The following is a 57,671-nucleotide window of genomic DNA, read 5'->3' as shown; positions in this document are numbered from 1 at the left end:
CATAAACAGGGCGTGGTTACACCCTGCTCACTTAACCGCTCGGGGTGCCAGGGTGATCACCAGCGCGATCCCGCCTAACACAGCCATCGTCCCGATGAACCGCTGCAGCGACAAGACCTCTCCTAGCCCGACCACACCGATCAGCATCGCAATCACCGGCACGCTCAACTGAACTGTGGCTGCCACAGCGGGTTGCAGCCGCGGCAACACTTGGTACCACAGCGCATACCCCAGCCCCGAGGTCACCGCTCCGGACACAATCGCCAGCCCTGCCCCAACAACAGATATCGCGGCCGGGTCTGCCAACCACACTGTCAGCGGCAGCACCATCACTGTGGCCCAGATAAAATTCACTGTTGTCGCTGCCAGCGGCGATTGCACCTGTCGCCCCAACAAACTGTAGATCGCCCAGCCTAAGCCAGCCGCGGCCATAAAGGCCGCTCCGATGAGTGACACCTGAACGGTTCCTGACGGCCACAACACATAGGCCAGACCACCAAAGGCCATCAGCGCACCCAAAATCTGCCCCGGCGCCACCACTGATCCGCGCAGCGCACCCCAGCCGAACATTGTGATCTGCACAATCCCAAACAGGATCAATGCGCCAAGCCCTGCATCCAGACTACGATAGGCCAGCGAAAACCCGATCATATATAACGCTAGTGAACCGCCGCCCAACAGGCTCATACGTAACGGCTGCGATAGGCTCTGCTGACGCTGGCGACACAACACCAGCAACATCACCACCCCTGCGGCCAACCGGATCTGGGCAAAGGACATCGCGTCGATGTCCCCCGCGCCAACGGCCAAACGATTTAGAATTGAATTCCCAGCAAAGGCCAGCATGACCACAAAAGTCAGAAGAATCAGCCGCATACTCAGCCTCGCTTTGGGCCAGGCCAGTCCGGCCCAGTCGTTAAACTCACAGATCGGTAGCACTTCATCTGATTATACAACAGAAAATACTACAGTCGGTGTGATCACGTCACCTCGACTGGCCCAGCGCAAACTCATTCCAAACGGTCGCAATGCTGGTCAGAATGGCAGTGCCCAATGGCTGAATGAAAAAATCCTGCAACCAGGCCAAACACAGCTTGATTGCAGGACTGTTCATAGGGTCACCAATAGGCGCCCATGAGGATCAAAAATGCAGCGGCAACCGCGGCCGTTCAACGTTCGGCGGCATCCCGATATCTTTACGCATGTGATCCGAGATGGGCGGCGACAGCATTGTGACCGGGTTCTTGCGGACCATCAGGTGCCGCAACAAGGCGCTCAGCACCTGCCATTTGCCAAAGTCCGAAATGATTTGCGCAAGCGACGTGTTCAGATCTGCAAACGGAGCTGTGGATTCAAGTCGTGTCATGATGGGTATACCCCCGCATAAGCGGAGGACTCCTGTAAGTGTTGATGGATTAAGGGGACCAACGGAACGGCAAATAGCCGAAGATCAGGCCCGGTTAGACTTCAGTTTTAAAGAAATGCGTTCACGCCAAAGGCTGAATCAGCAGGTACGCGCAGCGCCTGATACCTGCCAAGAGCCCAGAAATTGGAGGCGATAGCATATTGCGAAATTGGTCATGAAACGCCTCCTCTGGCTATGGGTTGAACACAGGGCTGCTAATAGCACAATCTGGGCGCAACTATAGAGGGATAATTACCTTGGCGCCAAAGACTGTTGCCATCCAGCACCACCTCGGAGCCACCCCCATCATGCCAGACGCCCAGCGCAGTCACTTATCTGAACATCAGCTCAGTCAGTTTCCTCCATTTGACTGCTCAAAGGCCCTGGCTGCGCTCTCAATACGCGGAATATCCGTCGCAATCACATCAGCAGGCAAGTCCCAACAATCATAGCTCGCCATTACGTCACCTGGATCTGCAATCTCAGAATAATACACCAGCGAAATCTCTCGACCACGTAGGATTTGCTCAAAGAAAGGCGCGACAAAAACTGGAGAGGAGTAAGTTTTCAAGTCAGTCAACTCGGTTTCAATCAACCGTTTAAAGATGGTGTCCAGATTTTCGTCCGTGGCCAGCATGATTTTTCCCGGCGGATGCAAAAGGCCAGCATAGTGAATGTCATCAGGCTCGCGCCGTGTCAGCACCACCCGTGTTTGGTTCTCGCGCTGAAACAGTGGAATAAATACAACGGTCGGAGTAACGACTAGCCGGGCGACTGCGTCAAACACATCACTTGGAAGAAACCCAGGGGTAATCTGCCTAAGTTGATCTACTAACGGCGAATGATCCTTCTGCTTCGACAAGGTTTCCAACTCCATTTTAGATTTCGCCTATTCTTAGGCCTTGATCCTTGTATCTATCATGTGAGCGGTAGCATCACATGTTCTTTGTACGCTGGCCGCTCCGAAATACAGCCCCACCAAGTGCGCAAAGCAGGCAGATCAGGCCGTTCAAAACCCATCGAATGCCAGCGATAGGCCGCGCATCCAAGCGGGATGTCTGCCATCGTGGGCTCGCCCCCCAGAATGTATGGTCTCTCTGTCAGGTGCTGGTCCAGCATGGCCCAAAAATTTGCACACTCACCAATCGCCGCCTCCGTTGCTGCGAAATCCCGGTTCTCTGGTTTGGTCCTGATCAACTGCCAAAACAAAACCGTCATCGGCCGGTGCAACGCGGTTTGATACCAATCCATCCACATATTTGCATGGCCGCGTTTTTGGGCAGTGTCCGGACACCAATTGCCACTTTCATATTGATCGCAAAGGTAGCGAACAATGGCGTTGGATTCCCACAGCACATAGTCGCCGTCGATCAAGGTTGGGATCTTACCATTCGGGTTTCTAGACAGATACTCAGCGCCATCATTGCCACCAAATGCCCCACCGATATCCGTACGCTCGACCTCCAGTCCAAGTTCAGCGGTGCACCACATGACCTTTTGAACGTTGACGGAATTCGGTCGCCCTAGAACTTGCAGCATTTTATTCTTTCTGACAGAGGCCATTCAATCAGGAGCCACAGAAACCATGGATCAGGGCGAATAGCGAGCCCCAAACTATACCTTACCGCACCATGATCTTACCGCCTGATAATCAGTTGTTAGCATTGGCGAACCTACAATTCACAAAACCCGCGATGCGACATCGGCCTCGCACAGTTAAGATGATGAGTAAGGTGAGCTGAAACCATGTCCCAAATGCCCATTGAAGAAGAGACACGTATCCCCCTCAGAACGTCCTGCACGCTACATTACCCCAGCGGAAACTTGGCAGCCGAGACATTCAATATCAGCCAAAAGGGTGTCGGAATTGATCTGCCTAGCGGCTCACAATGGCTGAACCCAGCAACGATCCAGTCGATTTCAATCCGAGAGATTGGTGTATTTGATGTCAGTGTCCGCTGGAAACGCGGCAACCGCATCGGGTTGTCTTTCCGATCACAAGCACCTGCCCAACAGACACTTGATGCTTATCTGTGAGCAAAGCGAGTTCTGACCCAGGTTTCAACTTGGGCATCGACAACGTTTCTTTTTGCTAAAAATACTCTCGCCGAAGGCAGGCCCGCAAGACGGACCTTAAACAAAAAGGGGCCGCCCGAAGGCAGCCCCAAATTCATCCGGTAGGATGGCGCGATGTCCCTTGCGGGCATCACAAGTCCAAAGGACCTGTGATTACATCATGCCGCCCATGCCGCCCATGCCGCCCATGTCTGGCATGCCGCCGCCTGCTGCGCCGCCGTCTTTCGACGGTTTGTCAGCAACCATGGCTTCGGTGGTGATCAGCAGACCAGCAACTGATGCAGCATCTTCCAGCGCAGTACGCACGACTTTGGCAGGGTCGATCACACCAAACGCGAACATGTCACCATATTCTTCGGTCTGAGCGTTAAAGCCGAATGCAGCGTCGGTGCTTTCGCGAACTTTGCCAGCAACAACCGCACCGTCAACACCAGCGTTCTCAGCGATCTGACGCAGAGGCGCTTCGATTGCTTTACGTACGATGACGATACCGGCGTTCTGGTCAGAGTTTGCACCTTCCAGAGTTTCCAGTGCTTTACCGGCCTGAACCAGAGCAACACCACCACCAACAATGACGCCTTCCTGAACAGCGGCACGTGTCGCGTTCAGTGCATCGTCAACGCGGTCTTTGCGCTCTTTAACTTCAACTTCGGTCATGCCGCCAACGCGGATAACAGCAACACCGCCGGCCAATTTGGCAACGCGCTCTTGCAGCTTCTCTTTGTCGTAGTCAGAAGAAGTTTCTTCGATCTGAGTGCGGATCTGAGCAACACGTGCTTCGATCTCAGCTTTCTCGCCAGCACCGTCAACGATAGTTGTTTCGTCTTTGGTGATTTCGATCTTCTTGGCAGTACCCAGCATGTCCATAGTAACGGACTCAAGCTTCATGCCCAGATCTTCGGAGATCACCTGACCACCGGTCAAGATAGCGATATCCTGCAGCATGGCTTTGCGGCGATCGCCGAAACCAGGAGCTTTAACAGCAGCAATTTTCAGACCGCCGCGCAGCTTGTTCACAACCAGAGTTGCCAGGGCTTCGCCTTCAACATCTTCAGCAATGATCAGCAAAGGCTTCTGCGACTGAATAACCTGCTCGAGCAGAGGAACCATAGCCTGCAGCGAGGACAGTTTCTTTTCGTGCAGCAGGATCATGCAGTCTTCGAGGTCTGCGATCATCTTGTCAGCGTTGGTCACGAAGTAAGGCGACAGGTAGCCGCGGTCGAACTGCATGCCTTCAACAACATCGGTCTCTGTTTCCAGGCCTTTGTTTTCTTCGACGGTGATAACACCTTCGTTGCCGACTTTCTGCATCGCGTCAGCAATTTGCTGACCAATAGCAGCTTCGCCGTTTGCAGAGATTGTACCAACCTGAGCAACTTCAGCAGTGTCTTTAACTTCGCGAGCCGAGCCAACGATGCCTTCAACAACTTTAGCAGTTGCCAGGTCGATGCCGCGCTTCAGGTCCATTGGGTTCAGGCCAGCAGCAACCTGCTTCAGACCTTCTTTGACGATGGCTTGGGCCAGAACTGTTGCGGTTGTTGTACCGTCACCAGCTTCGTCGTTGGTCCGGGAAGCAACTTCCTTGACCATTTGTGCGCCCATGTTTTCGAACTTGTCTTCCAGCTCGATTTCTTTGGCTACGGATACACCATCTTTGGTGATGCGCGGTGCGCCGAAAGATTTGTCCAGAACCACGTTACGGCCTTTAGGGCCCAGGGTTACTTTGACAGCATCAGCCAGAATGTTAACGCCGGCCAGCATACGGTTGCGGGCATCGGTGTCGAATTTGACGTCCTTAGCAGACATATTGTCTCTCCTCGAGAATATCTGTGTAGTTTAGCGAATTGGGATCAGAGAAGCCGGTGGGCTTACTCGATGATGCCCATGATGTCGCTTTCTTTCATCATCAACAGCTCTTCGCCGTCGACGGTGACTTCGGTGCCGGACCATTTGCCGAACAGGATGGTGTCGCCAGCTTTTACAGCCATTGCGATCAGCTCACCGCTGTCTTTGCGGGCGCCTTCACCAGTCGAGACAACTTGGCCTTCGCTTGGCTTTTCTTTGGCGCTTTCAGGGATGATCAATCCACCAGCTGTTTTTTCTTCGCTTTCCGTGCGGCGAACCAGCACGCGGTCATGAAGCGGTTTAAGTGCCATCTTTGATGCTCCTTAAGGCTCAAAGGTTGTTATCCTTAGGATCCCGTCGGTAATGTCGGGACCGTTATCACTCACACCAAGCGAGTGCTAACGAGGGATAGCTAGGCAGTGACTTGTCATGAGTCAATATCGCGATGGTTTTTTTTTACGGCTTGGCCCCATCCCAGCTGTATGCCCAGTGTTTTAAACCCTCTGAGCCCTGTTCAGTCAGCGCATATACGCCGGTTTCGACCTTCTCAAACCAACCATAATGGTTGTCACGCATTAACCCTGTTGCCTTGGCAACACCGGTGGCCGATGCGACATCCCTGCCCCGTGATGGGCTGTTTTCTGCCAAAAAAGCCGCACAGCGCAGGGCATCTTGGCGGTACCCTGTGACAATCCCATGACGCGTCGCACCGCCAGCATTGGGGTCGCCCTGCAACCGGTCAAATTCACGCAGCAGGCGGGTCTGTTTCTTTTTGGACTTGCGCGGCGCATAGGGGCCGGGGTCACATTGCACCTCAGCTCGGCCATCAGACAGCACGGTGATCAGGCCCAACCCCAACCGCCGCGACATCGCCAGATTGTCTTTCAGCATTCGTCGCGCCTGTTTACCCTTTGGCTTGGGCACCGCGATATATACCTGATCCGTCACCGACAGTCGGGTGATGGCCTGATGGAACAGCGACAGTGAAAACCGCAGCTTCAGCTCGACGATCACCGGGTCCTCATCCCCGCGCCGCGCCACTACATCTGCGGCGCCGACCTCACCTTTGACGGTATAGCCCTGACGTTCCAGCAATGCCTTGATCGGCGGGTATAATTGATCTTCTCGGTCCATAATCGGCACCCTATCCAGATGCAGCTCGGTGTAACACTCCCAATTCGACCTGCCCCCTTGACCAAAGGCAACATTCTTGCGCAACGTCCTGCGATCAACACTAACGCCCCTTCTGCTGAGCCACCGGAAGGCACGATGAAAGTCATGTTCCGTGATTAAAACTTCTCTTCTTTTATGCGCTGCTTACCTATCGCTTGCAGTACAGGCCGCTGCCAGTGACAGCCCCTGTACTGGATTTCAGTTTACCAACGACACGGCTGCTCAGTCCGAGGAGTTTTGGGTGAACGCCAGCGATGAAACGATCAAGGCCTGCATTGCTCAGTATGGCGTCGACGCATTATCCGAAGACGGATCACAGCCGCTGAACCTTGCAGCCTACTACCGCAAGACCTCAACAATCGTAGAGCACCTCATTCAATCCGGCGCAGATGTGGAACACAGATCCGAATTAGGACAGACACCGCTGTTAGAAGCCTCTTTTGGAAATGGATCAACACGTTCCATAGCAGCCTTGCTCGAAGCTGGGGCTGATGTGAACGCTCAAACGCCTGATGGCTGGACCCCTTTGCTATTCGCAGCAAGGGACAACCCAAAACCGGCGGATATCAGACTGCTGGTTGATGCTGGTGCCGACATAGAAGCAATGGCAGAGGATCAGTTCAGTGGCACACCGATAATGTGGTCTATTTTGAATTCCAATGCCGCAATCACCAAAGCATTGATCGATGCTGGCGCCAATCCCGACAGGCTAACACCCGAAGAATCCACCGCGTTTATTCTGGCCCTGAACGTTAAAGAATACCAACGCGCACTCCTACTCATCGACGCAGGAGTGGACCCACTGAATGGCATGTCTCCCGACGATGCATTCAGTTATGTTTCTCAGTTTGTAAGCGCCTACGACCGACCGCCACTCAAATTGATCAAAGCGATGCTGGATACTGGTGCCATTCAAAAGCCCGAACATAAGGGCGAGCTGATTTTTTCGGTCTTGAAAGACAGTTATCCCAATCTGGACCGCCAGTTATTTGAGCTCATAATGGAGAGAAAACTCACAATAGCTGACCCCAAAGGCAACTCTCTGCTGGTTGAGGCCATCGATGTCGAATTGTCAGCACAGGACATTATCCGGCTTGCCTCGCAGGGGGCTGATGTGAACAGACACAGCGCGCCCAAAAATGATTCCCTTGGTAAACCGGAATGGGAAACTCCGCTAACCCGCGCGGCGGGTCTCCAAGACGAAGACTATGCGCTGTCAGTTGTCAGAACCCTGATTTCCGCTTCAGCTCAGATCAACCGAACAAACAGCTCAGGTGATACCCCCCTTCACGAAGCCGTTTTTCGGGGGAACGCCAAGATCGCTAAATATCTCATCCAGAGCAATGCGCAGTTGAACCTGCGCAATGCAGCAGATGACACAGCCTATACTCAATACATCCGCTATATGACGTTTAGTAAAAAACCTATTCCACCCCACATGAAATCGGTTCTGAAGAAACTGGAAGCTTATAGGTGACAGCCCTCTAGTTGCGCCATGCACTCTGCGAATACCGGACTAACTGCCGCATTGCAGTGTCGCGGGGTGACATGTCTGTCCACCCTGCTATAAGGCGCTCAAACTCCCCGTTGTTATTAGGATCGCATGATGACCATCCAGATTTTTGGACATAAATCTCCCGACACAGACTCCACCGGTTCGCCCATCGTCTGGGCCTGGTACCTGAACGAGATCAAAGGCGTCGCCGCCGAGCCAAAACTGCTGGGTGAGCCAAACACCGAAGCGCTGTTCATGCTGGATCGTTGGAACCTGGATAAACCAGAAATCATCGCAGATGTTGCAGACGATCAGCCAGTGGTCATCGTTGACACCAACAACCCGGCCGAGCTTCCCGCCAACATCAATGGTGCCGACGTTCAGGCGATCATCGACCACCACAAACTGGTTGGCGGCCTGGAAACCAAAGGCCCGATCGACATCACCATCCGTCCGCTGGCCTGTACAGCCACTATCATGCTGGACCTGATCGGCGCTGATGCGGCCAAGATGCCAAAAGAGATCATGGCCGCTGCCCTGACCTGCATCCTGTCCGACACGCTGGAATTCCGCTCGCCTACCACCACCGACCATGACCGCGCCACAGCCGAAACGCTGGCCGCTGATCTGGATCTCGACATCGCCGAATACGCTGCCGAGATGTTTGCTGCGAAATCAGACGTCTCATCGTTCACAGATGCCGAACTGCTGCGCATGGATTCCAAAGAATACGCCGTGGACGGCACCAAGTTCCGTGTGTCTGTGCTGGAAACCACCGCACCCGGCGTAGTGCTGGACCGCAAGGCCAGCCTGGTAGAGAGCATGAAAACCGTTGCTTCTGAGGATGGTGTTGAGCAGGTTCTGCTGTTTGTCATCGACATCCTGAACGAAGAGGCCACCCTGCTGGTGCCTAACGATCTGGTTAAGACAGTCGCCGAGAAGAGCTTTGGTGCATCAGTCGACGGCGACACTGTTGTCCTGCCCGGCGTGATGAGCCGCAAAAAGCAGATCATTCCAAACCTGAAGGTCTGATACCTGCTCAGGCATCGCAAACAGGAAAGGCGCCCATGTGGCGCCTTTTTCTATTCTGGGGGCGCGGGATAGTCCCCTCACAAACTCATTGCCAGCTCGGAACCTCCAAGATTAAAATATGCGCAAGCCCGGCTATTTTGGGCAATCATATTTGAGAGGATGATCTGATGAGTAGATTTCTATTGGGATGCGTATCTGCGCTGGCTATGGCGGCATCCCTGGCCTTGGCTGATCAAGACTGCACAGACCTGTGCCAGGCGAGCTTCTATCAAACCGCAACTGTTGATACAGTCCAGCAAATGCTGGACCAGGGCGCCTTGGTTACAGCCACGGATTCCGCAGGCAAAACTCCGCTTCATTGGGTTGCCCAGGCCAGCCCCGATATCGTCGATGTACTGATTGCAGCGGGTGGGGATGTGAACGCCAAGGACGATCTGGGCCGCTCAGCGTTTCACTTTACTTCCGCAACCGCCAGCCCGGAAATCGTCACCTTGTTCATTCAGGCTGGGGCGGACGTGAACGGAAGAACCGCAAGTGATTGGACTCCGCTACATGGCGCAGCCAAGTTCGGATCACCCGAAAACATTCGTGTCCTGATAGAGGCCGGCGCCGATGCATCTCTGACAAACGAAATGGGAGAATCTCCGTTTGATCTTGCAACGACCAACGCGCGGATGAAGGACACCCCTGAGTTTGATGTGCTAGAAGAAGCAGCCAAACCGTAGCCTCGCACTCCTTCAGACAACCATAAAAAAGGCGCCCATGGGGCGCCTTTTTTGGTGACCTAGTCAATTTGACTTAGGCTAAAGTCTTTAAAATCATATCGCTTTCAAGCGGTTTTAGGCAATTGAACCGGTTCGATAACCTCTTGATCCTCGTTGCGATCTAGGTTCGACCATTTGGTTTCCAGCATCCAGTCAACCTCTTCCACCGCTAGTGGTTTAGCATAGTGGAAACCCTGCCCCAGCTGACAATCACGAGCACACAGATAGTCATGGTCCAGCTCACTTTCGATGCCCTCAGCTGTCACATCCAACTCCAGCCCATGCGCCATCGCTAGAATACCAGCGACGATTTTCTGGTTCTCAGGGCAGTCATTGATATTCGAAACAAAGCTACGGTCGATTTTGAGGCGGTCAAACGGCAGCGTCCGCAGGTTCGACAGGGACGAGAAACCAGTGCCGAAATCATCCAAGGCCAGTGAAACACCCAAGTCACGCAGTCGCTCGATTGAGGCCTTAGCCAGATCAAAGTCCAACATAATCGCGCTTTCAGTGATCTCTACTTCCAACCGCAGAGGGTCAAAACCAGTCTCGCGCAGAATTTTCTCCACCATATCGACTAGGTTCGGATCACGGAACTGAATGGGCGAGAAGTTCACAGCAACTTTCAACGATGAATCCCAGTGGCAGGCAGCCTTACAGGCCTTTTCCAACATGCTCCAACCCAACTCGGAAATCAGACCAATATCCTCGGCGATTTCGATAAAGATCTCGGGTGAGACCATTCCGCGTTCTGGATGTTTCCAGCGCGCCAGCGCCTCAAACCCACCCAGCTTGTCTGTGGCCATGTCGAACACTGGCTGGAAATACGGGACAATTTCCTTGTTGCGCACTGCAAGACGCAAGTCCTGCTCCAGCTGTCGGCGTTCTTTGGCAAGTTCATCCAGCTCGGCATCGTACCACGCAAACTGACCACGACCCGCTTTCTTGGCAGAATACAGCGCCTGATCTGCCAGTTGCAGCGCCTCGGATACGCCCTGCCCCAGAACAACCCGGGAAATTCCGATGCTTGTTCCTACCAGGACATTTTTACCGTCAATCCGGAAAGGTTTGCCAACAGCTGTCAGCAAACGGCGTGCTGTACGTTCCGCATGTTCAACCGTTGAACCGGGGGCCAAGGTGATCGCAAATTCATCACCACCCAGACGGGCAACAAAGTCGCCATCTTCGATCATCGCGTTGATACGCTTAGCGACCTCGGTCAGAACATAGTCGCCACCAGCGTGACCATGCAGATCGTTGACCGCCTTGAACCGGTCCAGATCCAACATCATCACCATGATGCCGTCTTCGCCATTTTCAGGAGCAGTCAATTCATCGATATGATCAGAAAAAGCACGACGATTTGCCAAACCTGTCAGGGCGTCATGGCGGGCAATTTTTTGCGCGGCCTGCTCGGCCTTGTCACGTTCACGAACGGCGCGGATCAGCTGGCGTGACTTTACAATCAGGAACCATGTCAGACCGACAACTGCATTCAGTACAAGTATGGCGAGCTCGTCCAGCTCCCAGTCTTCATGCGCACGGCTATATTCATAGAACCATTCCAGCAGCTCATATTCGGCACTGAGGGAAAACGTCAGCGCAGTGGTGAGGGCGATAAAAATCGGCGTCTTATGCTTTTTAAGAGTATCCAGCAGCTTGTGCAAAACGACCTCCATTTCAATTATGTTCATTCGCCCAGTTAAGCTACTTTAGGTCGGCTAAAAAATTGTTTATACAGTGCAGAGTGTTTTACGCTAATTTTACCACAAGATCATTGAATTTCGACCACACAGAAATTTTCCGCAACCGCCCCCAGCGCACGGCACCGATTCAAATGCTTGAAAAATAACTAAAATATCAAAAGCACGGCATCCAATCTCGGCTTCTCGAAGATATAAAGAAGTTGCTTTGTAAATATAATTTACGATGGGGCCAAACTCCAATTGCGACAACTCGCCACACTGTTAATTAAGTAAAGCCAAATATCATGTCAGGTTCATGTCAGGTTCATGTCAGTTTTTTCACCCTGAATGATTACCCGCACAACCACAGCGTTAGAATAAAAACTTAACCTATTCACAATTGGAATCACTTCGCATGCCAATTACACGATCTGGGTCACTGTGATTACTCTCCGCAACAAAACAGATACGTTGGAATCAAACGGTGCAATCTCTGTCCCTTGCCGAGCCCCATTTTCCACCATTGGCCTTTGGCCACGGGATGCTGCATATAGGTAGCAAGACCAACTCAAGGATACCCAATGTCTCAGATCATCACTGCCCTATCCGACGTTTCTTCACGCTATAAGGCGCTGTTTGTTGATCTTTGGGGCTGCGTCCACAACGGCATCACCGCCTATCCAGATGCAGTCGCCGCGTTACAGGCCTATCGCGCCGCCGGCGGGATTGTGGTTCTGGTCACCAACTCCCCTAAACCCCGCGCAGGCGTCGCCGAACAGTTGGGCCAGTTCAACGTCCCTGATGATGCCTATGACACCATCGCAACCTCGGGTGACTCCGCCCGGTCAGCCATGTTCCGCGGTGCCGTGGGGGAAAAGGTCTATTTCATGGGTGAATGGCAGCGTGACGCGGGGTTCTTTGAACCGCTGCACATTTTAGAAAACCCCACCAACATTCAACGGGTGCCACTGGCCGAGGCAGATGGCATCGTATGCTGTGGCCCAAACGATCCAATGGCAGACCCGGATGTGAACCGCCCCGATTTCCTATACGCCAAGCAAAAGGGCCTGAAACTGCTTTGCGCCAATCCCGACATTGTGGTCGATCGCGGCGAAACCCGCGAGTGGTGTGCGGGGGCCGTTGCGCGGCTTTATACTGAAATGGGCGGAGAAAGCCTGTATTTCGGCAAGCCGCACCCTCCGATCTATGATCTGGCCCGCCGTCGGTTGCTGGAACTAGGCCACGACATCCCCGACGCCGATATTCTGGCCATTGGCGATGGCCCCCATACCGACATCTCTGGCGGCACAGGCGAAGGCATCGACACCCTGTTCATTTCAGGTGGGCTGGCCGCAAAAGAGACCAAAACCGCGCCACAACCTGATCCCGAAGCGCTGAAGGCCTACCTAGAGCAGGAAGGTTCGACCCCAACCTATACGATTGGATTGCTGCGCTAGACCGATTGGCTCTTGATTTTCTGCGACTGCGAAGTAATAAAGTTGCGAAACGTTCAGATTTGACGTTTGATTATTTCAAGGGCATCGAATCGGAGGCACTATGTTGGACAACCAGCCACGCGGCACCATCTGCATCGAAGACATCGAAATGGGCATGACCCGGTCGCTGCAAAAGGTAGTGACGGATCGCGACATTGAATTGTTTGCCGAGGTTTCGACCGATCATAATCCGGTGCATTTGGACGATGACTATGCCCGCGACACCATCTTTCAGGGTCGTATTGCCCATGGAATGCTAACCGCCGGGTTGATCTCGGCGGTGATTGGCGAACAGCTGCCCGGACATGGCACCGTCTACATGGGGCAGTCACTAAAGTTCCTGGCCCCGGTACGCCCCGGTGATATGGTCTATGCCGAGGTCAAGGTGATCGACATCGACGTCGCCAAGCGCCGTGTCAAACTGGATTGCCACTGCAGTATCGACAATAAGAAAGTCCTGATCGGAGAGGCCATGGTACTGGCCCCCTCGCGCAAGTTTGATTGATCCGATAGCGGTGCGTGCCACCACGCGCCTTACCCTTGTGGCAAACAAGCGTTTAACTGCCGATTGTTGCAAATCCGGTTGCCTCTTTCCTTCTCTTCATTACGGTCCTGCATGTCCGGCACCTATTCCGCCGGGGCAGGAATTACCTTTATGAGGACTAGACATGTTTCACCTAAAGACTCTCTTTATCAGCGCAGCCATGGCTGGCTTGGCCACAGTTTCCAGTGCCGGCGACGCACCGTTTATCCAATATGGCGAAGCAGAAGGCTGGATCGTTTTTGTCGACACAGAAAAGAAATCATGCCTGATTGAGAAGTCAGATGATCTGGGCCACGTGGTGCAGATGGGGCTGACCAAGGACCGTGGCGTTGGCTATGTCGGCGTATTCACCACCGCTGAGACGGATATCAAACGCAATGACACTCAGGCGATTTTGATCTCGCTGGACGGCAACCTGTACGCCGGTGAGGCAAAAGGCATGCGCGGCAATATCACCAAGGGCTATACCGGTGGATATGTCCTGTCTGACGATCCGCAGTTTGTCGACGATCTGGCCCGTAAACATGTCATGAGCGTGTTCCCAGAAAAGGCCTATGGCTTCTCGGTTAATCTTGCCGGGACCTACAAGGCCATCGAAATGGCCCGCGCCTGTAACCAAGAGCAACTGGGCTGACCCCGTACATTACATGAACGTGCCCAGAAACTGAGCACGTTGAATCGCCGTCCCAAGGGTCTTGGGGCGGTGCTTTCGTTTTCGTGGTTGGCCTGTTTGCTTTCAGGTGAATGAAATAGCGGCGCCGCTATATGCGGAAATCGGAACGGGACGTTACCCCCGCCCGGCCTAACCGGTTGGTCGGAGCCCATGCCATAGGGCCCTGCTTCCTGCCTGTACGACGCGGGGCGCGTAACTGCCCAACGAAGGATCGATCAAGCGCAAGAATGACTGGCGAAACTGAGAATTGGGTGAATGGGGCGAACGGTGAGTTAATCCATTCAACCCGCGAAACAGCTCTGGGCCAATAGGCCCATATCTCTGATCGCAAACACGCGACTTGAACAGGCTGTCCACTGCGGGTACGGATGCCAAATGCGCATCATCCGAGACACTCAGTTTATAGAACCCCAAGACCGCGGCGCCAGCGTTGCGATTGGCAATTTCGACGGCGTCCATCGCGGCCATCAGTCAGTTATTGATCTGGCCCGTCAGGCCGCGCCGGACGCGCCGCTGGGTGTCATGACATTTGAGCCCCATCCGCGTGAGTATTTCGCGCCGGATGCTCCTCCATTTCGGTTGATGTCCCCCGAGGCCCGTGCTTCGCGCCTCGAGAAGCTGGGTGTGGACCACCTGTATCAGCTGAACTTTAACGTAGCCCTGTCCAGCCTAACCCCCGAGGAATTCGCGCGGGATGTGATTGCTGAGGGCCTAGGCCTAGCGCATGTGGTGGTTGGTGCAGATTTCTGCTTTGGCAAAGGCCGCAGTGGCTCGCCGCAGGACCTGCAACGTTTCGGCGAGCAGTACGGCTTTGGCGTTACCATTGCGCCACTGATGGAATATTCCGAACACACTGTATCCTCGACCGCAATCCGCACCGCGCTAAGCGAGGGTCGTCCCGGCGATGCCGCTGCTATGCTAAGCCATTGGCACCGGATCGAAGGTGAGGTTATCGGCGGTGAACAACGCGGCCGCGAGCTGGGCTTTCCCACCGCCAACATGTCAATTGACGGCCTGCACCCGCCTGCCTTTGGCGTCTATGCGGTACTGGTGGATGTGCTGGATGGCCCCCATGCGGGCAGCTATCACGGCGCCGCATCCATGGGGATACGGCCAATGTTTGACGGCGATCACCCAAATCTGGAAACTTTCATCTTTGATTTCTCGGGCGATCTATATGGATCAACCCTATCGGTCGGTCTGGTCGAATTCCTGCGGCCTGAATTGAAATTTGACGGGCTGGACGCTTTGATCGAGCAGATGAATGCCGACTGTGCTCGTGCCCGCGAAATACTGGCCAAGATATGACTGACGCGATTGATCGAGGCGGGCTTGCCAAGCGGTTCTGGGAGAAGAAACCGCTGAACAAGATGAACCAGAAAGAGTGGGAAGCGCTCTGTGATGGTTGCGGCAAGTGTTGTCTGAACAAGCTGGAAGACGAGGACAGTGGCGAAGTTGCTTTGACCCGGGTCGCCTGTCGTCTGCTGGACGATGCAACTTGCTTGTGCGCTCAGTATGAAATCCGCCACAACTTTGTGCCCGAATGCATTGTGCTAAAGCCAAGCAATCTAGACACTCACGCCTATTGGATGCCACAAACCTGCGCCTACCGTTTGTTATGGGAGGGCAAACCCCTGCCCGACTGGCATCCTCTGCTCACCGGAACGCCCGACAGCGTGCATGACGCCGGGGTCTCAGTCAAAGGCTGGACTGTTTCAGAATTCGAAACCCCAGAAGAAGACTGGGAAGACCATATCATTGAGGAACCAATCTGATGCATTTTGCCTCTGACAACTCTGGCCCTGTCCATCCACATGTACTGGAGGCCCTGACAGAGGCCAATACTGGCTATGCCATTGGCTATGGCGCAGATGCCCAAATGGACAGGCTGCGTGACAAGCTGCGTGAGGTGTTTGAGGCACCCGAGGCTGCGGTCTATCTGGTTGCCACCGGCACCGCCGCCAATGCATTGGCACTGGCCACTCTGAGCCAGCCTTATCAGACGGTATTCTGTTCCGACGTGGCGCACATCCACGAGGATGAGTGCAACGCGCCTGAGTTCTATTCGGGTGGCGCCAAGCTGACCCTCGTGCCTTGTGGTGACAAAATGACCCCGCAGGGCCTGCGCACAGCAATTGAAAAAGAAGAAAACCGCGGAGTCCACGGCCCTCAGCGTGGCCCAGTGGCGATCAGCCAAGTGACCGAGCGCGGCTCAGTCTATTCTTTGGCAGAACTACAAGCCCTGACTGCTGTGGCTGCTGAATACAACCTGCCGGTACATCTGGACGGCGCACGTTTTGCCAATGCCATGGTCTCGCTAGGCTGCACTGCCGCCGAGATGAGCTGGAAAGCCGGTGTGGACGCAGTCAGCTTTGGCGGCACCAAGAACGGCTGTATGGGCGTTGAAGCGGTTATCTTCTTTGACCCAAAACATGCTTGGGAATTCGAATTGCGCCGCAAACGTGGGGCGCATCTGTTTTCCAAGAACCGCTTTTTGGCAGCGCAGATGTTGGCCTATGTGACTGACGATCTGTGGCTGGGCAACGCCCGCAAGGCCAATGCCAACAGCACCTATCTGGCTGAAGGATTGCGCAAAGCAGGGGCTGAGTTCTTGCACAAGCCCGAGGCCAACATGATCTTTGCCTCGCTACCCCGCGCCAGCCACCAGCGCGCATTTGACGCTGGCGCGTCCTATCACCTATGGGATGGACCTCTGGAAGGCCTTGGAGACGAGATGATCGGCGCGCGGTTTGTCTGCGACTGGTCGATCAGCGCAGCTCAGATTGATCAGTTTCTAGCGTTGATCTGAAACTGCGGTCGAGGGATGGGGGCCAGCCCCCAAACCCCCAGGATATTTTGAGCCAGATGAAGGGCAGATCCTTTTGGAGGAACTGCTTGGGCTTCTATACGGCCCATAGTGCCCTCAGTTCGGCGGCCACCTCGGCGGGGTGTGAGATCGACACCATGTGACCTGCCCCTTCGATGACGGCGACGCGGGCATTGGGCAACTGTGCTAGCAAACCTGCGTTGACGGATGGGATCACCGGGTTGGTCTCAGCACCATGCAGCAACAGAACTGGCATGGTGAGGGCGTCTGCCCCACCCAGAGCAAGCAGGCCAGCACGATCCGTCAGGATCGCCGGATCGCAGAACGGCACAATTTCTATCGCCCGTGTCATGGCTGCCCGAGTGGGTTCGGGAAGGTCTGGCCATTTTGGCGCGCCAGAGCTCCACATTCGGTTGAACAAGCGTGCCGCCAGGGCCGGGTTTCCACCCAGCAAGGCCTCGATGAAGGGTTGGTTATGCTCGCCCAGATCCGTCACCAACGACGGATCTTTGGCTGCTGCAAAAAACACCGGCTCGATCAACGTCAGGCTACGCACCAGTTCCGGCTGCCGAAGTGCCATCTGCAGCGCCACGGTGGCACCAAAAGAATGCCCGATAAGATCCATTGGCTGGGTCAGCAGCGACAACCCCGCCTCAACGTTGCGATCCTGAAAATCACCCTGGTGGTCCCAATCCGGGCTTTTACCGTGGGTCAGCAGGTCAAATGCGGTGAGCGTGACCTTGTCCAAGAGTTCTGCGGCCAGTCCACGCCAGGCGCCGGAATGAGCCAGTGAGCAATGCACGGCCAACACTGGCCTGGCGCCTGACCCAAAGTCTCGAATGAACACTGGTTGTGGTAATGTAGAGAAGGCCTTGTTCACTATGCGTTATCCGACAAATACTGATCCAAATCTTCCAGCCGGTCCTGCCCCCAAAACCTGGCCCCGTCATCGGTGATGTAAAACGGTGCGCCAAACACACCGGCACTAACTGCATCCTCGAGGTTCTGCGCATAGGTCTCGGCGCCGGTCAGCAATCCGCTATCAGCCAGCGCTGGGTCGAAACCGGCGCTTTCGAGACAGGCGCGGATCACATCATCCTCGGCGATGTTCTTTTCCTCGGCCCAGACAGCACGGGTAAAGGCGTGGTGCAATTTGCCCAAGTCTCCGCCACCAGCATTTTGGGCTGCAATGAAGGCATAAGAGGACGGAGCCGGATTGGTTGGCCAAAAGGAAGGCTTCAGGTTCAGGGGCATTCCAAGTTTTTTGGCTTGGCGTTCCATTTCAATCAAACGGTATTCCTGCCGCGACGGATGGCGATCCTTTGGGGGCTGCCCGCCGGTGCGGCCAAAAAGGGCAGCAATATCCAGCGGTTTGTAGTCGACATTCGCCCCATGCTTGGTGGCGATCTCTTCCAGCCGGGTGCCCGCCAGATATGTATAGGGCGACAGGGTGGAAAAGTAGAAACGGATCTGGGTCATTTTGGCATACTCCTGCCTAAGAACTTTGCCCGACGCTACGCCCATGCTAAGCGGTGTTCAATATCACGAATCTGTCACATTGCTCTGCTGCCTGGGGATTATCAGCTCATGCCGACACTAAACGAACCCAAACTCATATCTGGGAACGCAAACCCGCCTTTGGCCGAGGCGATCAGTCGCCGCATGAGCCTGCATCGCGGCATTGACCAGAACCTGGTTGATGCCCGCGTTGAGCGATTCAACGATGGTGAGATCTTTGTTGAGGTCTATGAGAACGTCCGGGGCGAGGACATGTTCATCATTCAGCCGACATCGAACCCGGCCAATGATAACCTGATGGAACTGCTGATCATTTCAGACGCGTTGCGCCGGTCATCAGCGCAGCGGATCACTGCTGTGATCCCCTACTTTGGTTATGCCCGCCAGGACCGCCGCACCAAGGCGCGGACACCGATCACCTCTAAACTGGTAGCCAACATGCTGGTCGAGGCCGGCATCGAGCGGGTCTTGACCATGGACTTGCACGCTGCGCAGATTCAGGGCTTTTTCGACATTCCTGTCGACAACCTCTATGCCAGCCCAATCTTTGCACTGGACGTTAAGAACCAGTTCAAGGACCGCATGGACGAGCTGATGGTGGTATCGCCTGACGTGGGCGGTGTTGCCCGCGCACGTGAACTGGCCAAGCGTATCAACGCACCGCTGTCGATCGTTGACAAACGTCGCGGCAAGCCGGGCGAAGTGGCTGAGATGACTGTTATTGGCGATGTCAAAGACAAGATCTGCCTGATCATCGACGACATGTGCGACACGGCTGGCACCCTATGCAAGGCGGCGCAGATTCTGCTGGATAACGGCGCCAAAGAAGTGCACGCCTATATCACCCACGGTGTGATGAGCGGCCCTGCGGTCGAACGCGTAACCAACTCTGTTATGAAATCGCTGGTGCTGACGGATTCAATTCAGCCGACCGAGGCGGTTCTGAACACACCCAACATCCGCATTCTGCCAACTGCACCGCTGTTTACACAGGCGATCCTGAACATCTGGCACGGTACATCTGTTTCGTCGCTGTTTGACGACAAGACGCTAATCCCGATCTACGAGTCGCTGTATTCAAATAATATCTGATTGCGGCCTATAGCCTAGTCAAAGAGCCCGTGCAGGTGACTGCGCGGGTTTTTTCCTTTTGGCATAGATGTTGTTCCGAGGGCTCTGGTCAAGGCAACAGATCAATCGACATCGATACGAACCAGTTTGGCGTTCACGTAGTCTGAGGTGAACCAGTTCTTTGTCGTTGTCATCATTGCGCTCGAAAACTCTAACGACTGACCAAATTCAGTAAAAAATTGCGACTATTCCTTTCCTTCTAGGTCCACAAATACATCTGTAAGATTCACGTAACTGAAATTCATGTTCTACAGAGGTGTAATGAGGTGAAACACCCTCATGAAGATCCGGTCTTCCGGAAAATTACTGACTTGGTGCCGCAGGAGTTTACCAAAGCTCTGGCTGAAGCCGGTACAGGCTTGTGGCTATGGGATATCAAGGCAGATCAGTTGGACCTCAGCCAGGGGATGATTCATCTGACCGGCATGAAAGAGCTACGTAGCGGTCATCGTATGGATGTGCTGCATGGGCTCATGCACCCAGAAGACATCGAAACCATTCAAGCAACAACACGCCGTCTTTTTGAAGGGGGTAAACGCTACGAAACGTTGTGCAGGATGAGGCATCACTCTGGTCATTACGCCTGGGCAAATACCTATGGTTCATTGGTAACGGACGACAATGGTGAGCCGCAATACATGATTGGTATCGTGCGGGTCAGAGACGAACTAACACGCGCTAAACGTGATCTGCGACATGCCGAAGACATGGCCAAGTTGGGGACGTGGTCCGTTGACATTGCAACGGACGAATTGGTTTGGTCTCAAGGAGTCTACAAAATTCTCGGCTTTGAGCCGCTGAGTTTTCAACCAGCTTTGGACTATGCGCAAAAATTGCGGGCTAAGGAAGACCGCGCCGCAATTGAAGGTCTCATTAACGAAGCGGTGAAGGAGAAATACCCATTCGAATATCGAACGCGCGTCCCCCATACCAGCGGTGAAGAGGTCCACATCAAGGTGAATGGGGACGTTGAAATCGGTGTCAACGGAGAACCAGTCTCCTACTTTGGTACGGTTCAGGACATCACCTCTGATGTCCGGCGCGACGAACAGATCCGGCACTCGCAAAAGCTAGAAACAATTGGCAAGCTCACCGGTGGAATTGCACATGATTTCAACAACCTGTTGGCTGTGATTCTTGCCAGCCTCGAGCTAGTGAAGGATGACGTAGAAGACAGTGAGGTCACCGAATTAATAGAGACGGCCATTCAGGCGACTCAGAGAGGCGTTGAATTGACCGCCAGCATGCTGAGCTTTGCTCGGCGGGCTAACTTGGCCCCCCAAAGCCTAGATCTGAATTCTGTTGTCCAAAAGATAAGAAACTGGATCGTTCGTACGCTACCCCAGAACATCAGTATTGAAACCTCGTTGCAGGATGGGTTGTGGACAATCTCTGCAGACCCGGGTTCAACCGAAAACGCGTTGCTAAATCTGATAGTAAATGCACGCGACTCTATGCCTGAAGGCGGCCAGCTGACAATTGCAACCTTCAACATAAACATTGATGATGACTTTGTTTCCCAGAGGAATGAGAAGGTCACCCCAGGTCGCTACGTCGTGTTGACCATCAGAGATACTGGCGAGGGCATGCCCGCGGACGTTCTAAAGGAAATCTATGAGCCATTTTTCACAACCAAGGCACCCGGAGAAGGATCCGGGCTGGGGTTGTCAATGGTGCAGGGTTTCATGCTCCAGTCAGACGGAACGGTTCAGGTGTTTTCTGAGCCTGGGATCGGTACGACATTTGAACTGTATTTCAAAGCTTTGAGCACGGGAAATGACAAATAGCCCAGTCATCTCTTGAGGCTCCGGAGGCAAGGAATTTGACTTAGTCGCCTCGTACGGCAGGCGCCACAGCGGCCCTACTCCACGTCCCAGTCGTCCTCAAACGGCAGTTCTCCAATCGCCATCCAGGACGCGCGCAGGCGGGCTATGCGGCTGTCGGACCATGTGCGGAATACGATATCAAAACCAGTTGAGGTCACATTCTCAGCTACCAAATCAGCGCGGATAGCGGCTGTTGTGTCCATGTCCCACAGTGATACGGATACCTGCACTGACGGTGGCGAGGAAAACTCCCCGTCAAAGCGAACCGACTTGCGGCGTTCGCGTTTGCCTGAGCCGGTCCACATTGCACCGCCTTCTTCAAACTCGGCAAAAACCATCACGTCGCCCTGGCAAATTCCAGTGCGTGGGTTTCTCAATCGCTTCATGTCGTGCCTAATCCGTTATTCACTGTTGAAACTATTACAATATTTTGTGGAGCCTTGGGAAATAAACCGTTAAACCAACTTCTCTTTTCGAACAGCACCAATACAGCCGCTAGGCGACCTGAAATGCAACCCAATCTGGCGTTCGCGAACATGACATGGCGCTTTTGCGCCGACTTTCTGCAAACCCAATGAAAAAACCGGCCCGCATGTGGGGCCGGCTTCTAAATCGTTCAAGTACATAAACCTTACAGGTTGATGTGCTCGCCCAGTGCTTCCATGTCCGCCAGCAGTTTGGTGGCGTCGTCAACCAGGGTGTGATGCTCTTCCTTGGTCTCGTGCGCTGCTGCCTGAGCTGCGCGAGCAGCCTCGATCAGCTCGTCCAGGTGATCACGGGTCATTTCAGTTACCGGAATGGCTTTTTCAGCCAGAACCGACAGACCTTCAGAACCGATTTCAGCAAAACCGCCCGACACAACATAGTCCGAGTTGCCTTCGGGGCTTTCGACCCGAAGCAGACCTGGACGCAGTGTGGTGATGGTTGGCGCATGCATCGGCATAGCCGTCATGTCACCATCCGCACCCGGAATTTGAACCGCGGTCACCTGAAGCGAAGCTAGGCTTCGCTCCGGGCTCACGAGGTCGAATTGCATGGTATCAGCCATTACGACCCTCCTTAGGCCGCGTCAGCAGCCATTTTCTCGGCTTTTGCGATCACTTCGTCGATGCCGCCAACCATGTAGAAGGCGCCTTCGGGCAGGTGATCGTATTCGCCAGCCACAACAGCTTTGAACGACGCGATAGTGTCTTCCAGCGGAACCTGCTTACCGTCAGCGCCGGTAAAGATTTTCGCAACGTCAAACGGCTGCGACAGGAAGCGCTCGATCTTACGTGCACGTGCAACAGCCAGTTTGTCTTCTTCTGACAGTTCGTCCATGCCCAAAATCGCGATGATGTCCTGAAGCGATTTGTAACGCTGCAGAATCTGCTGAACGTCAGTCGCTACAGTGTAGTGCTCGTCACCGATAACCAGTGGATCCAGCAGACGCGAAGTCGAACCCAGCGGGTCAACAGCAGGGTAGATACCCTTTTCCGAGATCGCACGGTCCAGAACGGTTGTCGCGTCCAGGTGAGCAAACGAAGTCGCAGGTGCAGGGTCAGTCAAGTCATCCGCAGGTACGTACACGGCCTGAACCGAAGTAATCGAACCGGACTTGGTTGACGAGATGCGTTCCTGCATCGCACCCATGTCGGTGGCCAGTGTTGGCTGGTAACCCACAGCGGATGGAATACGACCCAGCAGCGCCGAAACTTCGGAACCAGCCTGAGTAAAGCGGAAGATGTTGTCCACGAAGAACAGAACGTCCGAACCGGATTCGTCGCGGAACTGTTCCGCCAGGGTCAGACCCGACAGAGCAACACGCATACGCGCACCTGGAGGCTCGTTCATCTGGCCATAAACCAGAGCAATCTTGGATTTCTCCAGATCGTCAGGAACGATAACGCCGGATTCGATCATCTCGTGGTACAGGTCGTTACCTTCACGAGTACGCTCACCAACACCCGCGAACACGGACACACCCGAGTGCACCTTCGCAATGTTGTTGATCAGTTCCATGATCAAAACGGTTTTACCAACACCGGCACCACCGAACAGACCAATTTTACCACCTTTGGTGTAAGGCGCCAGCAGGTCGATGACCTTAATACCGGTGGTCAGGATCTCAGTCGCAGTCGACTGCTCGGAGAACGCCGGAGCGTCGCCGTGGATCGCACGGGTTTCAGTCGCAGCGACTTCGCCCTTTTCGTCAACGGCTTCGCCGATAACGTTCATGATGCGGCCCAGGGTCGCGTTACCAACTGGTACCGAGATAGGAGCGCCAGTGTCTGTTACGCCCGCGCCACGGACCAGACCTTCGGTCGCGTCCATCGCAATTGTACGTACAGTGTTTTCGCCCAGGTGCTGAGCAACTTCCAGCACCAGGTTTTTGCCATTGTTGTCTGTGTTCAGCGCGTTCAGGATTTCCGGCAGGTCATCCTCGAACTGTACGTCAACAACGGCGCCAATGACCTGAGTCACTTTGCCTTTTGCATTAGCCATGTTTCGTCTCCGGTTGTCTCTTAGAGCGCCTCAGCGCCCGAAATAATTTCAATCAGCTCGTTGGTGATCACAGCCTGACGCGAGCGGTTGAACTCGATTGTCAGTTTGTCGATCATGTCACCCGCGTTACGGGTGGCGTTGTCCATCGCGCTCATCCGGGCACCTTGTTCAGATGCACCATTTTCAAGCAGGGCAGCAAAGATCTGGGTTGCTACACCACGCGGCAGTAGATCAGCCAGAATGGCTTCTTCGCTGGGCTCGTAGTCGTAGACAGCGCCGTCGCTCTCACCTTCGTTCGCCTCGAAAGACGCCGGGATGATCTGCTGTGCAGTCGGGATCTGGCTCACAACGTTCACAAACTGCGAATAGAACAGTGTTGCGACGTCGAATTCACCCGCGTCAAAGCGGCCCAAAACATCCTGAGCGATGTCTTGTGCGTTGACATAGCCAACACGCTTGACTTCGCTCAGATCGACGTGACCGACATAACAGTCGCCCAAGTCGCGCTTCAGGCTGTCACGGCCCTTTTTACCGACGGTCAAGATCTTGACCGTCTTACCCGCAGCTTTCAGCTCTTCAGCTTTTTGCCTCGCCAGTTTGGCGATGCTGGAGTTGAAGCCACCACACAGGCCCCGCTCAGAGGTCATTACGACCAAGAGATGGGTCTGGTCACTGCCAGTGCCACGCAGCAGCAGCGGCGCAGAGTCGCTGCCACCAACAGAAGCAGCCAGCCCGGCCATCACGGCGTTGAACCGTTTGGTGTAAGGGCGTGACTCTTCAGCAGCTTCCTGGGCGCGGCGCAATTTTGCGGCCGCGACCATCTGCATGGCTTTGGTGATCTTGCGGGTCGACTTGACCGACTCGATCCGATTTTTAAGGTCTTTAAGATTTGGCATTGCCGCGTCTCCTCCTTAAGCGAAATCAGCGGCGAATTCGTCCAGCGCAGCTTTGATCTTATCGGCGGCATCACCTTTGATCTTGGGATCTTCATTGGTGATGAAGTCCAGCAAATCCTGATGCTTGCCACGCAGGTGCGCCAGAAGACCAGCTTCGTAGCGACCAACTGCGTTCACGTCGATCTTGTCCAGGTAACCAGTGGTACCTGCAAAGATAACGCAGACGATTTCAGCATTGGTCAGTGGCGAGTACTGAGGCTGTTTCATCAGCTCGGTCAGGCGGGCACCACGGTTCAGCAGCTGCTGAGTGGCGGCATCCAGGTCGGAACCGAACTGCGCAAAGGCAGCCATTTCACGATACTGAGCCAGTTCCAGTTTAACCGGACCAGCAACCGACTTCATCGAGTTTGTCTGAGCGGACGAACCAACACGAGACACCGACAGACCGGTGTTCACAGCAGGACGGATGCCCTGGTAGAACAGTTCGGTTTCCAGGAAGATCTGACCGTCAGTGATCGAAATCACGTTGGTTGGAATAAACGCCGAAACGTCACCGCCCTGGGTTTCGATGATTGGCAGAGCCGTCAACGAGCCGTTGCCGTTGTCGTCGCCCAGTTTGGCCGAACGCTCCAGCAGACGGGAGTGAAGATAGAAAACGTCACCTGGGTAAGCTTCACGTCCTGGTGGACGACGCAGCAGCAGGGACATCTGACGGTAGGACACAGCCTGCTTGGACAGATCATCATAGATGATCAGAGCGTGGCGGCCGTTGTCACGGAAGAATTCAGCCATGGCTGTCGCGGCATATGGTGCCAGGAACTGCATAGGAGCCGGGTCGGACGCTGTCGCGGCCACAACGATGGAATATTCCATCGCACCGGTTTCTTCCAGCTTCTTAACCAGCTGAGCAACAGTCGAACGCTTCTGGCCGATCGCTACGTATACGCAGTACAGCTTTTTGCCTTCGTCGTCGCCAGCGGCTTCGTTGTAGGATTTCTGGTTCAGGATCGCGTCCAGAGCAACGGCAGTTTTACCGGTCTGACGGTCACCAATGATCAGCTCACGCTGGCCACGACCAATTGGGATCATCGCGTCAACAGATTTCAGACCAGTCGCCATCGGCTCGTGAACCGATTTACGTGGAATGATGCCCGGAGCTTTAACGTCAGCGATGCCGCGCTCAGTGCTCTCGATTGGGCCCTTGCCGTCCAGCGGGTTACCCAGACCGTCAACAACACGACCCAGCAGACCGTTTCCGATTGGAACGTCCACGATCGAGTTGGTGCGCTTAACAGTGTCGCCTTCTTTGATGTCACGGTCGGACCCAAAGATAACGATACCAACGTTGTCGCTTTCCAAGTTCAGCGCCATACCCATGATGCCGCCGGGGAATTCGACCATTTCACCAGCCTGAACATTGTCCAGACCGTAAACGCGGGCGATACCATCGCCAACGCTCAGCACACGACCAATTTCAGCAACTTCGGCTTCTTGACCGAAATTCTTGATTTGATCCTTCAGGATTGCAGAAATCTCTGCAGCTTGGATACCCATTTATCCGACCTCTTTCATTACATTCTGGAGGGAGTCGAGCTTGGAGCGGATCGAGCTATCGATCATCTTCGAGCCCACTTTAACGACGAGACCGCCGATGATGCTTTCATCGACGGTAGCATTGATGGTAACTTTTTTGCCCACGCGAGCCGTCAGCGTCTTAGCCAGCTTTTCGCTTTGGGTCTTGGTCAGAGCCTTGGCCGAGGTCACATCTGCTGTGACTTCACCACGTGCATCAGCCAATTGGCTACGCAGCGCGGCGATCAGCGCTGGCAGAACAAACAGGCGGCGGTTTTCAGCCATCAGCGCCAGCGCGTTGCTCATCATGGAGTCGAGCCCCATTTTTGCAGCAATCGCAGTGATCGCAGCACCCTGCTCGTCGCGCGATACAAGCGGCGAGTTGATCAGGTTGCGCAGATCAGCACTGTCAGCCAAGGCGGCCTGCAAGTCATTGATACTGGTTTCAAGACCGTTCAGGGCCTTGTTCTCTTCCGCGATCTCAAAGATCGCAGTGGCATAGCGCGCGGCAATGCCTGCGGAAATCGAAGCTGGTTCGGACACGTCCACCCTTCCGATACTGGCCCCGGTTAGCAGACCTTGCGGCAGCATCCGGGGGCGTGAGTCAGCCCTCCCATCACGGAAGGACGATAAAATCAGCGTGGATGTAACAGAGCAATAGCCACCAAGCAACAATAGATAGTGGCAACACCAAAACTGCTTAATTCAACCTTTTCAAAGCACTAGCCAAAGTGCGACCCTTTGCGCCCCCTTAATGGACAGAAAAAGGTAAGACTTTTGCGAGTTTTTCCGATTCCAAGCGGTGCAAAAAGCCATTTTCGCCTGTGGATAACGCCCCATTACGGGGGTCTGGCGCCGTTTTTACGCGGATGAAGGGGAAAACAGGGAATCAACCGGCGGCAGGTCAGATCACGCCGGTTTCGGCATCGGATTAGACAATCCCTCTAGCACTCGGATACGGCTACGGGCCTTGACTTTGGTCGCCAACCCTCGGGGCTGGTGAACCTGCTTGCTAACCTCAACCAAAAAAACACCGCCTGCCAAAACTGTTGGTAGCTGACGGCCCATTTTCTCTATCGCTGGTCCAGTCTTCAGCCAGAACCGCCGCATTGAAGGCACCTGATACAGTGCTGCGGCATGTCTTTCTGTGGTGAACTGATGGGCTCTGAGCTGGCTTTCTAACTGGCCCAGTGTATAGGGGCGACCATAGCCAAACGGTGTCTTGTCCGATCGCGACCACAGTCCGGCCCGGTTTGGCACCACAAAAATGGCGCGACCGCCCGGCCCCAATACACGCCAGCACTCCTCTAGTAGTCTGGCGGGGTGATCAGATGTTTCCAGCCCATGCATCACCAACAACCGATCTACGCGCCCTGTGTCTAGCGGCCAGCGTGTCTCTTCACACAGGACAGAAACATTGGGCTGTCCTGCGGGCCATTGCATTACCCCCTGCGGCCCCGGCATCAATGCCACAACCCGGCGGGCATCGGCCAAATAAGGGCGCATTAAAGGGGCAGCAAAACCAAACCCAGCCACAGTATGCCCGGTCACATCCGGCCACATTTCCAACAGTCGCGACCGAACCGACGCCTGCGCCGCCCGCCCAAGGGTACTGCGGTAATAGAAATTTCTCAAATCTTGCACATCAAGATGCATTGCAGGCGCCTGTCGCTTCGGTCAATCTGTTCCACAGTTTAACCATGAAAGGGCGAATGACCATGCCTCTTGAGATCATCACCGTCCCATGCCTGTCAGATAACTACGCCTTTTTATTGCATTCCTCTGGCAGTGGCCTGACAGCGCTGGTTGATGCACCCGAAGCGGCGCCAATCAAGGCTGAGCTTGAAGCGCGCGGCTGGGGGCTAGATTTTGTCCTTCTTACCCACCACCACTGGGATCATATCGATGGGCTGGAAGAGTTGCGCCAAACGTACAGTCCAACTGTTGTCGGCGCCGAGGCGGATGCCCACCGGCTGCCACCGTTAGACTTGGCGGTGAAAGACGGGTCGGTATTTTCGTTGTCGCGCGAAGATGTCCAGGTCATCGACGTTTCTGGCCACACGGTTGGTCACATCGCGTTCTACTTTCCAGAGTCAAAGGCCGTCTTTACCGCCGACAGTCTAATGGCACTGGGATGTGGGCGCCTGTTTGAAGGCAGCCCCGAGCAAATGTGGCAGAGCCTGAGCACGCTGGCCGCCCTGCCCGCTGACACCGTGGTTTACTCGGGTCATGAATACACGCAATCCAACGGCGCCTTTGCGTTAACTATCGAACCCGACAACCCCGCGTTGCAGGACCGAGTCGTTGACATCGCAAAAGCACGTGCAGCCGGCCAAACAACTGTGCCTTCCTTGCTGTCGTTGGAATTGGCAACAAACCCCTTTCTACGCGCCGGACACGAAGCAGTGAAACAGGCCATGGGCATGAAGGATGTTGATTCAAAACAGGTATTTGCAGAGATTCGAAAACGGAAAGACAGTTTTTGACGGATTACAGGCTGGGGATAAAAGGCACGATCACAAGGAATGTGAGTATTATTTTCAAGAAAAGCCTTGAAGCCACGGCTCTATCAACCAAAATCTAACACTATGAGGACATGGTTGGTACCAGGGGAAGATTGGTAAACGTATGGTCTCCCCACCGACCCAAGACAGAGGAGCACGCCCGTGCCTTCATTCTCGAGCACACTAGAAACCGCCATCCACGCCGCGCTTGCGCTGGCTAACGAAAGGCGCCACGAATTCGCCACGCTAGAACACCTTCTGTTGTCCTTGTTGGACGAGCCAGAGGCGGCCCGCGTCATGCAGGCCTGTAGCGTCGATCTAACCGAGCTGCGCAAGACGCTGGTAGAATTCATTGATGAAGACTTGTCCAACTTGGTCACTGACATTGATGGATCCGAAGCTGTGCCAACAGCTGCGTTCCAGCGGGTGATCCAGCGCGCGGCGATCCACGTCCAAAGCTCTGGACGTACCGAAGTGACCGGCGCCAACGTATTGGTCGCTATCTTTGCTGAGCGCGAAAGCGACGCCGCCTATTTCCTACAGGATCAGGAAATGACCCGGTATGATGCGGTGAACTACATCGCCCATGGCGTGGCCAAGGATCCCGCCTTTGGCGAGCAACGCCCGGTAACCGGCGCCCATGACCCCGAAGACGAGGCTCAGCCCGTTACCGAAGAGGACAAAAAGGAAAGCGCGCTAGACAAGTACTGCGTTGACCTGAATGCCAAATCCCGCGAAGGCGATGTTGATCCGCTGATCGGCCGCGACCAAGAGGTTGAGCGCTGCATTCAGGTTCTATGCCGCCGCCGCAAGAATAACCCACTGTTGGTTGGTGATCCTGGTGTTGGCAAAACCGCCATTGCCGAAGGTCTGGCCCGCAAAATTGTGGCAGGTGAAACCCCTGAGGTTCTGTCGAAGACAACTATCTTCTCGCTCGACATGGGCGCGCTGCTGGCTGGTACTCGCTACCGCGGTGATTTTGAGGAACGCCTGAAGGCTGTTGTGACCGAGCTGGAAGCACATCCAGACGGGGTGCTGTTCATCGACGAGATCCACACCGTGATTGGCGCTGGTGCCACCTCGGGTGGGGCAATGGATGCGTCTAACCTGCTGAAACCTGCACTGCAGGGCGGCAAGCTGCGCACGATGGGATCGACCACCTACAAGGAATTCCGTCAGCACTTTGAAAAAGACCGGGCGCTGGCGCGTCGGTTCCAGAAAATTGACGTCGAGGAGCCCTCGGTTGATGATTCGGTGAAGATCCTGCGCGGGTTGAAACCGTATTTTGAGGAACACCACGGCACCAAATACACGGTTGAAGCCATCAAAACGGCTGTGGAACTGGCCTCTCGCTATATAAACGACCGGAAATTGCCAGACAGTGCCATCGATGTGATCGACGAGGCTGGCGCCGCCCAGCACCTGATCATCGAAAGCAAACGCCGCAAGACCATCGGCGTCAAAGAGATTGAAGCCGTCGTTGCCAAGATCGCCCGGATCCCGCCAAAGAGCGTTTCCAAGGACGATGCCGAAGTGCTGAAAGATTTGGAAAAGTCACTGAAGCGCGTGGTATTTGGTCAGGACGATGCCATCACGGCGCTGTCCTCGGCTATCAAACTGGCCCGTGCAGGTCTGCGCGAACCAGAAAAGCCAATTGGCAACTACCTGTTCACCGGCCCAACCGGCGTCGGCAAGACCGAGGTGGCCAAACAGCTGTCCGATATGCTGGGTCTTGAACTGCTACGTTTTGACATGTCCGAGTACATGGAAAAACACGCCGTTTCCCGCCTGATCGGTGCGCCTCCGGGCTATGTTGGTTTTGATCAGGGTGGCCTGCTAACCGATGGCGTCGATCAGCATCCACATTGTGTATTGCTGCTGGATGAAATCGAAAAGGCGCACCCGGATGTGTTCAACATCCTGTTGCAGGTTATGGATAACGGCGAGCTGACAGACCATAATGGTCGCACGGTGAGCTTCCGCAATGTGATCCTGATCATGACCTCCAACGCGGGTGCCTCGGAAATGGCGAAATCTGCCATTGGCTTTGGCCGTGACCGCCGCGAGGGTGAGGACACAGCTGCAGTTGAACGCACCTTTACGCCGGAATTCCGCAACCGTCTTGACGCCGTGATCTCGTTTGGCGCCCTGCCTAAAGAGGTCATCATGCAGGTGGTCGAGAAGTTCGTTCTTCAGCTTGAGGCACAGCTGCTGGATCGCAATGTCACGATTGAGCTGACCCGCCCAGCTGCCGAATGGATCGCCAACAAAGGCTATGATGACAAAATGGGGGCGCGGCCTTTGGGACGTGTCATCCAGGAGCACATCAAAAAGCCGCTGGCCGAAGAACTGCTGTTTGGCAAGCTCGCCAAAGGTGGGGTGGTCAAGGTTGGCATCAAGGATGGCGCGCTGGATCTGCGGATCGAAGGCCCAGCCAAGCCTCGGATTTCAGGCGACAAGCCACCGTTGCTTACCGCTGATTGATGCCACGGTTTGCCTTCCTGGCTCTGACAATAACGCTCGCCCCTCCTGTAGGGGCGAGCGATTTCATGTTGGAACTCCCCATAGACTGCACACTAGGCCAGACCTGTTACATCCAAAATTACGTTGATCGTGCCCCGGGCCCGGGCATGTCTGACTATCAATGCGGCGGTCTGGGCTACGACGGCCACAAGGGCACTGATTTCGCCCTGCCGTCTCTGGCCGATATGGAGCGCGGTGTGAATGTCCTGGCCGCAGCGCCCGGTGTTGTCCGGGGTATGCGCGACGGTGTTCCAGACATTGGTCCAACCGATGCCACCGCAGGTCAAGAGTGTGGTAATGGCGTTGTTCTACGCCACGAGGGTGGCTGGGAAACCCAATATTGCCATATGAAGTCCGGCTCTGCCAGTGTGAAAACAGGCCAGCGCGTCGATGCTGGGGCAATTCTGGGCCAAGTTGGGTTAAGCGGAAAAACCCAATTCCCACATCTTCACCTCAGCGTTCGCCACAACGGCAAGGTCACAGACCCGTTTGATCTTTCGGCCATTTCTGCCTGTGGTGAGAGTGGCGAAACCCTTTGGCAGGATGCTCCTGACTATCTCGCCGGCGGTCTGTTGCAGAGTGGGTTTAGCACCACTGTGCCAGAGTATGATACGGTAAAGGCAGGGACTGCTGATCAATCCCCTCTTGCTGCCACCGCCCCGGCGCTGGTGTTTTGGGCCTATGCCTATGGCGGGCAAAAAGGTGATATTGTTGCGCTGACTATAGACGGGCCAGATGGTCGCGTTGTGGATCACAAAACCACTCTGTCAAAGGATCAGGCTCAGTTCTTTCGCGCTGCTGGCAAGCGGTTGAAAACAGCTGAATGGCCAAACGGTGACTATCTTGGCGTTGCGACGCTAACCCGAAATGGCGCCGAGTATGCGCGTTTTGAACAAGCCATGACCATTCGCTAACGCGCCTGCGAGCCTACTTCTCGGTGAACTTCAGCTCAATGCGGCGGTTTTGCGCGCGGGCCTGGGGGGTGTCATCGGTGTTGACAGGCTGGTATTCCCCGAACCCGTTGGCCGCCAATCGTCCCGGAGGAATGCCCAGAACTTCGACCAGGAACCGAACCACCGACAGCGCCCTGCCTTGACTAAGCTCCCAGTTGTCCGCGTACTTGGAGTGCCCGGTCAATGGTACGTCATCCGTGTGACCATCGACCCGGATCACCCAATCTATACTTGGGGGAATGTCGCCCACGACGCTACGCAGGATATCGGCAACCTTGGCAATCTCGACCTCGCCCTCTGGGGACAGATTGTAGCCGCCCGGCGGAAACAGCACCTCTGAGGCAAAGACAAAACGATCGCCTTCAATCCGCACACCTTCCTGATTGCCTAGAACATCGCGCAGGCGGCCAAAGAATTCTGACCGATACCGCTCCAGATCTTCGGCCTGGCTCTCCAGATCCGACGCCCGGTTTGCCAGTTCAATCGCTTCCGCCTCTAGCCGCTTACGTTCAGCTTCTTCCAGTATACGGCGTTTGCGCTCTTCTGATGCGGCGCGGGCCAATGCTGCGTTCAAGTCTTTGCCAAGGTTCTGCAACTGGACCTGCTGCGCCACGTCACGCGCCTGTCCATCATCCAGCAGGGTTTGCAAGCTACCCAGCTGCTTTCGCAACGCTGCAACCTGTTGATTCAACAAAGCCGTTTGGCGCTGCGCCTCGGCGGAAACCGCTTTCTCTCCTGCAAGCGAAGCGCGCGCCTGTTCTAGCAGGGCAGCGCGGCGTTGCGCCAATGACAGTTGCTCGGCGGCACGACCCTCCGTCTCGGACTGCTGGTCCAGCGCGGCCAGCAGACGGCTTTGCAAGACCTCTTGATCCGACGCCGCGACCTGCGCCTTTTCCAAGGCTTCCAGTGCATTCAGCAATCGGCTTTCCACCGCAGCGCGCTCTTGTTCGGTTGAATTGGCCGCCGATTGCATGGCGGCCAGATCGGCCTGCGCCTGCTCAAGCTGGGACAAGAGCCCCGCCTCGGCGCTGGCGGCCTCTGCCTGCACCTGAGCCAGACGCTGCTGCAATCCGCGCTGTTCCGCATCGGCTGTTGCCTGCAGTGCCGCAATTTGTGTTTCCAGTTTAGCGCGAGCGGCGGCGTCTTCAGTCTGCATGCGCTGCAATTCAGCCTGGTAGTCCGAGTTGGACTGTACATTGGCAGCGCGCTGGCTCGCCAATTCTGCCGCCAGTGCATCACGTGTCTTCGCAGCTTCATCGCGCGCCTGAGCCAACTCAGCGATCAACCGTTCACGGGTCACAGTACTATCTGAACGAATACGGCCCAACTCTACCTCCAACGCTGAAACGCGCGCCTCGGCTGTGGACTGAGTGATCTGCATCTGGGCGAGCACACGGGTCAGCCGTTCGGTCAACTCATCGCGTTCTCGGGTCTGTGCCCTTGCTGCTTCGATCGCGGTTAGTGCCTCTGCCAGCTTTGCATCCAGCGCCTTTTTGGCCACATTTGCCGCCGCCAACAGAGTTAACGTATCTTCGGCCTCTTTCCGTTGGGCCTCTAACGCCAGGGTCATCGCGGTGAGCTCGGTGTCAGCACTCGCCAGTTTCTGGCGTAGCGCCTCGGCGGCAGCAGCCTCGACCAGACGCGCGGCCTCTTCGTCGCTGAGTTGTTGGCGTGCTGCTGCCAGGGCTGCTGCACGCTCTTTGCTAAGCTGTCGAGCCCCAGTCAGCTCGGCGTCACGAACATCCCCTTCCCGCTCAAGCCCGGCAATCAATGCTTCCAGCGCCTCGCGTTTAGTTGCGGCCAATCGCGCGGCTTCGGCTTGCAGGTCAATTTCATCCCGGCTTTGCGCCAGTGCCAGGTTCAGTGCCTCCTGCTCTGACAGCAGGTCAGCCTGTGCGTTTTCTAGTGCCTCGCGATCCGCCTGCAAAGCGGCAATGCTGGCATTTGCCTCATCCCGGTTCGCCAGCAATGTCGCGACTTGAACCTCGAACGAGGTGATTTTGGCAGAAGCCGCCGTCAATTCATCGGCCTGTTGATCGCGTTGGCTGGTCAGCGATGCGATCAGCGTCGCCTGCTCACCCAATTGCGCCCGCGTACGGTCCAGATCAGTCTGGGTGTCATTCAGTGTTGCGTTCAGCGCCCCTAGGCGGGCGTTTAACTGGCTGTTGGCACGCTCTTCCAGTCCCAATGCATTAGCCAAGGCGCCAACTTCACTGGCCAGTGTATCCAGTTCACTTTCCTGATTTGAAATCGTATCGCGCAGCACAAACTGGACGATCATGAAAATCGTTATCAAGAACATCAAGACCAGAAGAAGCCCGGTCATCGCGTCGACAAATCCTGGCCAGATTGAGGCTTGGAAACGTTGCCCAGTGCGACGTGACAAGGCCATGGATCAAGCCTCTCCGCTGTCTGGCTTCACCTCGGCCCGCAAGCGACCACGTGGGCGGGTAAATGCTTTGACCAACACATCGATGTCGCGGCGCAGCTCTGCCAAGCTCTCCTGACGGCCGGCCGAAATCTCTTCTAGGATACGCAGCATCTGCACATCAATCGACCGCAACCGCATGCGGCTTTCCGCGTCGATCCCTGCGTCACTGCCATAGGCGCGCATGACTTCTGTCAACGCTTCCTGTCCGGTTGCAACCCGCTCTAGCGAGTTGGCAATTGCGTCGTTCTGATCCTGACGCTGGTTCATCGCAGAGATACTGTCGACCAGATCAGCCAGCTTATGGTTGATCAAATCACGGCCTTCGGCGGACTGCACAAACAACGCCTGCAGCGCATCCATCTGCTCGGCCATGGTGTCTAGAACGTCAGTCACGACACTGGCTTCACCGGTTCCTTCCTCACCTGACGAGAAACTGACCCGCGTAAAGCTGGACAGCCATTCCTCTAGCTCGCGGTAGAACCGGTTTTGGCCATGGCCGGCAAACAGTTCTAACAAGCCAACGATCAACGAACCTGCCAGGCCCAGCAGCGACGATGCAAAGGCCACGCCCATGCCGCCCAACTGATCCTCAAGCCCGCTCATCAAGCGCTTGAACACCGCAAGACTATCTTCGCCATCTTTTGGCGACAGGCTGCGAATGGTTTCCACAACCGCCGGAACCGTTGTGGCCAGACCGTAGAATGTCCCCAACAGGCCCAGGAAAATCAGCAAGTTGACGATATAGCGCGTGATTTCTCGTTCTTCATCAATGCGGTTGGCAACCGTATCGAGGATAGATCGGGTGGAGGACGAGCCAAGCTGCATCCGCGCTGCTCTGCTTCGCAGCATCGTTGCGAGAGGTGCCAGCATTGACGGTGGCCGAGCCTCATCACGGATCTCTCCGGCGGCAAACCGTTCAATCCACCGCACTGACCGGATAAGTTGAATAACCTGCCAGAAACAGGCCAGCACGCCAAAGACAAACACCAGCAGGATAAAGCCGTTTAGCCAAGGATTGGACTGAAACACCGGTAGCACACGCGGCAGGGCCACAAAGGCACCAAACCCAGACAGGCCTAACGCGATCAACATCATGGTAATTTGGCGGAACGGTTGCGAAAATTGCACTCGGACCTCGCTGTGTGGCTGCGCCATTCGTGGGTGTTCCTGAAATCAACTCTGCTCTTATGTCAGAGCCTACAGAATATTATTACAAAGCGCCAAGGCTTTATGCCGTTAGTACCCGGACCCGCTGTGTCAGCCAGTCAAGGTCAGCATCCCGAAGGCCAATTTCGGCCAAATGCGCAGCAGTATTATATAGATACTCGGGGTTTGGCCCGCGCCCACCTACCGCAACCGCGATGATCTGAGCCTGGTCTTCCAAACTTAGGTCTCCGCAATACTGAACGTGATGCGGGTCGATGACATAGGTCACTGCAGTGACGGTTTCGCCACTGGCCAGCTCAACCTCTAGATCCCGTTCCAGGTAAGCCGACGAAATCAGCTCCCGCTCTCGCAACTCCGCCAGAGTTTTTTCCTCATGGCCAGGCTCAACCGCCAGCGCCAGCCCGGTACAATGGGCCCCCTGAATTTCATCCAGCGCCAGCACCAAACCTGGTTTTTCTTCACTGCCCCGGTGATGAATAGAACTCATACAAAACGACCGCGCATAGCGGTGCAATGTTGCCACCTCTTGCCGGGCCACGGGAAAGCCGGGATTCCATAACAAAGATCCATATCCAAAAACCCACATCGTCATTCCACTGGCCCTCTCTGGTTTCGGGTCTATAAACAGCAAAAATCGATTAGAAAAAAGAGGCTGTCGATGCTGCGCGTAATGAAACTTCTCATGGCTGGGGTATTGTTGTGGTCGTTATACTGGTTCGCGGCCGGCTGGGGGCTACGCAGTGGCATCAGCGGCTGGTTCTCAGAACAGCAGCGACAGGGCTGGCAGGCAGAGTACTCGACGTTAAGCAGCGGCGGTTATCCGAGCACCCACACTATCCGGATCACGCAGCCAACCCTCGCAGATCCTGGTACCGGTACGGCCTGGAGAGCCGACTGGCTGGAGATCGAAAGCCCGGCAATTTGGCCCGGTCGTCAAACACTTCGGTTTGCGCCATCCCCACAGCGCCTGTCCTACTTTGACAAAACTATGGTGATTGTCGCCAAAGACCTGCAGGCGCAACTACTTATGGCCCCAGGTTTGGCTCTCGAGCTAGAGGAAATGGAACTCACCAGCACCGTCTGGGAAATCAAGGATGGCGACAGAACGGCCATGGGAGCCGACTCGCTGCACCTGACGATGACCCAGTCCGACAGTCCTGAACGCTATCAGCTTCTGGGCACTGCGACCGGGTTCGCTCCTGGTGCCAAGTTGCGTGAGCTGTTGGCGGCTACGGATGCCCTGCCCGATAGCTTTGACACATTGGCGCTGGACATGGAGGTAACGTTTGACACCGCTTGGGACCGCGCGGCGTTAGAATTACACCGCCCGCAACCGCGCCAAATATCTCTTAGGCTGGCAGATGCCCACTGGGGTGAGCTGCGTCTAAAAGCGACAGGGGATCTGGACATCAACGAAGCAGGTCTCGCCAATGGGAAGATATCTCTAAAGGTTGAGAACTGGCGCAAGATGCTGGTGATGGCTGAGGACGCAGGGGTGCTACCGGCCTCTGCCCGCGATGGGATCGAGCGGGTGATGGGCTTGTTTGCTGGGCTTGGCGGCAATCCGCATGATCTCGACACCCAGCTGAATTTCCGCAATGGCCACATCGCCCTGGGCCCTATCCCACTTGGACCCGCGCCACGTTTCATACTGAGATAACAAGATCTCCCGCCCGTCGCTCGGCATCGAGGATGCCGCCTTCCGTTGGGCCTGGCGCCGCTAACGCGGCGCAGGGTGGTTCGATCTCGTGTCAATGATGGCCGCAGGCCACCGCAGCTTTGGTGCGGGCGTAGCTCATTGACGCGAGAGCGAGCCGTAACACACTGGACGAGGCGTCTTGAGAGGCAGATCTGCCGCTCAAGCGCTTCTCAGCACTGATTTTACTATTTTTTCTGTTTCGCCGTGCACAGCACGGCGCCACGCCCAAGTCTACTGGGGGATCGGGATCGCCGATCATCCCTTTAGGCACGGGAGCCCATCGTCGAACGTTTAACGACAGTACGGACCGCTTCGGTGCTTAGCTGTATCAAAATGAAAGTGGTCGCGATGGTACCTATCGGCCTCGGGACCCAGGACCGTTCCAAAGGGACCACAGGCCGCAGACCAGGCTTTACGCAACCGTTTGGAAAAGCCTTTGGCGCTCCACCCCTGGGCAACAGTGACCAACTCGCCGCTCTCCAGAGTAAAGCCGGAAATGTCGATCGCCCGCCCCTTGCCGTGTTCGGATATTCTGGCGCCTGGCCGGTTGTTGCGAGTGCGGCAGGCATAATGCGCGGCCACGCGCAGGCTGACGACCTGGTTCCTGCGGCGAAATGCGGGTTGCAAACCATCCTCAACCCATGTGTTCAACGCCTGTGCGGTTTCGCATGTCATCACCGCCGACTGGCTAAGTGTCACCCCAGCCACTGAGCGCACCCGCACCGCATCTTGCGCACCACAACCAGCCTGTTTGGCTGGTACATGTCCAACTTTCTCGCCTTGGATACTGATATCACCACACACCGATCCCTTGCGGAGCCTGCGGCGCTTGAACAAGGCTTGCTCGACAATGCTATCGGGCCGCAACGACGGGCGCAGGGATAGTTCAGGGCTGAGTGATTGCAGATCCGCGGGTCGCGCGGCGGCCATCAGGATCTGGTCTGACACGGGTCGAACGACCGGTCGCAGTTGTGTGTCAGGTGATGTCGCAGTCACCGCCAAAGCCGCCATCTGAACAGGTTCAGCCGGTCGCGGTGCTGGTCGCAAAGAAGTTTCCGGAGCAGCAGCACAAACCGACGCGCCGCCCACAAATGCCAGCGCAACCATTCCATTTCGCATGATCATTTCTCCTGTCCACTTGTTGTTGCTACAGCTTGCCCACGACCGAAATCAGGCGCGTCAGTATCCTGACCAGCCTCAATAATGCCACGCCGGATGGCGCGGGTGTGGGTGAAATAATCGTGCAGATGTTCGCCATCGCCGGTTCGGATCGCCCGCTGCAGCGCAAACAGCTCTTCGGTGAAACGCCCGAGGATTTCCAGTGTCGCCTCTTTGTTGCTTAGGAACACATCGCGCCACATGGTTGGGTCCGAGGCGGCGATACGGGTGAAATCCCGAAAACCGGCTGCCGAATACTTGATCACTTCGCTGTCGGTCACCCGGCGCAGATCATCTGCAACGCCCACCATGGTGTAAGCAATTAGGTGCGGTGTGTGGCTGGTGACGGCCAACACCAGATCGTGATGGTCGGCATCCATCTCGTCCACGTTTGCCCCCATGCCCTCCCACAAGGCACGCAAATTGGCGACAGCCTCGGGATCACTGCCTTCTACTGGCACCAACAGGCACCAGCGGTTGTCATACAGCTCGGCAAAACCGGATTCAGGACCGGAGTGTTCGGTACCTGCCAGCGGGTGGGCCGGCACAAAGTGGACGCCAGCCGGGATATGCGGCTGCACGGCCTCTATCACATTTCGTTTTACGGACCCCACGTCGGACACCGTAGCACCCGGCATCAGTGATCCAGAGATCTCTTGCATCACGGGGCCCATGGCACCCACCGGCACACAGAGAACTACAAGGTCGGCACCCTCGACGGCCTCGGCTGCGCTGACGCAAACCCGGTCGCACAGGCCAATTTCACGCGCCTTATCGCGCGTGGCTTCGCTACGGGCATAGCCGGTGACTTCGCCGACCAATCCGCCCCTTTTGATTGCCCAGTACATTGACGACGCGATCAAACCCAATCCAATCAGGGCAACACGGTTGTAGATTTGGGTGCTCATACGGAAACGTCCTGCGCCTGTTGTTTGAAATTGGTCAGTGCCGAGAGCACGCGGGTATTGTCCTCGGGGCGACCGACGGTAATGCGCAGACAATGCGGCAGGTTATAGCTTTTGGGATGGCGCACGATGATGCCTTGTTCTTTTAGGTATGCATCTACCGTCAAAGCCTCTGCCTCATCTGTGAACCGGGCCAGAACAAAGTTGGCGGCGCTGTCGTCGCAGCCAAAGCCAAGCTGGCGCAATCCGCCCGTCAGACGGGCGCGTTCGTCTGCGTTGGTGCACAGGCAGTCGGCTACCCAGTCCTTGTCCGCCAGCGCGGCCTCGGCGCCGGACAGTGCTGCGTTTGACAGGTTAAACGGGCCGCGGATACGGTTCAGCACTTCGATCACCGGCAGTGGCGCATAGCCCCAACCCACACGAAGGCCGCCCAAACCATAAAGCTTGGAGAAGGTCCGGGTCATCACCACGTTATCGCGGGTTTCGACCAACTTCTTACCGCCATCGTAGCCTTCGGCAAATTCAACATAGGCCCCGTCCAGCACCAGCAAGACGTTCTTCGGCAACCCGTCGGCCAGACGTGTGATCTCGGCCATTGGCAGTAGCGTTGCAGTTGGATTAGCCGGGTTGGCGATAAATACTAAACTGGTCGCATCCGTCACTGCAGCAAGGATCGCGTCAACGTCCACATAGCGATCACGCTCGGCCACCTCGACCGGGGTGGCCCCGGCGGCAAGCGTGCTGATGCGATACATGGCAAAGCCGTGTTCGGTGTGAATGACCTCGGCACCCGGTCCGGCATAGGCCTGACACAGGAAATGGATGACCTCATCAGAGCCCACACCACAGATCACGTTCTCAGCTTGCACCCCATGTGCCGAGGCGATAGCAGCGCGGAGTTCTGCGTGATCGGTACTGGGATAGCGATTCATGGCCGCCATCTGCGCCGCTGCGGCCTCAACCGCCTTGGGGCTGGGGCCGAACGGGTTTTCATTAGAGCTGAGTTTCAACGGCTCCGCATGGCCGGCAAGCTGGCTTTGGCCACCCTGATACAGGGCGATGTCCATAATACCGGGCTGCGGCGTGATCTTATTCATAATGCGGGCTCCTTATCGGAGACCCTAATAGCTGTCTGTACCCCATTGGGGAAGCCGCAAGATCACACAAGCGTGCGGCGCGCTAAATTCTGCGTATCAGATACATCATGCAACAAGAGCTTTGAACCGGGCTGTGCTTTGGTCTACCGAGTATTGCTCGGCCATTTCCTCGGCGTTCAGCGACAGTTCATTGACGCTGTCGATGATGTACTGGGCAGTTTCGTCGCTCATCAGATATGAGAAGTTGAGCCGCACCCAGCCCGGCTTGCGCATTTCCTTGCCCGCCTTCAGATCGGCAAACAGCTCGTCCGAGGCATCCTGATCAATTTCCAGCAGGCGGTGAGCATAGGGGCCGGCGCAGGCACAGCCGCCACGCGCCTGAATGCCGTAGATATCGCTGAGCATACGGGTGAACAGTTGCTGATGCACCGGGGCGCCGGACGCGCCTGTCACCAGGAACGAGAAGATCGGCAAACGAGACGCCGTGGGGCTACCCAGCAATGTCAGATGAGGATTATCCCCCCAGCCTTTGCGCGCCATATCGGAAAAATGCTCTTCCTTGGCTTCGATCTCGGCCTGACCGACGGCCTCTTTGACCAAGAACACCAGTGCTGCACGGATATCGCCAATGACGTTCGGCGTACCGGCCTCTTCTCGGGCGGCCAGATCATTGCTGTATTCATGGGACCAAGGCGAGACAAAGCTGACGGTACCGCCACCAGGCCAGGATGGGCAACGGCGGCGCACAGCCTTTTGATTGACAATCAGGACACCAGACGAGCCCGGTCCACCGGGGAATTTATGAGGCGAAACCACAACCGCATCTTTGCGCGCGGCACCGTTGCCGCCCATGTCGATAGGAAGATAAGGCGCACCGCCGGCGTAATCCCAAACCGACAAGGCATCATGTGCGTGTAGCATGCGGCTGATCGGATCTGGATCTGTCAGGATACCGGTCACATTCGAGGCCGCCGAGAAGCTGCCAATTTTCAGGTCACAGTCCGCATGATCCATCAGAGCCTGTTGCAAGGCATCCATATCAACGCCACCGTCAGCGTTTTCGGGGATCTCAACGACCTTGGCCTTGCTTTCACGCCACGGCAGGATGTTGGAGTGATGTTCGTATGGCCCAATAAAGACCACCGGGTGATCTGCCTCCTCGATCCCGAGCAGACTGACCAAACGGTTCAACCCGGCGGTGGCGCCTGAGCCGGCAAAGATTACGGTGTCGTCCTGTGTCGCACCAGCAATGCGGGCGATTTCCGCGCGGGCCTGGCGCCGCATCCGGGTGACGTATGAGCCGCAGTAAGAGGCCTCGGTGTGGGAGTTGGCATAGAAGGGCAGCACCTGAGTGGTGACAAACTCCTCGACCTGTTGCAGCGCCCGGCCCGATGCGACGTAATCGGCGTAGACCAGCGGCACATCGCCATTCAGCCCCGGTATCATCACCCCGTCGCCGATCACCCCAGCCTGCAGACTGCCATCGCGAGCGGCACGTTGGATGGATGTTTTGAAATCTGCGAGGATCATTGGGGGCTCCTATCTGTTATGTGACAGAATGATCGGATTTGGATCAAAAGACTTCACAATTTTCACAGTAGATTCACACAAACTTGTGTCGTATGATCTGAAATGAGCAAAAATATAGATCAAATTGACCGAACAATCCTGCGAGCACTGCAACGTGACGGCGGGCTGTCGCAGCGGGACCTGGCAGAGACCGTCGGACTGTCGCAGAATGCCTGTTGGCGCAGACTGAAGACATTGAATGAACGCGGGTTGCTGATGGGATCATCTGCGCGGGTTGATCGCAAGCAGTTGGGGCTGGATCTGGTGGTCTTTGTTATGCTGCGCACCCGGCACCATTCAGCCGAATGGTTGCAGACGTTCCGCCGCCATGTGCTGACTATTCCCGAGGTGGTAGACTTTCATCGGATTGGCGGCGACTACGATTATCAGTTGAAAGTCGTGACCGAAGATATGACCAGCTATGACCGTGTCTATCAGCGCCTGATTGACGGGGTCGAGCTGGACAGCGTGACGTCGTATTTCGCGATGGAAGCTATTGCTGAAGGGCGCCCCCTGCCCCTGTAGCCGCCGCAAGGGCAACACCGGGGGCAAGCCCCCGGCCCCCCGGGATATTTGTGGCCAGATAAAAAGCGGGTCTGGCCGCCCTTCATAATGGATTTAGTGACCGAAGGCTTTGTTGGGCATCCAAGTGACCCGCTTACCCTTGAGCCCACTGCGCATGTGCAGGCAGGCAGTTTTGGTCCGCTGGAAATACAGAACGTGTAGTGGGTACCAGCCTGCTTTGGGCACTTCGACCTCAGTTGCGAAAGTTTCCTGACAGGTTTGGCGGCCGTCGAACCTGCCTACCACCTGACCACCGACTGTCGCCTCCACGCCATCATTAGTCATGAAATCAATAGTATAAATGCCGGGTGCGTCAAAGCGAACGAAACCACGGATGTCAGCCGCAACCCGCTCGGACCGCTTTGACGTCAGCGCCTTTTCACCAATTGCAGTGACACTGTAGTCCAGACCAGTCAGCATAGGACCAGGTTCGCCAATCCTTTTCAGAGCACTTCTGGCTTGGCTCAGTGTTTTCACATCACTTGGATAAGCGTAACGCACTGTCAGGCCAGGCTTAGGCTTGGGCTGCGGATTTGCTGGCGTCAACTTGAGCGGCGCCGCTGCAACCATGTTTGCACCCAACATAACGGCCAGTGCAAGCGCGGCGGTAATAATCTTTCCCATAAATACTCTCCCAATATTTATCTCAGCATTTGTCTGTGCTGATCTGTTGACGAGAGCTTAGCACGTCAATTGATGAGGAAAACCAATTTCATGCGTTAGATGGGAACGATGCGTGCAACAAAAAAAGACCGCACCAATTCTGGGCACGGCCTCTTGATCTTCGGTCTGCAGCCCATTCCAGGGCGGCAAAATTAGTTCTTGGCGTAGAATTCCACGACCAGGTTTGGTTCCATGACAACTGGGTATGGAACGTCGCCCAGAGCTGGGGTGCGAACGAAAGTGGCGGTGAACTTGGAGTGGTCGGCGTCCAGGTAGTCTGGAACGTCGCGCTCAGCCAACTGAGTGGCTTCTAGCAGAGCAGCCATCTGCTTGGACTTCTCACGCACTTCGATCACGTCGCCCTCTTTGACACGGTACGAAGGAATGTTGACGCGCTTGCCGTTTACCAGGACGTGACCGTGGTTGACGAACTGACGTGCAGCAAAAACGGTTGCAACAAACTTGGCGCGGTAAACAACTGCGTCCAGGCGGCGCTCCAGCAGACCGATCAGGTTTTCACCTGTATCGCCTTTAACACGCTCAGCTTCGCCGTAGATGCGACGGAACTGCTTTTCGGTCAGGTCGCCGTAGTAGCCCTTGAGCTTCTGCTTGGCGCGCAGCTGAATACCGAAGTCGGAAATTTTGCCCTTGCGGCGCTGACCGTGCTGGCCGGGGCCATATTCACGGCGATTTACTGGGGACTTAGGACGACCCCAGATGTTTTCGCCCATGCGGCGGTCAATTTTGTATTTGGCAGCAGTACGTTTAGTCACGGCTGTTCTCCTTCGTTATGGTCGCGGCCCAAAATGGACCACTATGAAGGGCGTTGTCCTCTTGCACGAAATCCGCAGATCCCAAACATGACAGGGATCCCCTTGCGGGGCCCACCAACACCAATAGAGCGGCGCTTATATGTGGATAGGGAGCAGAGTCAACACTGCACGCCACCCTATTTTACGCGGCACGGCGAAAATGGATATTTTATGCGGCTTCGTGCGCCAGAATGGCAGCTTCTGGTGCGCTGAGATTGCGACGGGCATAGCCGCCATATGACAGTGGATCACGATCCAGGTCTGGCAGAAGTTGCAACAGCCGTACCCGATCTTGATCATCCAAAGCCGATAGGGCGGCATTGGCAGGATGGAAGCTCTCGGTCTCGACGCCGTTAGCCCAAAGCACCTGATGATCGCTTAACAACAAATGCACATAGGTGACTTCGCGCACAGCCAGATCGGTGATGATCGTTGATCCGTTGACCAGATCCCGCGCAGCAACCAGAACCTCTGGTGTATTGAACAAGGCCTGCGCAGTTGGTCCACGCACCAGCATCCGGTGCTCTGGCGATACCAGCAGCTCTTCTTCGGGGCGGTCGATCCCCAGCGCCCCGGCCTTGAACCGCACTGGACGTAGTTTAGGCATCACGAACAACCGTGCACCGCTCATCCGGCGAGAGCCGATCCAAAGGATCTCTTGGGCGCCATTATCGCGGGTTTGCACCCAGTCACCTTCACGCAGGCTGTCTACCGGTTTCGGTCCCTCGGGTGTGGCAATACGGGTGCCGGGGGTAAAACAGATAACACCGCCGTCGGACGGCTGGTCTGGCGCGACGATCATTCCCAGCGAGTGGTGCACCACCCAAAGGTCAGTATTGCGTGGGGGTAATTCGTCGACGAACATCAGCAGCGGGCGCTGTCCCGGCCCGACTTCGATCAAGGTGACAGTGTAGCTTTGGACACCATTGGTGACCACAAAACTACTGTCCATCAGCGGTTCGTCCACCTCGACCGCGTCGATATCTGTTCTGCATTGCACTGCAGCCCCAACAAGACGCCGCACTGACCGTGCTGCGCGCCGCCGAAGATCTGCTTCCCCTTTTGCCATATCCAGTCGCAACAGCTCCGTTGGCCCATCTACGCGCACAGCTTCGCCATGCCAGGACCATGCAGCCCCCACATCGAGGGCATCTATAGGGGCAGTCGAAAGACCATCCACATCTGTTTGTGACCAGGAGATGACAAACGTGCCTTTAAAGCCCGTTTTCATGTACCTGTATGCCTGCTCTTTTATTTTTTTATTAAAGATTCGTTAACACGAGCAGGCTCATTCTCAAAGATCAAACTTTAACAGCGTGTTGCAGCGTGTTCTTAAAACATCAATTTCAATCTTAGGGACCCGGTTACCTGACCTTCACTCTGCCCAGAGAATTCTTCACCCAGATAGGTAAGGCCATAAAAAGCTGAGGCCTTTTCACCTTGCCAGTGAAGGCCGGCACGCAGACGGTCACGGCGGCTGGTTAGTTCGAACCCGCGGTCTTCGGGCAAGTAAACCGAGTCGGCCACATAGGCAATATCGCCGCCAAACGTAAAGCTATAGCCCGGAACCGAATCGTAAATGGCCCGGTACCGCTGCCCTGTCACCGATTCACGCACCAGCAGTTCGCCGCGACCAACTGTTCCCACAGAAAAGTCCGCGCCGACCCGCACCAGCGTCTCGTCTCCGGCACGCGCCTCGGCAAATGGGCGCAGAGACAGGTTCGCCCCTAGATCGACCTCCTGCCCTGCTTCAAACACCAATGTGGGTCGAATTGTATTGGGGATTTGCAGCGCAAGCATGTCACCCGAAAGCCGTGGAGCCCCAAAGGCTCCATGCAGCGCATCCTGCAGTTTATCCAAACGTGTTTGCGGACCAATGAGCACAAGATCGGCCCCCACCGCAATTTCTGTCTGCTCGCGCTGCATGTGGCTGTGCAGACCAAAGGACAAGGCCCCTGCCCAAGGGCGGTCGCTGGGGTTTGCGGATGTCAGATCCTTCGGCGCGATGATTTGCCCCTGCAAGCGGAGCTCTAGCAGCTCACCGAACCGTGCGGGGGCGGCTCCGTTCCAACCGTAGCCGTAGATCCGCGATGTGGTGATTGAACCAGTGCGCCAGCGGTCCTTGCCGTCGCCGATCAGATCATTGGTGGTTAGGCGGCCATAGCCAATACGGTGACGCGTGCCTGTCTCTGATGGCGATACCTCTTCCGCGCTCTCAGTCTCTACTTGCGCCTGCGCGGCACCAGAAACCAAAAACACGCTGGCCAGGGCCATCAAAATAATTCGAAACATAGTTCTTCCTGCTCAATGCCCTTCAGGGGCTTTGTTAATCTTGGTAAACGCAGCGGCCGTGCATAGCTAGTGCAGCAAAGCCACAACCCAAAGGAATACACCGGGGCACCACCTTCGTTTCGCCCCACTTCCGTCATAGTTTCATCAGGTTAATTGCGCCCTTCCAAGTCAGACAGGGTAAAACGTTGCTTCACCGGCTCCCATTGATCCGGCAGAAAATCCGGATCCGCAGGTAAACAATTCAAGCCGCAAAGCTGGCGCACAGTTCCCGATTGCCCGTCAATAAACCACAAGCGCCCACCCGGAGTGGAAACATACCCGTCCAGCCCTTCCTCCATATCGCCGATCACATCACTTGCAGAGGGAACTTCGCTATCGGCGTCTTCGTCGAAACCAGCATGGGTGTGGTAACTGGCGATCAATTCAATTGCGCTGCGAGGGCCTTTGGGGCGACAGGAATCTCTGCTCCCCTTGCGCGGCGCAGAGGCGATAAGCCCTCCGGTTTCGGTCAGCCCAATAATACCGCAATACTCTCGGTTGGCCGCAAAAGATTGGCGCTGCAGATCCGTCAGAACCTTTCGAGCAAAGTTCCGTTCTGCCTGTGCCTGCGCCAGAGCAACGGTTGGTGTTGCCATCGCCAAAAAAAACGCTGTGGTTAGATGAAATACCAATCTGTGGCCCGCGGTTTTGGAGATTATCATTTGTCGAATCCTCAAAGTTTTCAGGATCAACATGACCACGTTGTAGGTCAGATTTGCACATGAAAACCAACATGGCGCATTGGACGGTTTTTTAGGTATCCAAAGAACAATTAACCTAGACACTGAATGCAGCACTACTCAGTCACACACAAGGCCCCACTACGCACTGCCCGTGTTGTCAGCACACCCCATTAGGAACTCAGCAGCTCTCTCAAAAGCCGAGGCCTCGGCCTGAGCAGCTGCAAGCATTGGGCTATTTGTAATTTCAGGGGTATCCAACAGCTTGCGGCGCCTTCGTGCACTTTCGAACAAGAATTCCGTTGCTCTGTGTTGCTCGTCCCGTGTCAGGATTCGCTCTTTGGCCGGGCTGATCTTTAGCTCTGCTTTATTGTAATCACGCGTTCCTTTCCAAAGTAACAGCTCGCCCGCGCAAACCGCACATTTGACCATTCCACTGCTCTGGACCCCAAGACCACTGTAGCTAACCTCATTGAAGGCCTCACAATGCTCACACGTCATGTCCACCGTACTCTGATTCAATTACCCTCTCCATTCCTGGGACAGCCAATGACATTCCCACCATATCGCTCTCTCATTATTTCCTGTTGCTCAAAACTCACCCTGCAAATGGCCCTTCGCTCTTTGCTATACCCTCCTGCGCCTGAGCGCGGCCAACAGAAGCAAGCCGACGATCAACCCAAATGCACTGGAGGGAAGAGGTACAGATGCCACCGCATACCCCTTGGCTTCAGAAACCACAGTTAGGCGCAGGCTCTCTCCAGAAAACAGACTGAAACTAATCAGTTGTTCCGCAGTGTTACTATCGCTTTCCGGTCCGACATCTGAATCAGCCGTAAAACTGAACATGCGCACTTTCGCGTCATTCTTAGACAACAATTTGCCAGTTCCTGAGGCCTCTGCGTGCTGATACTCGGGACCGGGTTCGTTTGATTTTACGACATAAGAATGGCTCAATTTCATATTCAGGCTGAAACTATCATTGGTCGAATTGTTGGTGAAATCGAACCATGCTTTCCTGCCGGAGTTGGCATCGACACGCCCGTCAAAATCCGCCTGACCATCGATCCACGCATTCGCGAAAATCGAACTCGTCAGCAGGTTGCCGCCGGTTGTCGCATTGCCCGAGGCATTGCCAGTACTCGTGGCTTGCTTTGACAAGGTAAGGTCGCCTGTCGTGAAACTCACATCATCGGAATTGCCGCCAGTAATTGACGTAATGCTGACCAGGCTAAGCCACGTTGTGGATGTCGCCAAAAAGGTCGCGGCCCGCGCTGACGTTGATGCAACGACAAAAACGACCGCGCATGTGGTTATTCTAAGAAGTTTTGAAATCATCGGTTTTCTCCTTCACCGAATGCGCCCATGTAGTCTTGCGGCATTAGGCAGTCCGAAAATGCATCTGTCAAATTCGCCAGAGGGAGCAGCGGGGGATGTTTGGTTTAGTCAGATCGTCACTAAAAGTACACCGCGCACTACGAGAGGCTGATGGAGCGGAGACCCCAACCCAATTTTGAAGAGAAGCCAGCCACCTTTAAGCGAAATGTACCTAACACCTGACCTTGAAGGCAGCATGCAAACGCGACAAGGCTAATGGCGGACGTCAGGACCGTAAAAGCACCTTGCTTGAATCTATGGCCTGAGCAATCTGAGCATATTGCGCATAGCGGCTCTGAGATCCACTCGCACTTCGCAGCAACTGAGTTTGCACCTCTTCCAGTATGAATATTGCCTGCCGGTTTACCGCCTCCTGAACCTCTGCTGAAACAGGTGTCAAAGGCCGTGTTGTCCTCTCTGCCGCACCTCCTTCTCGAGCGGCCTGCCCGCGAGGAAGATCCCAATCACGGTTATTTCGTGCGAGTTTTGCCATATCCTGAGAAGCGCTATTCAACAGTGCTCGGACCTCGTCGTAGTCGGTGCCTTCCGGGATACTATCGGAAACCGCGCTAAAACGCTCTGCCAAACAATCAACTTGATAAGCTGAGTTATCCAAATCTCCGCAGAATGCACGCACACTTGCCAAACTAGAAACCAGGTGTCTTGCAAAGTTGGCAGACCCAAAATCCCCAGTAGGTACAACAACAGTATACAGGGCACCAAGTCCCCCCTGAGAGTAAGAATAAGTCGGAAAAACACTCAAGGACGACGCGGCAACCAAAACACCTGAACGGCAGATACACTTCAGCATTTTTCCAACTCCAAACAAACCAACAAAGAACACGCCGCCCCTGACTTTCCCCAATTGGGCAAGAGGACCGAAGTCGTAACTCAAACCTTTATATAGTGCGGGTCGTTACAAATGCTGGAATTGCCCTACATTGAGCCCAACGACACTGCAAAAATCAAATTCGTGAGATAGGATGAGAGTTGTATGTTGACCGATTATCTTAAGCTAGCCGTCGTAACCCTTGCCGTTCTTGCCTGTTCCAAGACCTCGAATGCGCAAAGCCTTAGTGCCCCACTTAATGAAGCCAAGGCTCGTTTAGTGTGCGGAGCCGGAACCTTGGTCTCTGCCAAATATATCCCCGGCGGCCTTCTCGAGGTGACTTGCCAACAAAATACCACGGGGGACACGACCCCAACAGAACTACAAGGCACTGAACTAACAACCGCCAACACGACCCTAGGCGCGACAGCTGCACTTTTTGGGTTAAGCGTTTTGGTCGGAGACAGTAATTCAGGCACAACGACGACCACCACCACAAATTGAATGAGGCCAAACCCTCTTCGACACTACATCAATGTCTTGGCGGGCAGTGATCACGTGTTCAATGTAGGTATGCCAACAGCAGTCGAAAGGGAAGTGGCGAGCCGTGGAGGACTCGAACCCCCGACCTGAGAATTAGAAGTTCCCTGCTCTAATCCAGCTGAGCTAACGGCCCGCATGTCGCTGTAGTGTATCGAAAGAGCGGTGATGTCAATCTGGTACAGACCCGATGTTTGGCCCTGCGTGCAACTATTCTAGGTCCGGTGAACGGCATGCGTATATCGCACCCTGAATTTCAGCGATCGGCTCAACCACTGCTGCTCAGGTCCAGGTGCATAAAGACCGACAGAGGATCGCTGGTATAATTTGCAAAGGGAGCACATTCTACAAACCCAAGAGACGCATAAAGCCGCCGAGAGGGGCGAAAATCATCGCTAGAGCCTGTCTCGAGGAACACTCCGGTGGCAGATTCATTACGCGCAAGCGCTAACAGATGTTCTAGCATTGCTCGGCCAGCGCCGCTTCCACGGGCTTTGGCCACAGTGTGCATGGATTTCAGCTCAAGTGCACCATCGCCCAGAGCTTTAAGTGCGCCCATGGAGATCGCGTCTCCATCATGACGTAGCAAAAACAGCCTTGCATCCGGGGCATCCAGTTCGGATTGCCCTTGCGCATGGCAGCTTTCGGCCGGAGATTGTGACGCCATCTGCGCTAGATGCCGTTGAATCAACCGCGCCGCATCCACATCACCTGACGGGGCTAGTGTGATTGTGAACTTTGACATAGTGAACCCTTCCAAAGTTACTTCCAAGAGTTCCGCCCCCGGAATTCAAGGAGTTATTTCATCCCGGACCCAACTCGGGGTAAGATCCCGCGAAATCATGGAAACCGCAACCAGAAAGCCCGCCTCGGCGGGCCTGAAAATCGATGGCTTTTCAGGGTCAGGATCCATTGCTTTCCGACCGATTGCATGATTTACGACTCAATAACAAGCGGTAATCATTTCTGGCCTTTTCTAGTTAAGCGACACGCAGTTGGCCCGTCTTGAACCCCTTTCATCCATTACCCCACAGCAGGAAAAGCGTTCGCCACGAAGCGACTCGTGAACCTCAATGACCTCAATCGAAATCCGCACGAAAAAGCAGAATGAACAAGACGAACAAAAAGCTCCATTTTGGCAGCTTAACTCGTTTGAGCAAAAGCCTTTGACCACATCTGTTGAAATTTACGGACCTTTCGGGGCACTTGCTATAAATTACCCAATTTTTGGGTGGAGAAAGATTTGATGACGAACGAAGATTATACGCTGACCCGGTGACAGTCCATTGCTAAGTGCGTAAGGGAACTATTGCACATCTACGGATGCAAGGCTTAATTCGGTTCAACGAATTCGTGGCCCCGAGAGTTCGCTGCGCGCTGATTTGGGGTAGTTTTCGACCTTAGTGCGCGTTTCAAGAGATTTCCAGACCTATTCCTTTCGCATCGCGTCATCTAGGGCTGTCGCGAGCTCATCCGTTGTGAACGGTTTTTTGAGCATTGTTTTGTTCGTCACAGCAAACCCGATTTGATTGGCTGCCTCAGCTGGATACCCCGACATGAACAGTATTCGCGCATCTGGGCGCTGTGCCAGCACCTCTTGTGCGAACTCTGGGCCACTCGTGTTCCCGGAAAGCGCTACATCCGACAAAATGACATCAAAACGCTGCCCGACGGCCAGCAAAGCACGGGCAGCTTCTGCATGCTCAGCCGCAACGGCAACATAACCAAGTCCATTTATTGTGCGCTCTGCCAGCATGCGTAAGAATGGATCGTCCTCTATGATCAGGACCGTCTCGCCGCTCCCGATTGGGCGGCCTGTTGCAATGGCCACCGATCCTCGTTCATCTTCCCGGCTGTCTCTCGGTAGCAAAACTTTGACAGTCGTGCCTTTACCTTCTTCGCTGTCGATGCTGGCTTGCCCGCCGGATTGCCTGGCAAAGCCGTAGACCATAGACAGCCCCAGACCAGAGCCTTCGCCGACACCCTTTGTCGTGTAAAACGGTTCAAACGCCCGTGCAATTACATCTGGGCTCATGCCAGTACCGGTGTCGGCAACCGAAATCAGCACATACTCGCCGTCAGGCACCTCCGGTGCCTCGGTCAAGTGATCTGCTTCAAGTTTAATATTGGCGCATTCGATGGTTAGCTTACCACCTCCGGGCATCGCATGGCTGGCATTGATCGCAAGGTTCAGCAGTGTATCCTCAACCTGGCCGGGGTCAGCACGTGCAGTCCAGAGCGCCATGGGCGCAATCACATCTACTTCGATCATCCCCCCGAGCGTTCGCGTCATCAAGTCTTTCATACCGACGACCAACGCACGCAGGTCAATTGCTTTCGGCTCCAAGGGTTGGTTGCGGGCATATGCCAGTAAGCGCCGGGTCAGTGCTGCACCACGGTCAGTGGTGCGCAGGATTTCTCCGATTAGCTTCTCATCCTGTCCTGGCAAATCCTGAAGCAACTCAGCGCAGCCCTGAATTACGGCCAACAGGTTGTTGAAATCATGGGCTACGCCACCAGTAAGCTGGCCTATTGCCTCCATTTTCTGGGCGTTCCGTAGCGCCTGTTCCGTGGCCCTGCGTAAGGTTACATCCTCAAGTGTAATAAGAAGGCGACTCCAGCTATGCCTATTCTCCGGAGGCATGAAAAACCGGTTCTGTAGAGTCATCGGTCTTCCAGTGCTGTCAACCTCTTCAAACTCGCTCTCATATACTGAGGCACCATTATAGAATGCTATTATCGCCTCACGAAATAACTCTATTACATCACTGCGCTCGGGTCGCGCTTCTAATACCTTTTTAAACTCTTCCTTTGTCTGCACGCCGTAGAGGATAAGAAGCGAGTCACTCATTCCGCGGCGCACTATTTGTTTGTGAAGCTGTCGGAGCACATCGTGATCTATAAGCCATTCTACAATTTTGGCATCGCCTTTCGCAGATTGCATTTCGTCAAGTGCGAACTTGACTTCTGACCAATCCACTTCGATTGTTGGTATTGGGGACTGTTCAAAAAGTTCACGGTAGCGTTCTTCACTTTTTAGTAGAGTTTTCTCAGATTCGAGGCGATCCGTGATGTCGCGCGCTACAACCAGAACTCGGGTCTCACCTAGGATTTCCGCAACCGAGATGCGGACTTCAACCGGCAAATGTGAGCCATCTTTACGTATTTGCGCTCCAATGCGCGTAATAATCTCTTCTGGGCCAAGTTCTTCGGCATAAGCGGCATAATCGCTGGCAGTTGCTGTTACTCCAACCTCTGACGTGCCAAGCGCCAGCAATTCATCGCGCGTGTATTGAAGTGACAAACAAGCGCGCTTGTTTACATCGACATAGTCACCCGTTTTCGGGTCAATTACAAAAAGCGCATCGCCAGCCTGATCCAACACGTTTCTTAGGTTTGCGTGGGCTTCCTCTAGTTTGCGCTGGGTTTTGAATAATTCACTTTCTCGCGCGGCTTCCAGTTCTGTTGTGACCGTATTGGCAAGATGCGCCATTGCATACATGGCGTCCTGTTTTGGCGCCTCGACAAACAAATCTCTTCCAAGATCATTTATTTCACGCTGGTTGGACACCTCTTCTGACATCGCCAATAGTGTCATGGTGTGTGTCAGCAGAAGGTTCTCATTATCACTGGAATAGAACTCGCCATATGTGAAAAAACCCGCTGCTGGCGCAATTCGTTCCAAAGCCAACAATTCCGCGTCTATAGCTTCGCCCAAAAACCTGCGCCGTCCCATGCAGGAATATACAAACAGTGCTTCATGGGTTTTTGTGAACTCGTCCACCAGCCTGCGTGTTGTATTGCTAAGAATCAGGTCTACGTTGCCAACTCCGAAACGGACATCGTCCCCTTGCCCTATGTTGCCACCCATGATCAGAGACCCATCTTCAGCGACCTCAGATACCGCACCGCCGACAAGGATACCGTCGCGTTCGACAAGCAATGGGAATGAGATACCGCCTCTCGGTAGTTTTTTTGCAATCTGCGTACCAAGATATTTTGCGTAAATGTCTCTGGCTGGGACCCCATCAATTTCGAAAACTCTGTTTGCTTCAGCCTTGGTGACGCGCATCTTGCGCCCCATCGGCGTCCAATCAAAGCATTCGTGAGTTTGTAGTTGAAGATGCGCGCTGTTTAACGCCACGGCAACAACGCCGTTGTTGGAGATTTCGGTCTTATCGAAAACAAAGGTCTCCTGCACATTGCCTGCATCCGCTGCCATCCCTCCTGACACAACAACGCCGGGGCACGCTTCGGTTAGAGCTCTCATGTATTCTTTGCCATTGGTCAAAAGCCCGTCGGAAAAGGTGATGATTGCCTTGGTGGACGGTGTCATAATTTTGGTCGCAATCGTCCGCCCAGTGGCAAAGTGATTGTCACCTTCATGCGCCAACAAACACACGTTCAAATTTACTTCTGCGAACTCAGTAAAGACAAACAGCACCGCTTCCCCATCGTGAATTCGACCACTACTAATTGCCCCATCAGTTGTGCATCCGACGATAGCTGCCAATGGATAGCGCCTCGCAAGGGCGCTTTGAATGTCACGGAGGCCGGCTGAGTGTAGCACCCCAGAAAACACCTGTATCAGCAAACGGTTACCATCCGGAAATTCACAGGACGCAAGCCCCTTCTCCAACTGGTTGAAGGTTTCAACAAGCAGTCTATGGACTCTCAAAACTGTCTCCCACGCAAAGCGGCCCTAGTGCGGGGCCGCACCTCTATTAAAGTTGTATTCTAGCGCGTTTCTTCGAGGTGTCTGAGAATGATAGCCATTTTCGGTATTATTTCTTGCAAATATGCATTTTCAATTGCACCTCATGCTACCCATATGAGGTGCAGTGTCTGACGCCATCGCTTATGGGTCCAAATAGCGTTATTTGATAAGAGAGTGTTTCTGGCTCATCGTAACCACTGAGGAGTGGATGATGAGAAAGACAACAAGAATACGCAAAAGCCTCGGCGAGAAGATCGTCAAAGATATCAAACGGGCGATCCCAGTGCTTTCCGGAACATAGTAGTTCTTGAATCGCGATCCATCATAAACTTCCCCCAGCTCTGTTCAAAGACAACGACCAGCCAGGTCGCGTCCTCCAGGAGTGGCATGTGGTCATTCGTACCAATAGGCTCAAGTGCCTTGAGCCATTCGCCGCTGCTCCACCATCACATAACTTGCGCTCTTCCTCTTCAGCGGCTTCGCGAACGCATTTCTTTAACGCTGGGTCCGAGATCAACACGAAATGCCAAAGTTGGTGATTGGCTCCTGATGGCGCAGTGCCGATCGTGCGAATACAATCGTCGATCACCGCACGAGAAACGGGTTGGTTGGAATAGTCCCGAACCGTGTGCCGACGCTTCAAGCGGTCATAGAAAGTTTTAGCCTCGTCCAAGCTCTACTTAGCTGAGTTATCCAGCCGGTCCGGCAGGTCGGCATCCTTGTATTCGATGTGATCTGGGGCAAACATGTGGATCTCCTTGGTTTTTGCTGCGGCGCTTGGTAGCTTGACCCACTACGCGAGGTTCGGTGAAATCGGCCTCGGGCTGCAGTTCGCCCGACGGGTTTGGTGTGGCGCTGGTAAAGGCTGCATCCCAATCGCTTAGTTTCGCGGTTCTGTCTTCCCAACCGTCCAAGGTCTCTTCGTCCCGGTACATGGCAAACGGACGCAAGGTGCTCTCGTAGAAATCCACCTGTTCGTGGGTCCGAAATTTCTCGCCCTGATAGCCATTCCAATGCAGTGCTTGGTCGAGCGGTCGGCGATAGCGGCGGTTCTGCGTGGCGGCGGGATAACCAATGGGGATCGTGCCATAGGCCTGCATCCATTCGGGATATCCCAACAATTCGGACAATTCCTTGTTGGTTATCCCTTCGCCGCCACCAGACAGCTACGCGCTTGTCAGGCCCTCAGCTGCAACGCCGAGCTGAATATTCTGGATCGCAGCCCCGATTGAGTTGAGATAGATCACCTCATTGTTGTCGCGATACTCAGCCTCCCATCCTTCGGTCGTAGGCTGCGGGAAACAGACCTTCCAGCGTGGATCGCCCAGAACGATGATGATTGCAGCTGTATTGGCCAGGTAGGTCTTCTTGACTGCCGGAAACCCCTTGGCGTGGTCGACCAAACGCTGTGCCAGACGCAAGAAAACCTCCGTCACCTTGTCGCGCATGTCAGGGTCTTCGACGGCGCCCACCGCCCACAATCGACGATGCGTTCAAGAGCATCGCGGCTTACTGCGCGGCCAGGTGCGAATTTGCGTACGCCGCGGCGATTTCGAATGACGTCCTGAAAAAGTGGTTCTGGCATCGTGGCCTCCCTTGTTTCGACCAGAGTAATCCCGAGTTCGTCTTCATTTCATTACTCATTGAAGAGGATTGCCGATACGAAGCCAAAATGATGTTCGTTCAATCAAACCGTGCTGAAATGGAGATTGAAATGAATCAGATCGCAGCGGGGCATGTCCTCACACCGGAAGCGCCAAAAGGATTTGCAGCGTTGACGGTCCTGTCCGTGCAACATTACACGGATCGCCTTTTTGCATTCAAAACTGAACGCCCCCCGGGTTTCGTTTCAGATCTGGCGAATTTGCTATGATCGGCCTGATGAACGACAATAAGCCACTTTTGCGGGCTTATTCGATCGCATCCCCAAACTGTGAAGAGCATCTTGAGTTTTACTCGATCAAAGTTCCGGATGGCCCGCTGACATCCCGGTTGCAAAACATCCAAGCTGGCGACCATATCCTGATCCGTCCAAAACCGGTCGGGACGCTGGTGTTCGACGCACTTTTGCCAGGCAAACGGCTGTTTCTGATGTCTACCGGGACCGGCATAGCGCCTTTTGCCAGTGTCATTCGCGACCCAGAAGTCTATGAAAAATTTGATCAGATCTATCTTTTGCACACCTGCCGGGAAGTTGAGGAATTACGGTATGGAATCGACCTTGTCCAATCGGTTCACGACAATGAATTTTTACGCGTGCTCGCCAACGGCAAGCTGCACCATCTCCCTGCGGCGACCCGTGAAGATTATAAAAACACTGGGCGCATCGATGCATGGATCAAGGACGGCAGACTTGCAAAACTTGCCGACGGAGATTTAACCCCAGAAATCGATCGCGTGATGATCTGCGGCTCTATGGCAATGTTAGAAACCCTGAAAGAGGTTTGCAAAACGCTTGGGTTGGACGAAGGGTCGAACTCAATGCCGGGCCAGTTTGTCATCGAAAAAGCGTTTGCAGAATGAAACTTGGGACCGAGTTCAATTGAAAATACACAAGCTCACGCCGCCCTATGCCGAACTTCAGTTGGCCGGAGAACAGATGCTCCGGCAGACAGGCTTTGTTGCACAAATAGGGTTGAGGTCGGACCTCCCCTGACACCGGACGGATTTAGCCTATCGCCTCTGTCTTGGGGATGCCAAGTGCAGTAAA

Annotated in this window: 57 protein-coding genes and 1 tRNA gene; 19 read left to right on the top strand and 39 right to left on the bottom strand. The window is 54.9% G+C overall.

Annotation, left to right across the window (positions count from 1 at the left end; translation table 11 throughout):
• Positions 1-27 precede the first annotated feature (27 nt).
• The 4 genes from DL239_RS12255 to DL239_RS12240 form a co-directional block, all read right to left on the bottom strand.
• Positions 28-876, bottom strand: coding sequence for a DMT family transporter (locus tag DL239_RS12255; RefSeq protein ID WP_167684383.1), 849 nt, complete (start codon positions 874-876; stop codon positions 28-30).
• A 265-nt stretch (positions 877-1,141) separates the two neighbouring features.
• Positions 1,142-1,366: a hypothetical protein gene (locus DL239_RS12250; protein ID WP_167684382.1), complete on the bottom strand. Its 225-nt coding sequence runs from the start codon at positions 1,364-1,366 to the stop codon at positions 1,142-1,144.
• A gap of 391 nt (positions 1,367-1,757) precedes the next feature.
• Positions 1,758-2,282, bottom strand: coding sequence for a hypothetical protein (locus DL239_RS12245; RefSeq protein ID WP_167684381.1), 525 nt, complete (start codon positions 2,280-2,282; stop codon positions 1,758-1,760).
• A gap of 41 nt (positions 2,283-2,323) precedes the next feature.
• The gene (locus DL239_RS12240; RefSeq protein ID WP_167684380.1) at positions 2,324-2,944 is read right to left on the bottom strand and encodes a glutathione S-transferase family protein; all 621 of its coding nucleotides are present in this window, start codon (positions 2,942-2,944) and stop codon (positions 2,324-2,326) included.
• A 207-nt stretch (positions 2,945-3,151) separates the two neighbouring features.
• On the opposite strand from DL239_RS12240, the gene DL239_RS12235 reads away from it, so the two are divergent.
• Positions 3,152-3,442 carry a PilZ domain-containing protein gene (locus DL239_RS12235; RefSeq protein ID WP_167684379.1) on the top strand — a complete coding sequence of 97 codons (291 nt, stop codon included), beginning with the start codon at positions 3,152-3,154 and terminating at the stop codon, positions 3,440-3,442.
• 192 nt (positions 3,443-3,634) lie between these two features.
• Here DL239_RS12235 and groL read toward each other — a convergent pair whose 3' ends face one another.
• From groL to DL239_RS12220, 3 genes are all read right to left on the bottom strand, one after another.
• Entirely contained in the window at positions 3,635-5,287 is a 1,653-nt protein-coding gene (groL, locus tag DL239_RS12230) for a chaperonin GroEL (RefSeq protein WP_167684378.1), read from the bottom strand.
• Positions 5,288-5,349: 62 nt separating this feature from the next.
• Complete coding sequence (locus DL239_RS12225) at positions 5,350-5,637, bottom strand: co-chaperone GroES (RefSeq protein ID WP_138164638.1); 288 nt, start codon at positions 5,635-5,637, stop codon at positions 5,350-5,352.
• Positions 5,638-5,782: 145 nt separating this feature from the next.
• The gene (locus DL239_RS12220; RefSeq protein WP_167684377.1) at positions 5,783-6,460 is read right to left on the bottom strand and encodes a DUF2161 domain-containing phosphodiesterase; all 678 of its coding nucleotides are present in this window, start codon (positions 6,458-6,460) and stop codon (positions 5,783-5,785) included.
• A 151-nt stretch (positions 6,461-6,611) separates the two neighbouring features.
• Between DL239_RS12220 and DL239_RS12215 the strand changes: the two genes are divergently transcribed.
• The 3 genes from DL239_RS12215 (at position 6,612) to DL239_RS12205 (ending at position 9,751) form a co-directional block, all read left to right on the top strand.
• Positions 6,612-7,976 carry an ankyrin repeat domain-containing protein gene (locus DL239_RS12215; RefSeq protein WP_167684376.1) on the top strand — a complete coding sequence of 455 codons (1,365 nt, stop codon included), beginning with the start codon at positions 6,612-6,614 and terminating at the stop codon, positions 7,974-7,976.
• A 129-nt stretch (positions 7,977-8,105) separates the two neighbouring features.
• Positions 8,106-9,026 carry a manganese-dependent inorganic pyrophosphatase gene (locus DL239_RS12210; protein WP_167684375.1) on the top strand — a complete coding sequence of 307 codons (921 nt, stop codon included), beginning with the start codon at positions 8,106-8,108 and terminating at the stop codon, positions 9,024-9,026.
• A 167-nt stretch (positions 9,027-9,193) separates the two neighbouring features.
• Positions 9,194-9,751 (top strand): ankyrin repeat domain-containing protein, encoded by a 558-nt coding sequence (locus DL239_RS12205; protein ID WP_167684374.1) that lies wholly within the window; start codon positions 9,194-9,196, stop codon positions 9,749-9,751.
• A gap of 104 nt (positions 9,752-9,855) precedes the next feature.
• Here DL239_RS12205 and DL239_RS12200 read toward each other — a convergent pair whose 3' ends face one another.
• Positions 9,856-11,469, bottom strand: coding sequence for a putative bifunctional diguanylate cyclase/phosphodiesterase (locus tag DL239_RS12200; protein ID WP_206188446.1), 1,614 nt, complete (start codon positions 11,467-11,469; stop codon positions 9,856-9,858).
• A 587-nt stretch (positions 11,470-12,056) separates the two neighbouring features.
• Here DL239_RS12200 and DL239_RS12195 point away from each other — a divergent pair.
• The 6 genes from DL239_RS12195 (at position 12,057) to DL239_RS12170 (ending at position 16,997) form a co-directional block, all read left to right on the top strand.
• On the top strand, positions 12,057-12,932 hold the full coding sequence (locus tag DL239_RS12195; RefSeq protein WP_167684372.1) for a TIGR01459 family HAD-type hydrolase: 876 nt from the start codon (positions 12,057-12,059) through the stop codon (positions 12,930-12,932).
• Between the two features lie 100 nt (positions 12,933-13,032).
• Positions 13,033-13,476, top strand: a complete 444-nt coding sequence (locus tag DL239_RS12190) for a MaoC family dehydratase (protein WP_167684371.1) — start codon at positions 13,033-13,035, stop codon at positions 13,474-13,476.
• Positions 13,477-13,639: 163 nt separating this feature from the next.
• Entirely contained in the window at positions 13,640-14,149 is a 510-nt protein-coding gene (locus DL239_RS12185) for a hypothetical protein (protein WP_167684370.1), read from the top strand.
• 414 nt (positions 14,150-14,563) lie between these two features.
• The gene (locus tag DL239_RS12180; protein WP_167684369.1) at positions 14,564-15,496 is read left to right on the top strand and encodes a bifunctional riboflavin kinase/FAD synthetase; all 933 of its coding nucleotides are present in this window, start codon (positions 14,564-14,566) and stop codon (positions 15,494-15,496) included.
• Positions 15,493-15,963, top strand: coding sequence for a YcgN family cysteine cluster protein (locus DL239_RS12175; RefSeq protein ID WP_167684368.1), 471 nt, complete (start codon positions 15,493-15,495; stop codon positions 15,961-15,963). The genes DL239_RS12180 and DL239_RS12175 overlap by 4 nt, the downstream gene beginning before the upstream one ends.
• The gene (locus tag DL239_RS12170) at positions 15,963-16,997 is read left to right on the top strand and encodes a threonine aldolase family protein (protein ID WP_167684367.1); all 1,035 of its coding nucleotides are present in this window, start codon (positions 15,963-15,965) and stop codon (positions 16,995-16,997) included. The genes DL239_RS12175 and DL239_RS12170 overlap by 1 nt, the downstream gene beginning before the upstream one ends.
• Before the next feature lie 94 nt (positions 16,998-17,091).
• Here the strand turns inward: DL239_RS12170 and DL239_RS12165 are convergent, their stop codons facing one another.
• Together DL239_RS12165 and DL239_RS12160 are read right to left on the bottom strand one after the other, a co-directional pair.
• Complete coding sequence (locus DL239_RS12165) at positions 17,092-17,895, bottom strand: alpha/beta fold hydrolase (protein ID WP_167684366.1); 804 nt, start codon at positions 17,893-17,895, stop codon at positions 17,092-17,094.
• Positions 17,895-18,494, bottom strand: a complete 600-nt coding sequence (locus DL239_RS12160; protein WP_167684365.1) for a 2-hydroxychromene-2-carboxylate isomerase — start codon at positions 18,492-18,494, stop codon at positions 17,895-17,897. The genes DL239_RS12165 and DL239_RS12160 overlap by 1 nt, the downstream gene beginning before the upstream one ends.
• Before the next feature lie 108 nt (positions 18,495-18,602).
• Between DL239_RS12160 and DL239_RS12155 the strand changes: the two genes are divergently transcribed.
• Together DL239_RS12155 and DL239_RS12150 are read left to right on the top strand one after the other, a co-directional pair.
• Positions 18,603-19,625: a ribose-phosphate pyrophosphokinase gene (locus DL239_RS12155; RefSeq protein WP_167684364.1), complete on the top strand. Its 1,023-nt coding sequence runs from the start codon at positions 18,603-18,605 to the stop codon at positions 19,623-19,625.
• 305 nt (positions 19,626-19,930) lie between these two features.
• The gene (locus DL239_RS12150; RefSeq protein WP_167684363.1) at positions 19,931-21,451 is read left to right on the top strand and encodes a PAS domain-containing protein; all 1,521 of its coding nucleotides are present in this window, start codon (positions 19,931-19,933) and stop codon (positions 21,449-21,451) included.
• A gap of 74 nt (positions 21,452-21,525) precedes the next feature.
• Here DL239_RS12150 and DL239_RS12145 read toward each other — a convergent pair whose 3' ends face one another.
• The 7 genes from DL239_RS12145 to DL239_RS12115 form a co-directional block, all read right to left on the bottom strand.
• Positions 21,526-21,876, bottom strand: coding sequence for an H-type lectin domain-containing protein (locus DL239_RS12145; protein WP_167684362.1), 351 nt, complete (start codon positions 21,874-21,876; stop codon positions 21,526-21,528).
• Positions 21,877-22,121: 245 nt separating this feature from the next.
• A complete protein-coding gene (locus DL239_RS12140; protein WP_158981270.1) occupies positions 22,122-22,538 on the bottom strand; it encodes a F0F1 ATP synthase subunit epsilon in 417 nt (138 codons plus the stop codon).
• 11 nt (positions 22,539-22,549) lie between these two features.
• Complete coding sequence (gene atpD, locus DL239_RS12135) at positions 22,550-23,974, bottom strand: F0F1 ATP synthase subunit beta (protein WP_167684361.1); 1,425 nt, start codon at positions 23,972-23,974, stop codon at positions 22,550-22,552.
• A gap of 20 nt (positions 23,975-23,994) precedes the next feature.
• Positions 23,995-24,870 (bottom strand): F0F1 ATP synthase subunit gamma, encoded by an 876-nt coding sequence (locus tag DL239_RS12130; protein ID WP_167684360.1) that lies wholly within the window; start codon positions 24,868-24,870, stop codon positions 23,995-23,997.
• A 15-nt stretch (positions 24,871-24,885) separates the two neighbouring features.
• Entirely contained in the window at positions 24,886-26,424 is a 1,539-nt protein-coding gene (atpA, locus tag DL239_RS12125; RefSeq protein ID WP_157023851.1) for a F0F1 ATP synthase subunit alpha, read from the bottom strand.
• Complete coding sequence (locus DL239_RS12120) at positions 26,425-26,985, bottom strand: F0F1 ATP synthase subunit delta (RefSeq protein ID WP_167684469.1); 561 nt, start codon at positions 26,983-26,985, stop codon at positions 26,425-26,427.
• A 366-nt stretch (positions 26,986-27,351) separates the two neighbouring features.
• Positions 27,352-28,098 (bottom strand): class I SAM-dependent methyltransferase, encoded by a 747-nt coding sequence (locus DL239_RS12115; RefSeq protein ID WP_167684359.1) that lies wholly within the window; start codon positions 28,096-28,098, stop codon positions 27,352-27,354.
• 56 nt (positions 28,099-28,154) lie between these two features.
• Between DL239_RS12115 and gloB the strand changes: the two genes are divergently transcribed.
• From gloB to DL239_RS12100, 3 genes are all read left to right on the top strand, one after another.
• Positions 28,155-28,928: a hydroxyacylglutathione hydrolase gene (gloB, locus tag DL239_RS12110; protein ID WP_167684358.1), complete on the top strand. Its 774-nt coding sequence runs from the start codon at positions 28,155-28,157 to the stop codon at positions 28,926-28,928.
• Between the two features lie 180 nt (positions 28,929-29,108).
• Entirely contained in the window at positions 29,109-31,430 is a 2,322-nt protein-coding gene (gene clpA / locus DL239_RS12105; RefSeq protein ID WP_167684357.1) for an ATP-dependent Clp protease ATP-binding subunit ClpA, read from the top strand.
• Positions 31,431-31,576: 146 nt separating this feature from the next.
• On the top strand, positions 31,577-32,383 hold the full coding sequence (locus DL239_RS12100; RefSeq protein ID WP_369410565.1) for a M23 family metallopeptidase: 807 nt from the start codon (positions 31,577-31,579) through the stop codon (positions 32,381-32,383).
• Between the two features lie 13 nt (positions 32,384-32,396).
• Here DL239_RS12100 and DL239_RS12095 read toward each other — a convergent pair whose 3' ends face one another.
• The 3 genes from DL239_RS12095 to DL239_RS12085 form a co-directional block, all read right to left on the bottom strand.
• Entirely contained in the window at positions 32,397-34,814 is a 2,418-nt protein-coding gene (locus DL239_RS12095; protein ID WP_167684355.1) for a peptidoglycan -binding protein, read from the bottom strand.
• A 3-nt stretch (positions 34,815-34,817) separates the two neighbouring features.
• On the bottom strand, positions 34,818-36,008 hold the full coding sequence (locus DL239_RS12090) for a biopolymer transporter ExbB (protein ID WP_167684354.1): 1,191 nt from the start codon (positions 36,006-36,008) through the stop codon (positions 34,818-34,820).
• A 73-nt stretch (positions 36,009-36,081) separates the two neighbouring features.
• Positions 36,082-36,612, bottom strand: coding sequence for a gamma-glutamylcyclotransferase (locus DL239_RS12085; RefSeq protein ID WP_167684353.1), 531 nt, complete (start codon positions 36,610-36,612; stop codon positions 36,082-36,084).
• 78 nt (positions 36,613-36,690) lie between these two features.
• Here DL239_RS12085 and DL239_RS12080 point away from each other — a divergent pair, with 78 nt between their 5' ends.
• Positions 36,691-37,680, top strand: coding sequence for a DUF2125 domain-containing protein (locus DL239_RS12080; RefSeq protein WP_240931854.1), 990 nt, complete (start codon positions 36,691-36,693; stop codon positions 37,678-37,680).
• A 330-nt stretch (positions 37,681-38,010) separates the two neighbouring features.
• On the opposite strand, the gene DL239_RS12075 is transcribed toward DL239_RS12080, so the two are convergent.
• The 4 genes from DL239_RS12075 to DL239_RS12060 all read right to left on the bottom strand — a co-directional run bounded on the left by DL239_RS12075 (position 38,011) and on the right by DL239_RS12060 (position 42,409).
• Positions 38,011-38,838 carry an extensin-like domain-containing protein gene (locus tag DL239_RS12075; protein ID WP_240931853.1) on the bottom strand — a complete coding sequence of 276 codons (828 nt, stop codon included), beginning with the start codon at positions 38,836-38,838 and terminating at the stop codon, positions 38,011-38,013.
• A 2-nt stretch (positions 38,839-38,840) separates the two neighbouring features.
• Complete coding sequence (locus tag DL239_RS12070) at positions 38,841-39,785, bottom strand: prephenate/arogenate dehydrogenase family protein (RefSeq protein WP_167684350.1); 945 nt, start codon at positions 39,783-39,785, stop codon at positions 38,841-38,843.
• The gene (gene hisC, locus DL239_RS12065; RefSeq protein ID WP_167684349.1) at positions 39,782-40,879 is read right to left on the bottom strand and encodes a histidinol-phosphate transaminase; all 1,098 of its coding nucleotides are present in this window, start codon (positions 40,877-40,879) and stop codon (positions 39,782-39,784) included. The genes DL239_RS12070 and hisC overlap by 4 nt, the downstream gene beginning before the upstream one ends.
• Positions 40,880-40,984: 105 nt before the next feature.
• Entirely contained in the window at positions 40,985-42,409 is a 1,425-nt protein-coding gene (locus DL239_RS12060) for an aminotransferase class V-fold PLP-dependent enzyme (RefSeq protein ID WP_167684348.1), read from the bottom strand.
• A gap of 102 nt (positions 42,410-42,511) precedes the next feature.
• Here DL239_RS12060 and DL239_RS12055 point away from each other — a divergent pair, with 102 nt between their 5' ends.
• Positions 42,512-42,973, top strand: a complete 462-nt coding sequence (locus DL239_RS12055) for an Lrp/AsnC family transcriptional regulator (RefSeq protein ID WP_167684347.1) — start codon at positions 42,512-42,514, stop codon at positions 42,971-42,973.
• 93 nt (positions 42,974-43,066) lie between these two features.
• Here DL239_RS12055 and DL239_RS12050 read toward each other — a convergent pair whose 3' ends face one another.
• The 15 genes from DL239_RS12050 to DL239_RS21910 all read right to left on the bottom strand — a co-directional run bounded on the left by DL239_RS12050 (position 43,067) and on the right by DL239_RS21910 (position 56,546).
• Positions 43,067-43,636, bottom strand: coding sequence for a PA14 domain-containing protein (locus tag DL239_RS12050; RefSeq protein WP_167684346.1), 570 nt, complete (start codon positions 43,634-43,636; stop codon positions 43,067-43,069).
• Between the two features lie 191 nt (positions 43,637-43,827).
• Positions 43,828-44,448, bottom strand: a complete 621-nt coding sequence (gene rpsD, locus DL239_RS12045) for a 30S ribosomal protein S4 (protein WP_167684345.1) — start codon at positions 44,446-44,448, stop codon at positions 43,828-43,830.
• 208 nt (positions 44,449-44,656) lie between these two features.
• Entirely contained in the window at positions 44,657-45,718 is a 1,062-nt protein-coding gene (locus DL239_RS12040; RefSeq protein WP_167684344.1) for a Hint domain-containing protein, read from the bottom strand.
• Positions 45,719-45,819: 101 nt separating this feature from the next.
• Positions 45,820-46,779: a lipid A-modifier LpxR family protein gene (locus DL239_RS12035; protein ID WP_240931852.1), complete on the bottom strand. Its 960-nt coding sequence runs from the start codon at positions 46,777-46,779 to the stop codon at positions 45,820-45,822.
• 149 nt (positions 46,780-46,928) lie between these two features.
• Positions 46,929-47,414 (bottom strand): DUF4329 domain-containing protein, encoded by a 486-nt coding sequence (locus tag DL239_RS12030; protein WP_167684343.1) that lies wholly within the window; start codon positions 47,412-47,414, stop codon positions 46,929-46,931.
• Between the two features lie 225 nt (positions 47,415-47,639).
• Positions 47,640-48,020 (bottom strand): hypothetical protein, encoded by a 381-nt coding sequence (locus DL239_RS12025; protein WP_167684342.1) that lies wholly within the window; start codon positions 48,018-48,020, stop codon positions 47,640-47,642.
• Positions 48,021-48,125: 105 nt separating this feature from the next.
• Positions 48,126-48,836: a hypothetical protein gene (locus DL239_RS12020; RefSeq protein WP_167684341.1), complete on the bottom strand. Its 711-nt coding sequence runs from the start codon at positions 48,834-48,836 to the stop codon at positions 48,126-48,128.
• A gap of 265 nt (positions 48,837-49,101) precedes the next feature.
• Positions 49,102-49,770, bottom strand: coding sequence for a hypothetical protein (locus DL239_RS12015; RefSeq protein WP_240931851.1), 669 nt, complete (start codon positions 49,768-49,770; stop codon positions 49,102-49,104).
• A gap of 532 nt (positions 49,771-50,302) precedes the next feature.
• Positions 50,303-50,380 (bottom strand) — tRNA-Arg (locus DL239_RS12010).
• 132 nt (positions 50,381-50,512) lie between these two features.
• Positions 50,513-50,989 carry a GNAT family N-acetyltransferase gene (locus DL239_RS12005; RefSeq protein ID WP_167684340.1) on the bottom strand — a complete coding sequence of 159 codons (477 nt, stop codon included), beginning with the start codon at positions 50,987-50,989 and terminating at the stop codon, positions 50,513-50,515.
• 684 nt (positions 50,990-51,673) lie between these two features.
• Positions 51,674-54,922: an FIST N-terminal domain-containing protein gene (locus DL239_RS12000; protein WP_167684339.1), complete on the bottom strand. Its 3,249-nt coding sequence runs from the start codon at positions 54,920-54,922 to the stop codon at positions 51,674-51,676.
• A 361-nt stretch (positions 54,923-55,283) separates the two neighbouring features.
• Positions 55,284-55,550 carry a hypothetical protein gene (locus DL239_RS21915; protein WP_369410567.1) on the bottom strand — a complete coding sequence of 89 codons (267 nt, stop codon included), beginning with the start codon at positions 55,548-55,550 and terminating at the stop codon, positions 55,284-55,286.
• A gap of 100 nt (positions 55,551-55,650) precedes the next feature.
• Positions 55,651-56,082 (bottom strand): hypothetical protein, encoded by a 432-nt coding sequence (locus DL239_RS11990; RefSeq protein WP_206188444.1) that lies wholly within the window; start codon positions 56,080-56,082, stop codon positions 55,651-55,653.
• Between the two features lie 45 nt (positions 56,083-56,127).
• Positions 56,128-56,409 (bottom strand): hypothetical protein, encoded by a 282-nt coding sequence (locus DL239_RS11985; protein WP_206188443.1) that lies wholly within the window; start codon positions 56,407-56,409, stop codon positions 56,128-56,130.
• A complete protein-coding gene (locus tag DL239_RS21910; protein ID WP_167684337.1) occupies positions 56,394-56,546 on the bottom strand; it encodes a nitroreductase family protein in 153 nt (50 codons plus the stop codon). The genes DL239_RS11985 and DL239_RS21910 overlap by 16 nt, the downstream gene beginning before the upstream one ends.
• An 87-nt stretch (positions 56,547-56,633) precedes the next feature.
• Between DL239_RS21910 and DL239_RS21685 the strand changes: the two genes are divergently transcribed.
• Entirely contained in the window at positions 56,634-56,834 is a 201-nt protein-coding gene (locus DL239_RS21685; RefSeq protein WP_240931850.1) for a hypothetical protein, read from the top strand.
• An 8-nt stretch (positions 56,835-56,842) separates the two neighbouring features.
• Complete coding sequence (locus DL239_RS11975; protein ID WP_240931849.1) at positions 56,843-57,484, top strand: ferredoxin--NADP reductase; 642 nt, start codon at positions 56,843-56,845, stop codon at positions 57,482-57,484.
• Positions 57,485-57,671: the final 187 nt, after the last annotated feature.

This window comes from Parasedimentitalea denitrificans, from assembly GCF_011813015.1.
GTDB classification, from domain to species: Bacteria; Pseudomonadota; Alphaproteobacteria; order Rhodobacterales; family Rhodobacteraceae; genus Parasedimentitalea; species Parasedimentitalea denitrificans.
The sequence above is the reverse complement of the archived record's forward strand: the minus strand, read 5'-3'. Positions and strand labels throughout refer to the sequence as shown.

Coding starts and splice junctions, on each gene's coding strand:
- DL239_RS12020 (WP_167684341.1), bottom strand. CDS start 48,836: ATGATTTCAAAACTTCTTAGAATAACCACATGCGCGGTCGTTTTTGTC.
- DL239_RS12195 (WP_167684372.1), top strand. CDS start 12,057: ATGTCTCAGATCATCACTGCCCTATCCGACGTTTCTTCACGCTATAAG.
- DL239_RS11975 (WP_240931849.1), top strand. CDS start 56,843: ATGAACGACAATAAGCCACTTTTGCGGGCTTATTCGATCGCATCCCCA.
- groL (WP_167684378.1), bottom strand. CDS start 5,287: ATGTCTGCTAAGGACGTCAAATTCGACACCGATGCCCGCAACCGTATG.
- DL239_RS12170 (WP_167684367.1), top strand. CDS start 15,963: ATGCATTTTGCCTCTGACAACTCTGGCCCTGTCCATCCACATGTACTG.
- DL239_RS12180 (WP_167684369.1), top strand. CDS start 14,564: ATGCGCATCATCCGAGACACTCAGTTTATAGAACCCCAAGACCGCGGC.
- DL239_RS12190 (WP_167684371.1), top strand. CDS start 13,033: ATGTTGGACAACCAGCCACGCGGCACCATCTGCATCGAAGACATCGAA.
- DL239_RS12240 (WP_167684380.1), bottom strand. CDS start 2,944: ATGCTGCAAGTTCTAGGGCGACCGAATTCCGTCAACGTTCAAAAGGTC.
- DL239_RS12030 (WP_167684343.1), bottom strand. CDS start 47,414: ATGGCAACACCAACCGTTGCTCTGGCGCAGGCACAGGCAGAACGGAAC.
- DL239_RS12005 (WP_167684340.1), bottom strand. CDS start 50,989: ATGTCAAAGTTCACAATCACACTAGCCCCGTCAGGTGATGTGGATGCG.
- DL239_RS12205 (WP_167684374.1), top strand. CDS start 9,194: ATGAGTAGATTTCTATTGGGATGCGTATCTGCGCTGGCTATGGCGGCA.
- DL239_RS12050 (WP_167684346.1), bottom strand. CDS start 43,636: ATGGGAAAGATTATTACCGCCGCGCTTGCACTGGCCGTTATGTTGGGT.
- DL239_RS12155 (WP_167684364.1), top strand. CDS start 18,603: ATGCCGACACTAAACGAACCCAAACTCATATCTGGGAACGCAAACCCG.
- DL239_RS12090 (WP_167684354.1), bottom strand. CDS start 36,008: ATGGCGCAGCCACACAGCGAGGTCCGAGTGCAATTTTCGCAACCGTTC.
- DL239_RS12035 (WP_240931852.1), bottom strand. CDS start 46,779: ATGTTTCGAATTATTTTGATGGCCCTGGCCAGCGTGTTTTTGGTTTCT.
- DL239_RS12210 (WP_167684375.1), top strand. CDS start 8,106: ATGACCATCCAGATTTTTGGACATAAATCTCCCGACACAGACTCCACC.
- DL239_RS12225 (WP_138164638.1), bottom strand. CDS start 5,637: ATGGCACTTAAACCGCTTCATGACCGCGTGCTGGTTCGCCGCACGGAA.
- DL239_RS12075 (WP_240931853.1), bottom strand. CDS start 38,838: ATGCGAAATGGAATGGTTGCGCTGGCATTTGTGGGCGGCGCGTCGGTT.
- DL239_RS12200 (WP_206188446.1), bottom strand. CDS start 11,469: ATGGAGGTCGTTTTGCACAAGCTGCTGGATACTCTTAAAAAGCATAAG.
- DL239_RS12145 (WP_167684362.1), bottom strand. CDS start 21,876: ATGAAGCGATTGAGAAACCCACGCACTGGAATTTGCCAGGGCGACGTG.
- DL239_RS12100 (WP_369410565.1), top strand. CDS start 31,577: ATGTCTGACTATCAATGCGGCGGTCTGGGCTACGACGGCCACAAGGGC.
- DL239_RS12185 (WP_167684370.1), top strand. CDS start 13,640: ATGTTTCACCTAAAGACTCTCTTTATCAGCGCAGCCATGGCTGGCTTG.
- DL239_RS12140 (WP_158981270.1), bottom strand. CDS start 22,538: ATGGCTGATACCATGCAATTCGACCTCGTGAGCCCGGAGCGAAGCCTA.
- DL239_RS12220 (WP_167684377.1), bottom strand. CDS start 6,460: ATGGACCGAGAAGATCAATTATACCCGCCGATCAAGGCATTGCTGGAA.
- DL239_RS12250 (WP_167684382.1), bottom strand. CDS start 1,366: ATGACACGACTTGAATCCACAGCTCCGTTTGCAGATCTGAACACGTCG.
- DL239_RS12255 (WP_167684383.1), bottom strand. CDS start 876: ATGCGGCTGATTCTTCTGACTTTTGTGGTCATGCTGGCCTTTGCTGGG.
- DL239_RS21910 (WP_167684337.1), bottom strand. CDS start 56,546: ATGCCAGAACCACTTTTTCAGGACGTCATTCGAAATCGCCGCGGCGTA.
- DL239_RS12130 (WP_167684360.1), bottom strand. CDS start 24,870: ATGCCAAATCTTAAAGACCTTAAAAATCGGATCGAGTCGGTCAAGTCG.
- DL239_RS21685 (WP_240931850.1), top strand. CDS start 56,634: ATGATGTTCGTTCAATCAAACCGTGCTGAAATGGAGATTGAAATGAAT.
- DL239_RS12115 (WP_167684359.1), bottom strand. CDS start 28,098: ATGCATCTTGATGTGCAAGATTTGAGAAATTTCTATTACCGCAGTACC.
- DL239_RS12080 (WP_240931854.1), top strand. CDS start 36,691: ATGAAACTTCTCATGGCTGGGGTATTGTTGTGGTCGTTATACTGGTTC.
- hisC (WP_167684349.1), bottom strand. CDS start 40,879: ATGAATAAGATCACGCCGCAGCCCGGTATTATGGACATCGCCCTGTAT.
- gloB (WP_167684358.1), top strand. CDS start 28,155: ATGACCATGCCTCTTGAGATCATCACCGTCCCATGCCTGTCAGATAAC.
- atpD (WP_167684361.1), bottom strand. CDS start 23,974: ATGGCTAATGCAAAAGGCAAAGTGACTCAGGTCATTGGCGCCGTTGTT.
- DL239_RS12085 (WP_167684353.1), bottom strand. CDS start 36,612: ATGACGATGTGGGTTTTTGGATATGGATCTTTGTTATGGAATCCCGGC.
- DL239_RS12160 (WP_167684365.1), bottom strand. CDS start 18,494: ATGACCCAGATCCGTTTCTACTTTTCCACCCTGTCGCCCTATACATAT.
- DL239_RS12175 (WP_167684368.1), top strand. CDS start 15,493: ATGACTGACGCGATTGATCGAGGCGGGCTTGCCAAGCGGTTCTGGGAG.
- DL239_RS12055 (WP_167684347.1), top strand. CDS start 42,512: ATGAGCAAAAATATAGATCAAATTGACCGAACAATCCTGCGAGCACTG.
- DL239_RS12040 (WP_167684344.1), bottom strand. CDS start 45,718: ATGAAAACGGGCTTTAAAGGCACGTTTGTCATCTCCTGGTCACAAACA.
- DL239_RS12235 (WP_167684379.1), top strand. CDS start 3,152: ATGTCCCAAATGCCCATTGAAGAAGAGACACGTATCCCCCTCAGAACG.
- DL239_RS11985 (WP_206188443.1), bottom strand. CDS start 56,409: ATGCGCGACAAGGTGACGGAGGTTTTCTTGCGTCTGGCACAGCGTTTG.
- DL239_RS12060 (WP_167684348.1), bottom strand. CDS start 42,409: ATGATCCTCGCAGATTTCAAAACATCCATCCAACGTGCCGCTCGCGAT.
- DL239_RS12095 (WP_167684355.1), bottom strand. CDS start 34,814: ATGGCCTTGTCACGTCGCACTGGGCAACGTTTCCAAGCCTCAATCTGG.
- atpA (WP_157023851.1), bottom strand. CDS start 26,424: ATGGGTATCCAAGCTGCAGAGATTTCTGCAATCCTGAAGGATCAAATC.
- DL239_RS12245 (WP_167684381.1), bottom strand. CDS start 2,282: ATGGAGTTGGAAACCTTGTCGAAGCAGAAGGATCATTCGCCGTTAGTA.
- DL239_RS12070 (WP_167684350.1), bottom strand. CDS start 39,785: ATGAGCACCCAAATCTACAACCGTGTTGCCCTGATTGGATTGGGTTTG.